This window comes from Sinomonas albida, from assembly GCF_004919045.1.
Taxonomy (GTDB): Bacteria; Actinomycetota; Actinomycetes; order Actinomycetales; family Micrococcaceae; genus Sinomonas; species Sinomonas albida.
This window is the reverse complement of the sequence record NZ_SWDW01000015.1, coordinates 1-56,168: the sequence shown is the minus strand read 5'-3', so window position 1 is coordinate 56,168 and position 56,168 is coordinate 1. Positions and strand designations below refer to the sequence as shown.

The following is a 56,168-nucleotide window of genomic DNA, read 5'->3' as shown; positions in this document are numbered from 1 at the left end:
ACGACCGAGACGGGTGGGTTGAGAAGCGGTGCCCACGGCGCGTCGTCGAACGTCACAACACCGACGTCGGTACCCACGCCCGGCGGGGCCTCCACGTTCACGTTCGTGGGTGAGCTGACGGTGCACTACGCCGGCAACTACTCCGTCGGCGGGGCGATCCTGACCGAGTACAACAATCTTGGCGGTGCGTCCGGCGTCCTCGGCGCGGCGATCACCGACGAGACGTCGACTCCGAACTCCCCTTGGGGCAGCGGCCGGTACAACCACTTCCAGAAGGATGGCTCGATCTACTGGACCGCAGGGACAGGCGCACATGAGGTGCATGGCGCGATCCACGACAAATGGGCGACCCTCGGGTGGGAGCAGGCAATGGGCTTCCCGACCACGGACGAGACGACAACCCCCGACGGGATCGGCCGTTACAACGCCTTCCAGACGGGCTCCATCTACTGGACGCCCTCGACCGGAGCCCACGACGTGCGCGGAGCGATCCGGGACAAGTGGGCCTCCCTCGGGTACGAACGGAGCGTCCTGGGCTATCCGATCTCGGACGAGATGAACGACCCGGCTGGCAAGCGGAGCAACTTCCAGAACGGGTACATGATCTTCAACTCAACAACGGGAGTCGCAACCGCCTACTACAACAACGGCACCCCCGTATAGCGGAACGAGGCACCCCAGCCCGCCGGGCCTAGCCGCGGCGGCCCGGGCAGACGCAGGGATCCTGGCGCGCTACACGCGGGCCAGGATCTCTGCCGTCCGCGCCGTGTCCGGGAGGCACCCGTAGCCGAGCGTCCGCTTTTCGCCGAGGCGAGCGGCGAGGAAGCCCTCTGCAACGGACGACGGCGCGTGCCCCACGAGGAGGGCACCCTGAAGGGCCAGTGCGAGCTCCTCGGCGAGACGACGGGCCCACGCCTGAGCCTCCTCGGGCTCGCGGGTGGCGTCGGCAAGGAGCGAGAGAGCGCGCCCGAGCTGCGCGTCGAGCACGGGGTCCACGCCGCGCTGCTGCTCGAGCTCGTCCGCGAGGGCCTCGGCCGAAGTGGGCTCGCGTGCGATCGCCCGCAGGACGTCAAGCGCCACGACGTTGCCGGATCCCTCCCAAATGGCCATGACCGGCTGCTCGCGGTACCGCATCGCGAGCGGGAAGTCCTCCGTGTATCCGTTTCCGCCCAGGCATTCGAGGGCCTCGGCCGCGTGCGCGGGGCCGCGCTTGCAGACCCAGTACTTGGCGACTGCGGTCGCGATCCGCGCGAACGCGCGTTCGCGGTCGCCGTCGCCCGCCTGGCCGCGGGCGGCGTCGTCGGCCGCTGCGAGCCGGAGGCCGAGCGCGGTCGCCGCCTCCGACTCGAGCGCAAGATCAGCCAGGACGGCCGCCATAGCCGGCTGGTCGATGAGGAACCGTCCGAAGGCCCGCCGGTGCCGCGCGTGCCACACCGCCTCGGCCACGGCCTGCCGCATGCCCGCGGCGGTGCCGAGCACGCAGTCGAGCCGGGTCTCGTGCACCATGCCGATGATCGCGCGCACGCCGCGCCCGGGCTCGCCGACCCGCCAGCCGACCGTGTCCTCGAACTCGACCTCGGCGGACGCGTTCGCCCGGTTGCCGAGCTTCGACTTGAGCCGCACGAGCCGGAACGGGTTGCGCGAGCCGTCGTCGAGGACGCGCGGAACGAGGAAGCAGGAGAGCCCCGCGGGCTCCTGCGCGAGGACGAGGAACGCATCGCTCATGGGCGCGGAGCAGAACCACTTGTGGCCGGTGATGAGGGCGGTCCCACCGCCGGCGTCGACCGCGGTGGTCGTGTTGGCGCGAACGTCGGAGCCGCCCTGGCGCTCGGTCATCGCCATCCCTACGAGCGCGCCGGGCTTCTGGGCGGCCGGAATGAGCCGCGGTTCGTAGCCCGTACCGTACAGGCGCGGCAGCCAGACGTCGGCGAGGCCGGGTTCCGACGCGAGGGCCGGCACCGCCGCATGGGTCATCGACACCGGGCACGCGTGGCCCGGCTCGACCTGGGCGAAAAGCATGAAGGCGGCGGCCCGGGCCACGTGAGCGCCGGCCCTCGGATCCGCCCACGCCGAGGTGTGCGCCCCGTGCGCCACGGCGTCGCCGAGCACGCGGTGGTAGGCGGGGTGGTACTCGACCTCGTCGAGCCGCTCCCCGTAGCGATCCAGGGCGTGCAGCACGGGCGGATGGAGATTCGCGAGGCGCGCGTTCTCCTGGAACTCGGCCGAGCCGACGAGCCGCCCTGCGGTCGCGAGCGCGCCCGCGGCCCACCCTGCCCCGTACCGGCGCACGCCGTCCACGAGCGCGGCGTTGGTCGAGAATTCATCGACGCCCACGCGGGGCGGCGGTTGGTTCGGTGCGGTGCCCGGCATGGGTCCATTGCACACCGCCGATCCGGTGCGAGCCAGATCCCGCGCCGTACCCGCCGCCGCGACCAGTACCCTTGTGGCGTGCCGATCCTGAACAAAGACATGACGCTGTGCATCTCGCTCTCCGCCCGGCCGAGCAACAACGGGACGCGATTCCACAACTTCCTCTACGAGGCTCTGGGCCTCAATTGGATCTACAAGGCGTTCGCGCCGACGAACCTCGAGCAGGCCATTGCCGGTGTCCGGGGGCTCGGCATCCGGGGCTGCGCCGTCTCGATGCCGTACAAGGAGGACGTCATCGCGCTCGTGGACACCATGGACGCGTCCGCGGCGGCGATCGACTCAGTCAACACGATCGTGAACGACGCCGGAGTCCTCACCGCCTACAACACGGATTACACGGCGATCGCCCAGCTCATCGAACGCAACAGCCTCGACCCGACGCTGTCCGTTCTGCTGCGCGGCTCGGGCGGCATGGCCAAGGCGACGGCTGCCGCCTTCCGAGACGCAGGCTTCCGCGACGTCACGATCGTCGCGCGCAACGAGGCGGCGGGCCGCGCGCTCGCGGATCTGTACGGCTTCGGCTGGCAGGGCGAGCTCGGCGACTCGACGGGGGACGTCATCGTCAACGTCACCCCGATCGGCATGGCGGGCGGCCCCGAGGCGGACGCGCTGTCCTTCCCCGAGGCGACCGTCGAGGCTGCGCGGGTCGTGTTCGACGTCGTCGCCCTCCCCGCAGAGACGCCGCTCGTCCGCGCGGGGAGCGCGGCGGGCAAGACGGTGATCAGCGGCGCCGAGGTGGCGACCATTCAGGCGCTTGAACAGTTCGTCCTGTACACGGGCCTGCGCCCGAGCGACGAGCAGGTGCGCGCCGCCGAGGAGTTCATGCGAGCCCAGTAAAAAACGCACGACGGCGGTCAGCCCGCCTTGGGTACGCACGACGACGCTCAGTCACTGGGCGTCGATCTCAGGGCGGGCGCCTCCCGTTATGGTCTGTTATGGATGGCCGGTTCCGTAACAAAGCATAACTAGGCGCGGCGTGTCAGCGGTGGGGGAGCGACCGTCGTCGTCGACGGCTTCGATGTTCCAGACGTCGTTGTTCTTCGTGAGTCCTGCGCGTCCTGAGCCCTCCGCGACTGGATCCTTACAGGCGCAATGACGCCTAAGCCGGCTCGACGATGGCCGCCACGCGGTCCTCGCCGATGCGCGTGAGCACGAGCGTGGCGCGTTTGTGCGGCGCCTTCTTGGGCGTCTTGCCCTGGCCTGCGAGGAGCAGCTTGCGGAGCTCGTCCGGCGTGACCGCCATGCCGCGCTTCTTGATGTCGAGCGTGCTGATGCCCTCGTCCCGAACCCATTGGCGCAGGGCGCGGACGTTGTAGTGCCGCACCTCGAGCACGCGAAAGGCCCGCGCGAACGGCGTCTGGACCAGATTCGGGGCGCAGATGTACGCGATATGCGGGTCCACGAGGTGGCCGCCGAGGCGATCGGCGAGCTCGGCGACGAGGCCCGCGCGGATCACGGCTCCGTCCGGCTCGTACAGGAAGCCCTCGAGGGGGCCCACATCGGCAACGGTCCCGCCGCCGAAGTCGGTCTCGGCCACGAGCTCGGACGCGGAATCGTCCGCGATGACGAGCGCGGCTCGGCGGACGCTCGGCCGCTTGAGCGCGTTGAAGTAGAGCGAGACCTCGGCGACGTCGCCGTCGACCGAGACCCACTGCGCCTCGCATGCCGTGGGGACGGAGTCGTGGGGGAGGCCTGGTCCGAGCTTGACGCCCACGGGCAGGCCGCGGTCCGCGAGGTCGGAGGCGAAGCTGAGCGGCGGCGAGAAGTCCTCGGGGTCCCACAGGCGTGTGGTGCCGGACGTCGTCGTCGTTCGGCGCGCGGGGTCCAGCCAGACGCCGTCGATTCCCTCGAGCGGGACTGTCTGCGCGTCGGCGTGGACCACGCGCACGCTCGGGAACGGCATGAGGTTCACCGTGGCGCACGCGGCGGTCGTCTCGTCGAGCTCCACGGCGGTGACGTCCAGATCGAGGGAGGCCATGGCCATCGCGTCGGATCCGAGTCCGCAGCCCAGATCGGCCACGCTCTGCACTCCGGCGTCCACGAAGCGCCGTGCGTGCCGCGCCGCGATGCTGAGCCGCGTGGCCTGCTCGAGGCCGGGGCGGGTGAAGAGCATGTGCCGGGAGAACTCGCCGAATTTCGTTTCGGCCTTGAGCCGCAGCCTGGCCTGGCTCAGGACGGCGGAGACGAGCTCCGGGGCATGGCCCGCTTTGCGCAGCCGGGCCGAGATGGCCAAGGCGTCTTCCTCGCGGTACGGGCCGAGCGAGTTGAGCAAGGCCCACCCCTCCGTGGTGAGCAGCGGGGCGAGCTGCTCGGGGGCTGGGTGGTCTGGGGCCATGGTTCAAGCCTAGTTCACACGCGGTCGCCGTCCCCGCCGGGGCCTCCCGGATCCGGCTAAGGTGGAGGCATGGAGACGACGCCTGCAGCCTCGCCGACCGCCCACAACGGGGGTTCCTCCCGCACCATCCGGACGGTGTTGATCGTGGGCATTGTGCTCGCGGTCGTCTCCGCGGTTCTCCTCGCCGTCGTGCTGGGCCTCGACGCGTTCACGGCCGCCGTCTACTCGGTGGGCGGCAAGAGCATCGACGATTCGACCCCGGAGGCCGCCGCCCTCCGCGACCAGTACCTCGGGGCCAAGATCGCTTCCATCGTGGGCCTCGTGGTGGGCGGCGTGTTCCTCGTGGGCCCGCTCGTCGTGATGTACCTCAACCGCGGCCGTTCGGGCGACGACGGCGACGACCTGAGCTTCGACGAGCTCGCCGGGGAGTAGCCCGCTGCGCACCCGAAGCGCGCGCTCACTGGCACTCGCCTTGACCGAGTGCCAGCCGCTCAATAGAGTCGGGGATAGCACTCGGCAGGTTGGAGTGCTAATTGTCCAGGCACGCTCCCGGCACCCGCGACGACGGTTGCATGCCCGGTTCCGTTTTCCGTGATCCGTTCATGAAAAGGAGAGATCCGTGTCGGTCTCCATCAAGCCCCTCGAGGACCGTATTGTCGTCAAGCCGCTCGAGGCGGAGCAGACCACTGCTTCGGGCCTCGTGATCCCGGACACCGCCAAGGAGAAGCCCCAGGAGGGCGAAGTCGTCGCTGTCGGCCCCGGCCGCGTTGACGACAACGGCAACCGCGTCCCCGTGGACGTTGCCGTGGGCGACGTTGTCCTCTACTCGAAGTACGGCGGCACCGAGGTCAAGACGGGCGGCACCGAGTACCTCGTGCTCTCCGCCCGCGACGTCCTCGCGATCGTCGTCAAGTAGTCAGCGCCGAGCAGGACTCGAGTGCGGCAGCACCCCGGCCCGCAGCGGCCGGGGTGCTGCCTTTGAGCCAAGGAGAAGCGAATGGCAAAGCAGCTTGCATTCAACGATGACGCCCGCAAGGCCCTCGAGGCCGGCGTCGACAAGCTCGCCGACACCGTCAAGGTCACGCTCGGCCCCCGCGGCCGCAACGTGGTCCTCGACAAGAAGTGGGGCGCGCCGACCATTACCAACGACGGCGTGACGATCGCCCGCGAGGTCGAGCTCGAGGACCCGTACGAGAACCTCGGCGCCCAGCTCGCCAAGGAAGTCGCGACCAAGACCAATGACGTGGCCGGCGACGGAACCACGACGGCGACCGTGCTCGCCCAGGCGCTCGTCAAGGAGGGCCTCCGCAACGTGGCCGCTGGCGCGGCCCCGGGCCAGATCAAGCTCGGCATCGAGGCCGCGGTCGAGGCCGTGGCCAGGCGGCTCGGCGAGAACGCACGCGAGGTCTCCGGCGGCCAGGTCGCCAGCGTCGCCGCGATCTCGGCCCAGTCCGACGAGATCGGCGACCTCCTCGCCGAGGCGTTCTCGAAGGTGGGCCAGGACGGCGTCATCACCATCGAGGAGTCCTCGACGACGCAGACGGAGCTCGTCCTCACCGAGGGCATGCAGTTCGACAAGGGCTACCTGTCCCCGTACTTCGTGACGGACGCCGAGCGCCAGGAGGCCGTCCTCGAGGACGCGTACATCCTCATCCACCAGGGCAAGATCTCCTCGCTGCAGGAGTTCCTCCCGCTCCTCGAGCAGACGCTGCAGGCCTCGAAGCCGCTGTTCGTCATCGCCGAGGATGTCGAGGGCGAGGCCCTCTCGACGCTCATCGTCAACAAGATCCGCGGCACGATCAATGTCGTCGCGGTCAAGGCACCGGGCTTCGGCGATCGCCGCAAGGCCATGCTGCAGGACATCGCGACCCTCACCGGTGCGCAGGTCGTCTCCCCGGAGGTCGGCCTGAGCCTCGATCAGGTGGGCCTCGAGCAGCTCGGCACCGCGCGCCGGATCACGGTGACGAAGGACACGACCACGATCGTCGACGGCGCGGGCTCTTCCGAGGACGTCGCCGGGCGCGTCGCCCAGCTCCGTGCCGAGCTCACCCGCACCGACTCCGACTGGGACCGCGAGAAGCTCCAGGAGCGCCTCGCGAAGCTCGCGGGCGGCATCGGCGTCATCAAGGTCGGCGCGGCCACCGAGGTCGAGCTCAAGGAGAAGAAGCACCGCATCGAGGACGCCGTCTCGGCGACCCGCGCTGCACTCGAGGAGGGCATCGTGGCCGGCGGCGGCTCCGCGCTCGTCCACGCGGTCCGCGCGCTCGACGAGGACCAGGCCATCGCCTCGCTCGAGGGCGATCTCGCCGTCGGTGCGAACATCGTGCGCCGCGCGCTCGTCCAGCCGCTGCGCTGGATCGCGCACAACGCGGGCTTCGACGGCTACGTCGTCGCGGCTCGGGTCGCCGAGGCCGAGGTCAACCACGGCTTCAACGCGAAGTCGGGCCAGTACGAGGACCTCATCGCGGCCGGTGTCATCGATCCGGTCAAGGTGACGCGCTCCGCTCTGCGGAACGCGGCGTCGATCGCGGCGCTCGTGCTCACCACGGAGACGCTTGTCGCCGACAAGCCTTCCGAGGATGAGCCGGCGGGCCACAGCCACTAGGCTGCAGGGCCGCTAGCAGCGCTCCACACGAGGGCCGTCCCAGCTTTGCTGGGGCGGCCCTCGTCGCGTCCCCGGGGGCGTCCTCGGGGGCCCACGCGCCGTCGTCCGCGCACCGCGCAGCGCTCACACGCAGAAGCTATGGCTCTCACAAGATCTCCACAGGATCGCACGGCGGAATGGTGGGGCAGAACGAAACCGGAGGGGTGTGCGCGTGACGACCGAGGCGACCGACTTGCCAGTGCTGACGCAGAGGACGACGGCGGCCGGGCGCCCCGCGCGCGACGCCGAGCCTCCCGGGGCGGCAGCGCGGAAGTTCCGTCCGGAGATCCAGGGCCTCCGCGCCGTGGCCGTGCTTCTCGTGGTCCTCTATCACGTGTGGCTCGGGCGCGTCTCGGGCGGCGTGGACGTCTTCCTCATGATCTCGGCGTTCCTCATGACGGGCCAGTTCGTGGCCCGTCACCGCCGCGGCGAGCGGACCCGCCTCGTCAAGCACTGGCTGCACGTGTTCCGGCGGCTCATGCCCGCCGCCGTGGTCACGATCGCGGGCACCATCGGCGCGACCGTCCTGTTCCTGCCCGCGACCCGCTGGAGCGCCGTCCTCCAGCAGGGCCTCGCCTCGCTCGTCTACGCCGAGAACTGGCTCCTGCAGAGCGACGCCGTGAACTACTACGCGCAGGACCATGCGCTCGCGAGCCCGTTCCAGCACTTCTGGTCGCTCTCGATCCAGGGCCAGATCTTCATCCTGTTCCCGCTCCTCTTCGTGGCGCTCGGCGCGATCGCGCGGCGATTCGCGCTCCGCTACGAGCGGTTGCTCGCCATCGTGATCGGGGCGGTGTTCGCGGCGTCGTTCGTCTACTCCGTCATCGACACCCTCGTGAACCAGGTGCAGGCATACTTCTCCCTTCCCGCCCGCGTGTGGGAGTTCGCACTGGGAAGCCTCGTGGCCCTCGTGATCGACCGGGTGCGGATCCGCCCGTGGATCGCGGTGCTTATCGGCTGGGCGGGCGTCGCCTCGATCGTCGTGTGCGGGATCGTGATGGACGTCGAGACCGCGTTCCCAGGCGCGATCGCACTGTGGCCCACGCTGTCCGGCGCCGCCGTCATCCTCGCGGCCCAGCACGGCGGGCGGCTCGGCGTCCACCGCCTCCTCGCCTCGCGGCCCCTCCGGAAGCTCGGCGACATCTCCTACGGCCTCTACCTCTGGCACTGGCCGGTGCTCGTCATCGCGCTCACGTGGCGGGACAAGGACAGCGCGGGGTGGCTCCTCGGGACGTGCGCCATCGTGCTCTCGCTCGTGCTCGCGTGGGCCACCATCACGTTCGTCGACCTGCCGTGGCGTGCGTGGGAGTGGCCGGAGCAGCGGCTTCCGAACGGCGTGATCGCCGTGGTCGCGTGCGCGCTCGTGGCAGTCGTGCCGATCGGGTCCGTCATGACGACGATCCAGACCAAGACGACCGTCGCCGAGGCGAAGGCCGTGGTGAACAATCCGGGGGCCGCCTCGCTTGTCCCGGGCTACACGAATCAGGCGTCGCCGTCCGCGCAGCTGCTCCCGCTCGCCCAGAACCTGCCGAACGACTGGTTCGGCCTCCCGTCGAAGTGCTCCGCGGACCTCAAGGTCCCCTCGAGCCTCCAGGGCAACTGCCTCATGAACAAGGCGGGATCGAGCGCGTCCAAGACGATCGTGGTGGTGGGGGACTCGCACGCCGAGCAGTGGACCGCGGCGCTCGAGCCGGTCGCCGAGCAGCACGGCTGGCGCGTTGTGACGCTGCTCTTGGGCGGATGCGTCTACTCGCCGAGCGTGACCACGCCGAACGCGGCCTGCAACCAGTTCAACGCGAACGTGGCCGCGTACCTCGCCGCCAACCCGCCCGGCGCGGTGTTCACGGTCGGCACTGTCGCGGCGCCGTCGTCGTCGGAGGAGACCCTCACGCCGGGCCTGGACCAGACGGTGGCCGCCCTCACGGCCAAGGGCACCGAGGTGATCGCGATCCGCGACAACCCGCGGTACACCTTCGACATGGCGGACTGCGTGGTCCGGAACGGCGCAACGAGCGCCGCATGCAATCCGTCCCTCTCGAGCGTGCAGGCGGCCCAGTCGCCGCTCGCGACGTTCGCGGCGCAGCACACGTCAGGCTTCGCGGCGATCGACATGACCGACCTCGTGTGTCCGAACGGAGCGTGTACCGGCGTCATCGGCAACATGTACGTCTACATGGACGACAACCACCTCACGCGCACGTACGCTGCCTCGATGTCGGCGCAGCTCGGCCAGCGGCTCCTCGCCGCTACCGGGTGGGCGTGACGGGTCGGCTGACCGACCCGACTGTGGCCTTGGTCACCCGGCGGGCCAGCGGAATACCAGCTCGCTACGGGGAAGTTTAGGATAGAGAGCACCGCAGCAGACCAGTCCCGTAAGCACTGGCTGGTCATCAGCACTTCTGTCAGTTCGCGCCGTATCCCCCCGTTGGCGCACGGCCAAGGAGCACTCATGACCAATGCCCCCGAGCATGACCCGTTCGGCTTTCTGGGACTCACCTACGACGACGTCCTCCTCCTGCCCGGTCCCACGGACGTCATCCCCTCCGAGGCTGACACGTCCACCCGCCTCTCGCGCCGCATCCGCCTCGGCATCCCGGTCCTCTCCGCCGCGATGGACACGGTGACCGAGGCGCGCATGGCCATCAGCCTCGCGCGCCAGGGCGGCATCGGCATCCTGCACCGCAACCTGTCGATCGAGGACCAGGCCGAGCAGGTGGACCAGGTCAAGCGCAGCGAGTCGGGCATGATCACGAAGCCCGTCACGGTCGGGCCCGAAGCGACGCTCCGCGAGCTCGACGACCTGTGTGCCCATTACCGCGTCTCGGGCCTCCCGGTCGTTGACGCGAACCGACGCCTGCTCGGCATCATCACGAACCGCGACACGCGCTTCATCGCGCACGAGGAGTTCGCGACCCGCAAGGTGCACGAGGTCATGACGCCGATGCCGCTCGTGACCGCGAAGGTCGGCGTGGGCCGCGACGAGGTGATCGGCCTCCTCGGCAAGCACCGGATCGAGAAGCTCCCGCTCGTGGATGACGACGGTCTCCTTCAGGGACTCATCACGGTCAAGGACTTCGAGAAGGCGGAGCTGTACCCCAACGCGACGAAGGACGAGGCAGGGCGGCTCCGCGTCGGAGCCGCAGTCGGCTTCTTCGGCGACGGCTACGAGCGCGCGATGGCCATGGTCGAATCCGGGGTGGACGTCCTCGTGGTCGACACGGCCAACGGCCACAGCCAGGGCGTGCTGGACATGATCTCGCGGCTCAAGAAGGATCCCGCGGCGGCGCACGTCGACGTGATCGGCGGTCAGGCCGCGACGCGCGAGGGCGCGCAGGCCCTCATCGACGCCGGAGCGGACGCGATCAAGGTCGGCGTCGGGCCGGGCTCGATCTGCACGACCCGCGTCGTCGCCGGCGTTGGCGTCCCGCAGATCACGGCGATCTACGAGTCCTCCAAGGCGGCCATTCCGGCGGGAGTCCCGCTCATTGCCGACGGCGGCCTCCAGTATTCGGGCGACATCGGCAAGGCGATTGTCGCCGGGGCGGACTCGGTCATGCTCGGCTCGCTCCTCGCCGGCACGGCGGAGGCCCCGGGCGACCTCGTCTTCATGAACGGCAAGCAGTTCAAGTCGTATCGCGGCATGGGCTCGCTCGGCGCGATGCAGACACGCGGCAAGAACACGTCGTACTCGAAGGACCGCTACTTCCAGGCCGACGTGCCGAGCGACGAGAAGCTCATCCCCGAGGGCATCGAGGGCCAGGTTCCGTACCGCGGCCCGCTCGGCGCGGTGGCCCACCAGCTCGTGGGCGGCCTGCGCCAGACGATGTTCTACGTCGGCGCGCACACGATCGACGAGCTCAAGGCCAAGGGGAAGTTCGTTCGCATCACGTCGGCGGGCCTCAAGGAGAGCCACCCGCACGACATCATGATGACGTCCGAGGCCCCGAACTACCGCAGGTAGGCCCAGCGTCACGAGGCCCTCGCACCCTCTGGGGTGCGGGGGCCTTCGACGTCCCGGCGGGTAAGGTAGGGGCCGTGACCTACGAGATCGAAATCGGCCGCGGCAAGCGCGGTCGGCGCGCATACTCCCTCGACGACATCGCGATTGTCCCCAACCGGCGCACCCGGGATCCCGAGGACGTCTCGGTCTCGTGGCAGATCGATGCGTACCGCTTCGACATGCCGGTCATCGCTGCGCCGATGGACTCGGTCATGTCTCCCGCGACGGCCGTCGAGCTGGGCCGTCTCGGCGGGCTCGGCGTCCTCGACCTCGAGGGCCTGTGGACGCGCTACGAGGATCCCGAGCCGGTGCTCGCCGAGATCGCTGCCCTTGAGGGGGAGCCGTCGAGCCCGTCGGTCACGCGGCGGCTGCAGGAGCTCTACACCGCTCCCGTCAACCCCGAACTCATCACGTCGCGCCTTGCGGAAATCCGGGACGCGGGCGTGACCGTCGCCGGCGCGCTCACGCCCTCCGGCACCGTGAGCCACTACAAGACTGTGCTGGCGGCCGGCGTCGACCTCTTCGTCATCCGGGGCACCACGGTCTCCGCCGAGCACGTCTCGAAGGGGCAGGAACCGCTCAATCTCAAGAAGTTCATCTACGAGCTGGACGTCCCGGTGATCGTCGGCGGCGCCGCGGGCTACACGCCGGCGCTGCACCTCATGCGCACGGGCGCGGCTGGCGTGCTCGTGGGCTTCGGCGGGGGTGCGACGACGACGACGCGCCGCGCGCTCGGCATCCACTCCCCGCTCGCCTCGGCGATCAGCGACGTCGCCGCGGCCCGGCGGGACTACATGGACGAGTCCGGCGGCCGCTACGTCCACGTGATTGCCGACGGCGGGATGGGCACCTCGGGCGACATCGTCAAGGCTATCGCGATGGGTGCGGACGCCGTCATGCTCGGCTCGGCACTCGCCCGCGCCGAGGAGGCCCCGGGCCACGGCTGGCACTGGGGCGCCGAGGCGCACCACCCGGACACGCCGCGCGGCGAGCGCGTCAACATCGGCACGGTCGGGCCGATGCGCGAGGTCCTGTTCGGCCCGGGGCACCACCCCGACGGCACGTCCAACCTCGTGGGCATGCTCCGCCGGTCGATGGCCACGAGCGGCTACCTCGAGCTCAAGGAGTTCCAGCGGGTGGACGTCGTCGTGTCGCCCTACGCGGGGCGCTAGGACGCAGCGAGGAACGGCGGGGCCGCTTGACGGTCTGCCTAGACTCCTAGCAGGTGATTTCTTGCGAGCTGAGGGGGCGCGGACGATGCCAGGACACTTGGGCCCGGAAGGCCGGACGACGGCGATCGAGCGGCTCAAAGCCACGGCGCAGCCGGGCAGGGAGCTTGACGTCCTCATTGTCGGCGGCGGAATCGTGGGCGCGGGCGCCGCGCTCGACGCGGCCACGCGCGGCCTCGAGGTGGGCATCGTCGAGCAGCGCGACTGGGCCTCCGGGACGTCGTCGCGCTCGTCGAAACTCATCCACGGCGGGCTCCGCTACCTCGAGATGCTCGACTTCCGGCTCGTCCAGGAGGCCCTCCAGGAGCGGGGCCTCCTCCTGCAGCGGCTCGCGCCGCACCTCGTGAAGCCGGTCCCGTTCCTGTACCCGCTCACGCGGCGGTGGTGGGAGCGCCCGTACGTGGGCATGGGCATGATCATGTACGACACGCTCGGGCTCACGAGCGGGCACGGCAACGGCGTCCCGCTGCACAAGCACATGTTCCGCCGCGGCACCCTGCGGGCCGCGCCGAGCCTCAAGGACGACGCCATGATCGGCGCCATCCGCTACTACGACGCCCAGGTCGACGACGCGCGCATGGTCACGACGATCGTCCGGACGGCGGCGTTCCACGGCGCGCATGCCGTGAACCGGCTGCGCGTCGAGACGTTCCTGCGTGAGGGGGAGCGTGTGGTCGGCGCGCACGTCCGTGATCTCGAGACGAGCGACGCGTTCGACATCCGGGCCCGCCAGGTCATCAACGCGACCGGGGTGTGGACCGACGAGACGCAAGGCATGATCACGGATCGCGGGCAGCTCAAGGTCCGCGCCTCGAAGGGCGTGCACCTGGTGGTGCCGCGCGACCGCTTCCAGTCGACCGTAGGCCTGATCCTCCGCACGGAGAAGTCGGTTCTCTTCGTGATTCCGTGGGGGCGGCACTGGATCATCGGCACGACCGACACCGAGTGGAGGCTCGACAAGGCGCATCCGGCCGCGTCGAGCAAGGACATCGACTACATCCTCGAGCACGTCAACCGGGTCCTGCGAGTCCCCCTCACCCGGGAAGACGTCGAGGGCGTGTACGCGGGTCTGCGTCCGCTGCTTGCAGGCGAGAACGAATCGACGGCAAAGCTCAGCCGCGAGCATGTCGTGGCGCATCCCGTCCCCGGCATGGTCATGGTCGCGGGCGGGAAGTTCACGACGTACCGGGTCATGGCGCGCGACGCGGTGGACGAGGCCGTCCGGAGCCTCGACGAGCGCGTCCCAGCGAGCGTCACGGACAAGATTCCGCTGCTCGGCGCAGACGGCTACAAGGCCGTGTGGAACCGGCGCCAGCGGCTCGCCGATTCGGCAGGCGTGCACGTGGCACGGGTCGAGCACCTCCTCAACCGCTACGGGTCACTCACGCCCGAGGTCCTCGACCTCATCGCCGAGGACCCCTCGCTCGCGCAGCCTCTTCCGGGCGCCGACGACTACCTCCGCGCCGAAGTCGTCTACGCCGTGACCCACGAGGCGGCGCGGCACGTCGAGGACGTGCTGACGCGGCGTACGCGGATCTCGATCGAGGCCTGGGACCGTGGGGTCTCGGCCGCGCCCGTCGTGGCGGAGCTCATGGCGCCGCTCCTCGGCTGGAGCGAGGTGCAGCGGGAGAACGAGACCGCCCACTATCTCAAGCGGGTCGAGGCGGAGCGGCTCAGCCAGGAGCAGCCCGACGACGCGACGGCCGACGGCGTGCGGCTCGGGGCCGCGGACATCATCCCCGTCAAGTGACGCCCGTGCGTCAAATCACTTCTTCGGTGGCCGGACGGTCAGGGGTGGTCCGTAAAATGGCGGCATGCCCCAACCTTTCGATCGCTACGATGCCCAGCTGACCACCCCCGGGCTCGTCATCCTCGAGATGGAGGCCGCCGACAGGCACGACGCCGCGCGGCAGCTCGCGACGAGGCTCGCCGCCGAGGGGCGGGTCGACGATCTCGACGGCTTTCTCGCCGACGTCGGGGCGCGAGAGCATCAGCTCGCGACGGGCCTGCCGGGTGGTATTGGCCTTCCGCATGCGCGCAGCGAGCACGTCACCGAGCCGTCGATCGCGGTCGGGATCGCGCGCTACGGGCACGCCGTGAATTTCGGGGCAGTGGACGGCCCCGCGTATGTCGTCCTGCTCATCGCGACCCCGGCGTCGAGCTTCTCCGAGCACCTCGAGGTGCTCGCCACGATGGCGCGATCGCTCTCGAAGGACGGCTTCCGCGAATCTCTGCGGCGTGCCAACGACGCGGACATCATCTCCGAGCTCGTCAACTCCGCTCTCGTCTACGGGGACTGAGCCCTTCGGGGCCCTAGGCCGTTTCGGTTTTCTACAGCTTGTCGGAGTACCGTTGAAGGGTGCTCCGAACCGCCCTCAAGCCCCGCTGGCTCTTGGCGCTCGTCGCCGCGCTCGCGGTCTCGGGCGTCTTCGTGCTCTTGAGCCAATGGCAGTTCTCGCGGTCGACTTCCGACGCCCCGCCCGTCGTGACGACGACCGAGAACCCCCAGCCCCTCGTCGCCACGCTGACACCCGGCCGGCCCTTCCCCGCGTCCGCCGCCGATCAGATGGTGACGGCGACCGGACACTTCGATGCATCCCGCCAGGTCGTGGTCCCGAACCGGCTTCTGGACGGTCAGCACGGCTGGTGGGTCGTCACGGCGTTCGTGGTCGACGGCGCCCCTGCCGTGGGCGGCGACCACACGATCGTGATTCCCGTGGCGCGTGGCTGGATCGCCGACCGCTCCCAGGCCAGCCCCCCGCCGTCGGGCGCCGTGAAGCTCACGGGCCGTCTCCTGCCCTCGGAGGCGCCGCAGCAGGACAAGACCTCGGCACCTGGGCAGGCCTCGATGGTCTCGGTCGCGGAACTTATCAACACGTGGGACGTCCAGAGTTACCCGGGCTTCGTGAGCTCGACGCACGAGGTCACGCCCGCCGGCGATCAGGCAGCCGCGGCCCTCAACGGGTCGCTCAAGCCGCTCGACATCGCCGCCCAGCCTGCCTCGGCGCCCGTGAACTGGCTCAACATCTTCTATGCCATCGAATGGGTCGTCTTCGCGGGCTTCGCCGTCTTCCTGTGGTGGCGGCTGGTCCGCGACGACTACGAGCGGCAGCTCGAGGCGGAGGCCGACGCCGCAGCTGAGGCCGTCGGCGCTGCCGAGATCGACGGCGCTGGGACCGGCCGCGCTGGGACCGACGCTGCCGAGGCCGGCGCCTCTGAGACCAGCGCCGCTGATCCCGATTCTTCTGACCTGCGATCCAACACCGGAGGAACACTGTGATCGACCCCAAGCCCGCCACCGGGCGCACGCCCCAGCGCCGCTTCGGCGGCACCGTCGCGCAGATCCGCTCGGCGCTCGGCTTCTACAAGATCATGGCCTACGCGACGGGCTCGATGCTTCTGCTCCTCTGTGTCGAGATGATCCTTCGCTACGGCTTCGGCAAGTTCATCTTCGCGGGCGGCTCCGATGCGTTCACGGGAAAGTCCTTCGGTTTCGGCTTGGCCGACGCCGATCCCGCTGGCGTCGTGGGCGGCTTCAACGTCTCGATCACGATCCTCATCGTGCACGGCTGGATGTACGTGCTGTACCTCATCTCCAACTTCCGGCTGTGGTCGCTCATGCGCTGGCCGTTCGTGCGGTTCATCCTCATGGCGCTGGGCGGCGTCGTGCCGTTCCTGTCCTTCTTCGTCGAGCGCCGCATGCACGCCGAGGTGGACCGCGAGCTCGTCGCGCACCCGGACGCCGGCCAACGGTACTGAGTCGCGGTTCCGGTAGGCTTGACGGGTGACAACAGCATCCCAGAGCACAGGCTCTCAGACAGCCCACAGGCCGGTGCTGGTGGTCGACTACGGTGCCCAGTACGCGCAGCTCATCGCGCGGCGGGTCCGTGAGGCGAACGTCTACTCCGAGATTGTTCCGCACAGCCTGACCACCGAGCAGATCCTTGCCAAGAATCCGGCCGCCATCATCCTTTCGGGCGGCCCGTCGAGCGTCTACGCGGAGGGTGCCCCGAGCGTCGGAGCCGACCTGTTCGAGGCGGGGGTGCCCGTCTTCGGGATCTGCTATGGCTTCCAGGCCATGGCCAACGCGCTCGGCGGGACCGTGGCGCGCACGGGGCTCCGCGAATACGGTGCGACTCAGGTTTCGGCCGTGGGGGAGCCGCACTCGATCCTCGCGGGCGTCCCCGTGCTGCAGAGCGCGTGGATGAGCCACGGCGACTCGGTGCAGGCTGCACCGGAGGGCTTCGAGGTGCTCGCGACGACTCCGGGCGCCCCCGTTGCCGCGTTCGTGAACCTCGACCGCGCGCTCGGCGGCGTGCAGTGGCACCCTGAGGTCAAGCACTCCGAGTTTGGCCAGGCCGTCCTCGAGAACTTCCTGTTCGGCGTCGCCGGGCTCGAGCGCAATTGGACCACGGGCAACATCCTCGACGAGCAGGTCGGCCGCATCCGCGAGCAGATCGGTGACGCGCGCGTCATCTGCGGGCTCTCGGGCGGGGTCGATTCGGCCGTCGCGGCCGCCCTCGTGCAGCGAGCGGTCGGGGACCAGCTCACGTGCGTCTTCGTCGATCACGGTCTCCTCCGCGAGGGTGAGGCCGAGCAGGTCGAGCGTGACTTCGTGGCCGCGACCGGCGTCAACCTCTACGTGGCGAACGAGCAGGAGCGATTCCTTTCGGCGCTGGCCGGGGTGACGGATCCCGAGCAGAAGCGCAAGATCATCGGCCGCGAGTTCATCCGCGCCTTCGAGGAGGCCGAGCGCGCCATCGTCGAGAAGGCCAAGGCCGAGGGTGAGCAGATCCGCTTCCTCGTGCAGGGGACGCTCTACCCGGACGTCGTCGAGTCCGGCGGCGGCGAGGGTGCCGCGAACATCAAGAGCCATCACAACGTGGGCGGTCTGCCCGAGGACATGCGTTTCGAGCTCGTCGAGCCGCTGCGCGCGCTGTTCAAGGACGAGGTCCGTGCTGTGGGGCGTCAGCTCGGCCTCCCGCCGGAGATCGTGGGCCGCCAGCCATTCCCGGGACCGGGACTCGGCATCCGCATCGTGGGCGAGGTGACAGGCGAGCGGCTTGCCCTTCTCCGCAAGGCCGACGCGATCGCCCGCCACGAGCTCACGACGGCCGGACTCGACGACGAGGTGTGGCAGATGCCCGTCGTGCTCCTCGGCGACGTCCGCAGCGTGGGTGTCCAGGGCGACGGCCGGACCTACGGCCATCCGATCGTGCTGCGCCCCGTCTCGAGCGAAGACGCGATGACGGCCGACTGGTCCCGCCTCCCGTTCGACCTCGTGGCCCGCATCTCGAATCGGATCACGAACGAGGTCGACGGAGTCAACCGGGTGGTGCTCGACGTGACGAGCAAGCCCCCGGGAACCATCGAATGGGAATGATCTCTCGCTGATTTGGCCCCCGGCTGCGTTGCGGCCGGGGGCCTCGGCATGTAAGCGGCTACTCTCGAAGCTATGCCGATCAGGTCCACAGGCAAACGACGCAGCGCCCCGGAAGGCGCGGAGGAGAGCACCGACGTGCCCCAAGAGCCGACGATGCATGACGACGGAGCCCGTCTCGAGGCGTGGCTTTCCTCGCTGCCCGCTGTCACGGGACCGGACACCATGCTGAGCTTCTCGCCGACGCCCGAGGGCGTCATCGACCTGACCGGCGCGAACTCTTCCGGCCTGGCCCAGCTGCTGGCCGGCCGCCGAACCCGTCTCTCCACCCTCCTCCGCGAGCGGCAGGACTACACCTCCGCGGCCCGCGCCGCACGCAATCTCCGGGCCAAGATCTATGAGCTCGCGAACGACCGGGGCCTCGACGCCGGATACCTCGCGGCAGGCGTCGCCTCCTGGACGTCGGCGGTCGGGGGCAAGCCCCGCCGCGTGACCGCACCGGTGCTGCTCGCGGGCATCGCGCTGACTGTCCGGGCCGAGCAGGACGACTTCGAGATCAAGCTCAACGAGCAGGCCCATCTCAACCCGGCACTCGTCCGGCATCTGCGATCGGTCCACCGCATCGACATCGATCCCGCTGTCGTCGAGCGCCTGGCCTACAGCACTGCGCGGCTCGACCCGCACCCCGTCCTCGAGCGTGTTCGATCCCTCCTGAGCCCGATTCCCGGCGCGACCGTCGATTCGCGGCTCCTCGTCTCGACTTTCGCCGACCTCGAGAACGCGCTCGACGATCCCGCGATCACGCCCGCAGTTCCTGTCCTCGCCTCGCTCGCCGCCGCCTCCAAGAGCGCCGTGCACGTGGCCCCCGACCCGCTCGATGCGTCCCGCTTCGCGGCGATCGATGAGCGCTTGCCCGCCGATGAACTCCTGGTCCTCGACGCCGATCGGGACCAGCAGCTGGCCGTCGACAGCGCCCGCGCGGGCGATTCGTTCGTGGTCGAGGCCCCGCCCGGGACGGGCCAGACCCAGACCGCCGTCAACGTCATCGCGAACCTCGTCGATGCGGGCCGCACGGTTCTCGTCGTCGCGGAGCGGCGGGCGAGCCTCGTCGAGCTCGCCCGGACCAGCGAGGAGCTCGGTCTGGGATCGATGCTTCTCCAGCTTGGTTCTGGGCTCTCCGCGGGCCAGCTCAAGCAGCAGCTGGTTCGAGCGATCGTCCGCAACGAGAAGGCCGAGCAGCCCCGGCTCGACGGGGTGCATCGAGTGCTGACCCAGCGGCGGCACCAGCTCATCGAACATGTTGAATCGCTCCATAACGTGCGCGAGCGCTGGGGCTGCTCGCCGTACGAGGCGATGCAGTCCCTCGCCCGGCTCACATCGATTCAGCCCTCCCCGGCCACCACCGTGCGGCTCAAGCGAAGCGTGCTTGACAGCATCCGCGAGCGACGCGAGCTCGCCGAGCGGCTGCAGCGCGCGGCGGAACTCGGAAGCTTCAGCCGGGAGGCGACGAAGAGCCCGTGGTACGGCTCGCGCATGCTCACGCGCCGGGAGACCGAGGACGCCCAGGAACTCGTGCACGAGCTCGTCTCGGACCTGCCTGCCCTGCGCGAGCGCATGGCGACGATTGCCTCGTACTCCGAGATCCGCCTCGGCGACTCGCTCGAGGAGTGGGGCCAGCAGATCGAGCTTCTCGTCGCCGTCCGCGAGAGCCTCGACAAGTTCACGCCGGACATCTTCGACCGCCCGGTGACGGACCTCATCGCCGCCACCGGCTCGTCGGCATGGCGGCGCGAGCGCGGAATTGAGATTCCGGCCATGCAGCGCTCGCGGCTGCGCCGGGTCGCGAAGGAGTACGTGAGGCCGGGCGTCCATCTGGCCGATCTGCACAACTCGCTCATCCTGGTCCAGGAGCAGAGGGCGCTGTGGTCCGACTACGCCGTGTCCCAGCGCCATCCGGCCGTGCCGTCCGGGCTCGCCGACCTCCTCGAGGACTACCGCGCGGTACACAAGGGGCTCAAGCGGCTCGGTACCATCCTCGCCCGCACGCGTGCGGGCGGTTCCCTCGTGAGTGAACCCGTTGTCGCCGTCCAGGGGCGGCTTCAGGACCTTGCCGACAGCGCCGACTCCCTGCGTTCGCTTCCAGAGCGCACGCTGCTCGAAGACGAACTGCGCGAGCGGGGCCTCGGCGAACTGCTCGCCGACCTTGCCGAGCGCGAAGCCGTCCCCGAGGTCGTGGCCTCGGAGCTCGAGCTCGCCTGGTGGCAGTCGGTCCTCGAGGCCATGATCAGCGGAGACGACTACCTTGCGATGTCTGACGGGGGCCAGCTCCGTCAGGCGGAGGTCGAATTCCGGCGCGCCGACCGCGCCCACATCCAGTCGGGTCCAGCGCGGCTGCGCTGGAGGCTCGCCCGCGAGTGGGAGCGCGCTATCGGGGAGCGGCCGCGGGAAGCGGAGTCGCTTCGCAACCTCCTGCGCGACGGCCGGATCAGCCTCGCGAACCTCGAGTCCCACGCGGGTAGTCTGGTGCGGCCGCTCGTGCCCGTGTGGACCGCAAGCCCGTACACGCTCGCCGCAGCGGCCCCTGCGCAGCGTCGGTTCGACGCGGTCGTCATCCTCGACGCGGATTCCCTGCCGGTCCGGGCAGCGCTTCCCGCCATCGCCCGCGCGCGCCAGGTCGTGGCGTTCGGCGACGGTCACGTGGGCAATCCGAAGCCTTTCACCGTCGGCGTCGGAATGGGGCAGCGGCACCCTGACGACTCGACCGAGAGCGCCCTCGACGCGCTCTCCAAGGTGCTCCCAACGATGCACCTCAAGACGGTGTACCGGGGCGTCGACGAGGACCTCGGGCTCCAGCTGAGCCAGCGTTTCTACCACGGCACACTCAACCGTCTCCCCGATGGCCAGTCGGTCACAGGGCTGGACCGTGCGCTCGTCGTCGAGTACCTCCCTGACGGGACGGGGCTCCCTGCAGGTCACGATGGCAACGTCGAGTCGACGGCGGCTGAGGTGAACCGCGTGGTTGACCTCGTGTTCGAGCACGCAGCCCAGCGGCCCAACGCGTCGCTTGCGGTCGTCACGGCGAGCGCACAGCACGCCGCCCGGGTTGGAGAGGCCATCCGCCTGCAGATGGCCAACCATACGGAGACGAAGGAGTTCTTCGGCCGCGTCGAGGAGCCATTCCGCGTGGTTCCCGTCGACCGTGCCGGCGGCCTGGTCCGGGACCACGTCATCTTCTCCCTCGGGTACGGCCGGACGCCGCACGGCCGCGCCATGCACCACTTCGGCCCTCTGACCGAACAAGGCGGGCGCCGTCGCTTTGCCCTCGCCATGAGCCGGGCTCGGTATTCGATGCATGTGCTGAGCTGCTTCCAGCCCGGAGAGCTGGACGTGACGCGCCTCGGGGAGGGCGCTGCCGACTTCTACGAGCTCCTCGAGCGCGAGCTCGCTGGGCGCACCGGCCTCGGAACGAGGGCGACGCGTGCCGCCGCCAGCACCGAGTCCCTCGGCGCGGATCCCCTCGTGACGGACCTCGGGGACCGCCTCGCGTCCCGTGGTGCCCGCGTCTGGCACCACTACGACGGGGCGATCGACATGGCGGCCGCCGTCGATCCGCTTCTGACAATGTCCCGCGACGAGCCCGAACTGAGCATTCCAGTCGCGGTCGAATCCGACGGCACGAAGCGCTACCGCGAGCTGAGCGTCCGCGAGCGGACTCGCCAGCGCCCCGAGCTCCTCGAGCGAATGGGCTGGCGCTACATCACGCTCTGGACGATCGAGGTCTTCACCGATCCGGGCACCTCCGCCGACATGATCGCCGACGTGCTCGGCCTCGACGGGCAGACCGAGGAGGGCGTGGGCGGTGCGGGCTTCCTGAGTGGCCCGCGCGAGAGCCCCCAGCCTGAGCAGGACCGCCGCGGCGGCGCAACCGAAGCGCCGAGAAGGGCTAGGCAGACCCTTCCGGACGCCCTGACCCCGCGGCCAGCAGACACGTCTCGCGGCGGGGCGCCGAGCCCGCAGCCGGCAGAGACGGCTGGCGGCGCGGACCGCGGCCGGGGCCGTGTCGACGACACCGATGGCGTTCAGACCCATCCCGAGCAGTTCCAGGAGGCGTCCCCCGTGGCCGCACGCGATCATCTCAGCTCCCACCGTCGGGTGACGAGCCCCGCGACGGGCAGCGACGGCGAGCAGTCGCCGCAGCCCGCCCCGCCGGTGCGCCCCATGCCCGACGCGGCGCGCGACGCCCGCCCGGGCGCCACAGTCGGAAGCGAAACCGAAAGTGGCGTCGAGGGCGGCACCGATCGCGGCAGGCGAGCCCTGCGCGCGACCGGTAGCGCGTCGGATCCGGACGTGGCTCCGCTCATCCCTCGGCGTGCGGCAGAGGACGACCCGCGTTCGTGGGGCGACGCGGATGCCGACCGTGATCGGGATGGGTGGCTTCGCGACCAGAGGCCTCCGCACTGGGGCTGACCCCGGCGCGGCATCAGGGCCGCCTCGCGTCGACGAGCACGAAGAACACTTTCCCGCGCGCCGATGCTCCGGCGAGTTGCTGGGCGTCGGCGGGGCGGGACGCGACAACGAGCAGTCCCTCCGAGTCCTTGGCCGTCCCGAGCCAGCCTCCGGCGGCCCCGGCGGCCTGACCGGTCCACAGCACGGTCACGGCGCTCGCGACCGTGGCGGACCGCGGGCCCTCCCGGCCCGTCTCCTCGTTGACGACGATGTCGATGTCCTGACCCGTCCGCACGAGCTGGAGCGAGCCGGGGTCCGCGACGCGCACGGGCACGGCGACCGTCCCTGCCGGGGTGCCTGCGAGAAGCCCCGGACCTGCGAGGGCCGCGTCAGTGAGAACCTCTCCCCGTCGCATCGGTCCCGTGAGCTTCTGGCCGGCTACGGCGTCGATTCGCGTGGCGGCACCCTCGGGAAGTGCCTCGGGGGACAGCTGGGCCACCCGTAGCTGCCCGGCGTCGAGGGTTGCCCCCGCCGGAAGGTCGACTGCGGCGACGACTGCGGCCGCCGTGGGGGAGGTGGGAGGGGTGACCTGGTAGACCGCGGCGGCGGTCGCGCCACACAGCAGTGCCGCGGCGATCGACCGTCGGCGGCGCTCGACAAAGCGCACAAGCCACGGGCGGCGCTGGCTTCCCCAGGGTCTGTGACCGCTAGCGGCCGCCTCGCGCGGGCGCGCCGACGCAGGCCGTTGGCGGGACTGGAAGGGCGACATGCCCCGACGCTAGGCGTCCCTGTCGGTCAAGACCGGTGGCACGGAGCCCTATGTGGACAGGGGCGCCGAAAAGAATCTGTGGGGGGAGAAGAGGCGCTACTTTGCGGCCGAGCCAGCGGCCGCGGGGGCGGGCGCTGCGGGGGCAGCTGCTGGAGCCGCGTTCGAGGACGAACCGTCGCCCGAGGAGCCCGAACCCGAGCCGTTCGACGACGAGCCCGCCGGAACGGTGCTCGAGCTGCGCGAATCGGTGCGGTAGAAGCCGCTGCCCTTGAAGACGACGCCTACGCTGTTGAACTTCTTCCGCAGGCTGCCACCGCACTCGGGGCACACGGTGAGGGAGTCGTCGTTGAAGGACTGGACGATGTCGAAGGCATGTCCGCAGTCTTTGCAGGCGTAGGCGTAGGTCGGCACGGGCGCTCCTTGCAGTACGAGGGGACTTAGCAGTCGTTGACCCCGAGTGCCAATTCTAACAGGTGGCGGTTTCCGGCTATTCCCCGCGGGGGCCGAGCCGGAGCAGGCCGCTCGGCGTGAGCGCTGCGCCGACGTGCCGGTCAAAGGCTTCCTCGGGCAGGCCGCCCGAGGCGAGGACTTCGCCGTCGTACACGATCGCCGCGGTCGCGAGGGGCGCGCCGCCGTCGTCCATGCGTGCGAGGAAGCGGTCGTAGTAGCCGCCGCCCTGACCGATCCTGCGGCCCTCGGCGTCGACGGCCGTCGCGGGCAGGAGCACGGCGGAGAGAGGGGGCCGGCCCGCGGCGCCCGTCCGCACGGCTCGGGCGTCGAGGCGCGGGCCGACAGGCTCCTGGATGGGCGCATACCGGCTCCGGGCGTACTCGGCGTCCGGGTGCCACTCGACCCACGAGAGCTGCCGCTCGGGCTCGCAGATCGGCAGAAGGACGTGGAAGCCGTCCTCGACGAGGAGCCCGATCAGGGCGAGCGTCGGAGGCTCTGCCCCCACCCCGAGGTAAGCCGTGAGCGTGCCTCGCGCGGGCACCGTCGAGGCGGCCCATTCGAGGCCGTGTGTCGCGATGAGGGCGGCGGCCACCGCGCGCTCCTCGGGGCTCATCGCACGACGGCGCCGCCAGACTTCGGCGCGCAGGCTCGCCTTGCGTTCCGCTGCACTCTCCACGGTCCGAGCCTAGTCGCGAAGCGGTCGGAGCCCACTCCGGCGCCGGTAACGTCGTATAGAGTGAGCAGCGTGTCGACCACGAAGCCAGTCAGGAAAGCCGTCATCCCTGTAGCCGGGCTCGGTACCCGGTTCTTGCCAGTGACGAAGGCCATGCCCAAGGAAATGCTCCCCGTCGTGGACAAGCCCGCCATTCAATACGTGGTCGAGGAAGCTGTCTCTGTGGGGCTCGATGACATCCTCATGATCACGGGGCGTAACAAGCGGGCTCTGGAGGATCATTTCGATCGGGTTCCGTCGCTTGAGGCTGCGTTGGAGCGCAAGGGCGATGAGAAGAAGCTTGCGGCGATCCAGGAGTCGAGCAATCTGGGCGATATCCACTATGTGCGCCAGGGCGATCCGAAGGGTCTGGGGCATGCGGTGCTGTGCGCGCAGCGGCATGTGGGGGACGAGCCGTTCGCGGTGCTGCTGGGCGATGACCTGATCGACGAGCGTGATGAGCTGCTGGCGGAGATGATCCGGGTCCAGCAGGCCACGGGCGGTTCGGTGGTGGCGCTGATGGAGGTGCCGCGGGAGGCGATCTCGGCGTATGGTTCGGCGGATGTGACGGCGGTGGAGGGCGAGTCGTTCGTCCAGGTTCATGGGCTGGTGGAGAAGCCGGCGCCGGAGGATGCGCCGTCGAATCTGGCGATCATCGGCCGGTATGTGCTGCATCCGGCGGTGTTCGATGTGCTGCACGAGACGGGTCCGGGGCGGGGTGGGGAGATCCAGCTCACGGATGCGCTGCAGACCCTCGCGGCCCGTGATGGCGAGGGCGGCGGGGTGTACGGTGTGGTGTTCCGCGGCCGCCGTTACGACACCGGGGACAAGCTCAGCTACCTCAAGGCCGTCGTGACTCTGGCCTGCGGGCGCGAGGAGTTCGGCGAAGACCTTCGCTCGTGGCTGCGCGACTTCGTGGTCGACGGCGCGGGCGAACCTGCCGCGACCGTCTGATGGTCACGAGCGTCTGACGACCATGTGGGGGCCGGGCAGCTGGCCGGTCTCGCTCGAGTCCGGTGGCATTGGTCTACGCCCGATCCGCCATTCGGATCGCCTCGAGTGGATGGAGCTGCGGGCCAAGAACGCCGAGTGGCTCGCGCCGTGGGAGGCGTCGAATCCCCAGCCTGGCGGTAGCCTCCCGACGTTCCGGCAGATGGTCCGCGCGCTCACCCAGCAGGCCCACGAAGGCTCGGCCCTCCCGTTCGTCATCACCCTCGCCGACCAAGGGGTGCGCAAGCCGCCGATCGTCGGGCAGCTCACCGTGTCCTCGATCGTGTGGGGGTCGGCGCTCATGGCCACCCTCGGCTACTGGGTCGACCACGAGCATGCGGGCCGGGGAATCGCGCCGACCGCCGTCGCGCTCGCGACCGACCATTGCTTCTTCACTCTCGGACTGCACCGGATGGAGATCAACATCAGGCCGGAGAACAGCCCGAGCCTCCGCGTCGTCGAGAAGCTCGGCTTCCGCTACGAGGGCCTTCGCCCGCGCTATCTGCACATCGCGGGGGCGTGGGCGGACCACGAGTCCTTCGCGCTCACTGCGGAGGAAGTGCCTGAGGGCCTCACGGCTCGCTGGCTCGCCTCCAGGGCCTAGTCTGGCGACACACCGGGCGCAATCCGGCCGGCCGAGCGGCTCTCCTCCTACGGTTTTGCTATGGACTTCACTCTCAGCAGCTCAGCGGTGCTCGGCGCGGCCGTGCTCCTCTGGCTGCTGTGGATGGCACAGTTCAAGCTGCACCGCCTGCGACCGGCCGCCGAGACGGGGATCCTCCTCGCCGAGGCCGACGGCGGCGCAGAGCCTCCCGCCTCCGCTCCGGCGCGGCGGGCGGACTCGAGCGAGGAGAGGCCCGCCCGTCCCCTCGCCCCGCCTCCTGCCAGCAAATCCCCCGAGGAGGGGAAGCCCGTGACGACCCGGACCGAAGCTCCAGCCGCCTTCCGAATCCGGTGGGGCCGTTGCGCTCTCGCGGGACTCGGCCTCGCCGGGCTGCTCGTCGCCCTCGTCTCCGGGGTGCTCGCTGGGATCGGTCTGGTCCTTGTCTGGCTCCCGCTCGGCGGGCTCGCGCTCACGGTGTCGAGCGTCGTCATCCTCCGCCAGCTCGCCCTCGGCGACCGCCGTCGCCGGGCGAGCGCTGCGGCACGACCGGCGGTGAACACCGCGCGCGAAGCCGGCCCCGCGGAGGCCGCACCCTTTCGCAACACAGCAACCGAGGTCTTCGACCACCGCCCCGAGCCCGAGCCGGTCCCCACGCCCCTGAGCCGCGAGCAGCTGCGCGCCGCCGCGCTCGAGGTGGCGCGCGCCGCGCAGGAGGCAGCCGCCGACGCCGACGGCCGGGACGGCGCCGAGCGCGGCCCGGAGTGGAAGCCTGTCGATCTCCCGAAGCCGTCCTACGTCGAGTCGGCGAAGGCGGAGCGCGACGCTCCCGAGCCGCTCGAGGCCCCCGAGCAGCTCAAGCCAGCCGGCAAGGTAACGCTCAAGCCCAAGCCGGACTCCGCTCCGGCGCCCGGCATTCCGACCGTCCCTGCCGCGCGCCCCGCGGCCCGTGGCGCGCTCGGGAATCTCGACGCCGTGCTCCAGCGCCGGCGCGCGTAGTCGCGGCGCGCGATCGGTTCCCGGTCGCCATCGAGCTCGGGCTAGGCTCGGGTCATGACGGTTCTCCTGGTCGCAGGCGGTACAGGTCAAGCGGGCTCGGCCGTGGTTCGCGAAGCGCTCGCGCGCGGCTTCGAAGTTCGCTCGCTCAGTCGTCGTGTGCCCCCATCCGGCCAGGCGCTCGACGGCGTCGTCTACGTGTCGGCGGACGCGGCGACGGGCGAGGGGCTTGCGGCCGCCCTCGACGGGGTCGACGTCGTGGTTGACGCCCTCGAGGGCCGTAGAGGAAAGGAACAGAAGCGCTTCGCCGAAGCAGGCGAGCGTCTGCTCGCGGCGTCGAAGGGCTCGGGCGTCAAGCGCGCCGTCATGCTCTCGATCGCGCAGTGCGACGAGCTGCCCCTCGGCTACTACCGTTCGAAGGCCCAGAAGGAGCGCGTGTACGCCGAAGCGAAGCTGCCCACCGCGATCGTCCGCGCCTCGCAGTTCCATTCGCTCGTGGACTCGATCTTCCGCTCGACGCAGCAGCTCCGGATTGTCCCCTCAGTGCGTTCGGCGCGGCTCCAGCCGATCGACGTGCGGGACGCCGCCCGCGCCCTCGTGGACGCGGCGTCCGAGGAGTTCTCGGGACACTCGCTTCGGACGGTGAGCGGCCCTGAGATCCGGCCCCTGCGGGAGTTCGCCGAGCAATGGCGCGAAGCGACCGGTTCCCACGCGCGAATCCTCGAATTCCCGGTGCCAGGAAACGTGGGCCGCTACTTCTCCGAGGGCCGCAATATTGCGCCCGGATCGGGCTTCGGAACCATCACCTTCGGGCAGTGGTTAGCCGAGCTCCAGGAGGGTCCATCCAATTTGTCTTGAGCCTCTCAGCCCAGTAAGGTTGAACCCGCACCAAGCAGCACGGGGTCTTAGCTCAGTTGGTAGAGCGCTTCGTTCGCATCGAAGAGGTCAGGGGTTCAAATCCCCTAGGCTCCACATTATTTGCCTTCATTTTCATGGCAACAGAACGCCCCCGGTCGGATGACCGGGGGCGTTCTGCTTTCCGGCGGCCACGGTGTCACGCCGGCCGCGAGTTCGGCCGCGGCTCAGGTTCCGAGATCGGCAGGCGGCAGGCCGCCGTCGTCGGCCGTCTCGACGGGGAGGGCCTCGGGGAGCGGGCCCGGGTCGGCGAGGGCAACGACGAAGAGCGGCACGTCAGCGGCGCGCAGTGTCTCGGCGAGGCTGCGGAACGCCTCGGCCGCTTGTCGGGGCGCGACCGCGAGCACCGGCACACCGCTGACGACCCACAGGGCGTGGCGAGGCGCGAGGCTGGCCCAGTCGGCGCCGTCGGCCGCTGCCCGGGCGACGTCAACGAACGTGAGCCACAGCAGTTCGCGGTCGGCGGCGAGGGCGCGCATCCCGGCGTTGCCTGCGGGAAGCACGACGGCGGCGCCCGCCGCGGGCGCGAAGAGCCCGAAGGCGCCGAGCTGCGCGGCGGTGCCGGGAACGAGGACTCGGCTGGCGGACCAGCCGGCGCGGCGGCCTTCGACATTGACGGCGTTGTCGATGATCACCGGGCCATTATTGCTCGGGATCTCGGGGAGCCGGTTGGCCGGCCGCCTCGATCGAGCGGCGCAGGATAGCCTCGGCGCGGTACGCAATGTGCGTGTGGAGCGCCAGCACGGTCTCCGAGCGGATCACGCCGCGGATGCGCAGGACGCTCCGGAGGGCGGCCTGGAGCTCGTGCGTGTCGGACGCCGCGAGGCGGCACCAGATGTCCCCGCGTCCTGAGATCTCGTGGACCTCGAGGATCGCGGCGATGCGGCGCAATCCCGCGACGACCGCGTCCAGATCCCGGTGGACCACCTCGAGCGTCATGAACGCCACGACGTCGTAGCCGAGCGCCTCGAGGTTCACCTCGCGGCCGCCGCCGCGCAGCACCTCGGCGCGCTGGAGGCGCTTGAGCCGCGACTGCACTGTGTTGCGCGCCACGCCAAGCCGCTCGGCGAGCTCCGCGATCTGGGCCCGCGGATCCTCGACGAGGGCGAGGACGAGCTTGGTGTCCAACACGTCGAGCGCGCTCAATGGTCACTCCTTGGCAGTTTGGCTAGAGCATTCTGATCATCTGGATCAGTTGATGAAACAAGAACTGAGCGCAAAGGTCAAGATGCCTCAAAATGGCGGCATGTCCCTCTTCGCTGAGCTCCGCATGCGCCCCGCCGCCGAGCCCGCCATGTCGGGCCGTTTCGTCGCCAAGGGCTGGGACGCCTCGCGCACCATGCGCCTCGCGCTCAGCGGTGGCACGCTCTTCGTGCTCCTTGTCGGCGCCAACCTCGCGACCCCGCTCTACCCCGGGCTGTCGCAGCGGCTGGGCCTTGGGAGCCTCGGGATCTCGATCGCGTTCGCGAGCTATGTGGTGAGTCTGATCGCCGTCCTCCTTGTCGCGGGCCACTGGTCCGATCACATCGGACGACGCGCGGCCCTCACTCTTGCGGTCGTCCTCGGCATCGCGGGGGTCACCGTGTTCGCGATGGCGGGCAGCCTCCTCGCGCTGTGCGTCGGGCGTGCGCTGCACGGAGCGGCCGTGGCACTCGCCACGGGCGCGAGTTCGGCGGCGCTCCGCGAGCTCCTGCCAAACCGCGTGGGCTGGGCCTCGCGCTTTACGCTGCTCTCGAGCTCCGGCGGGGTAGCGCTCGGTCCTCTCGTGGGCGGGGCCCTCGCAGTCGGTCCGGTGCCCACCGAGGTCCCCTTCCTGGCGTGCGGCGTGGTGCTCGCGCTCCTGCTCGCGCCGCTCGTGCTCATCAAGGCCCGCCCAGCCATCCGTCCCGCCGTCGACACGTCGCGCTCCCGCCTCCTCGCGCCCCGCGGCTTCGGGGTCGGGCAGCGCTCTGCGCGCGGCGCGTTCTGGCGCGCTGCCGCCGTGGGCTTCCTGAGCTTCGCCGTCTTCGGCTACTTCCTCTCGCTCGCGCCGGGCTACCTCGCCGCGACCCTCGGGATCACGTCGCTCCCGGCGATCGGCGCACTCGCGGGCCTCGTCCTCGCGGCCTCGGCAGCCGTCCAGCTCGCCGGCCGAGGATCTGCGCAGCGCTCGCCCCGGACCGCGGGGCGGATCGTGCGCATCGGGCTCGCGCTGCTCGGGGCGGGCACGCTCGGGGCGGGCTGGGCCGCGTCCTCCGGGCATGCCGTGCTGCTCGTCGTCGCGATCGTGGCGGCGGGTGTGGGCCAGGGCATGGCGTTCCGTGAGCTCTTCGACGGGCTTGCGACCGCTGTCGCGCCCGAACGGCACGCGCAGGCGGTGAGCGGGCTCTACGTCGTGACCTATCTCGGGAGCGCCGTCCCGGTGATCGGCGTGGGCGCGCTCGCGGGCGCTGTCGGGCTGCCGACGGCGTCGGCCGTCTTCACGGCCGGGTGCGCCGTGGCGGCTGGGATCCTCGCGGTCTTCGGGGCTCCGCGTCGGGCTACTCGGGCAGCGGGCCCCGTCCCGGAATCTGCTCGAACACGATTGTCGTCTCCGTGTGGCCGACGACGGGATCCGTCGTGAGGTTGTCGAGCAGCCAGTCGCGCAGCTCCTCGGTGCTGCCGACGGCGATGTGCAGGAGATAGTCGATCGCACCCGAGGTGTGGAACGTCGCGAGCACGCCCGGGAGCTGGGGGACCCGCGCCGTGAACGCGTCGATCTGGTCCCGGTCGTGGGCCCGGAGGCGAACTGAGATGAGGGCCTGGATGCTCCGGCCCACGGCGTTGAGGTTCACCTTCGCCTCGTAGCCCGTGATGATTCCGCGCTCGCCGAGGGAGCGCGTCCGCATGAGCGCCGTGGAGGGCGCAATCCCTACGAGTTCCGCGAGCTGCTTGTTGGTGATGCGGGCATCTTCGACGAGGGCCGCGAGGATGCGGCGGTCAACGTCGTCGAGCGGTTCGGCCATGGCCACGATGACTCCCTCCTGCGGGCCTGACGGGCGGCCAGCCCATCCTACCGGGCCGGGGACGCCGGCCCGTTCGCGACGCCTAGGCCCGTCGCGGGATGGGCGACGGCGGCGAAGGCCGCCGTTCCGAGGGCAAGCGCGGCGACCCCGCCAGCGAGCCACGCCCACCCGAACGACTGGAAGACGATTCCCCCGAGCCAGCCGAGAAGGCTCGAGCCGGCGTAGTACCCGAGGTTGTAGAGCGACGCGGCCTGAGCTCGGCCCGTCGTGGCGAGTGCCCCGGTCCACCCCGAGCCGAGCCCGTGGGCGGCGAAGAAACCTGCCGTGAGGGCCACGAGCCCCACGAGGATGGCGGGCAGCCAGTCGACAACCGTGAGCAGGGCGCCGGCCGCCATGAGTGCCGTGCTCGCGACCATGACCCGGCCCCGACCGTACCGCTCGCTGAGCCGGGCAGCGTAGCCGGAGGAGAACGTCCCGGACAGGTAGGCGAGGAAGGGCAGGCTCGTGACGGCCGCTGGGAGCACGAAGGGCGGCAGCTCGAGCCGGAAGCCCAAGAAGTTGTAGATCGCCACGAAGCCGCCCATGAGGGTGAATGCCTGGACGTACAGGGCCAGGAGGCGGCGGTTGCGGAGCTGGGCCCCCAGCTGCCGCCCCGCGTCGGCGACCCCGCGGCGCAGGCCGCGCGCAGCGCCGTCGCGATCCCGGTCCCGCAGCGCCACGAAGCCGCGCTGCCTTGGAGCGAGCACCACGAACGCAGCGGCCGCGACGGCGCCCAGCACTGAGACGGCGAAGATCGCTGCCCGCCAGCCCCACAGGTCGGAGAGCGGTCCTGCCACGAGGCGGCCGAGGAGGCCGCCGACTGTTGTTCCTGCGACATACGTACCCGCACCGAGGGCCGCATGCGCCTTGTCGACCTCCTCCGTGAGGTACGCGACCGCGAGCGCGGGCACGGCGCCAAGCGCGACGCCTTCGAGGGAGCGCAGCACCAGGAGAACGCCGATGCCCGGGGCGAGCGGGGCCACGAGGCCGAGGACGGTTGCGGCGGCCACCCCCACGGTCATGGCCGGGACGCGGCCGATGCGATCCGCCGCGAAGGACCACGGGATCACCGCGGCGGCGAGGCCGAGCGTCGCGAGCGAGACCGTGAGGGCCGCCTGCGCGGCGTCAATGTGGAGGTCGGCCGCGAGGCCGGGCAGGAGGGCCTGCGTCGAGTAGAGCTGCGCAAACGTCGCGACGCCTGCGAACGCGAGCGCCGCGAGGAGGCGGCGGTACGCGGGGCTTCCCTTCGCGTGGCCGGTCCAGGCCGTGGCGGAGGTGGTGGTGGAGGCGGGAGTTGCAGCGGTGGGCACGTCTCCACGCTAGGACTGCGTGATCTATGCGTCCAATGCATTATGAAGTTGGAAAGATATCATAAATGTATGAGTGAAACCCCGGTGCAGGAAACTCCGGTGCAGGGCCGCGTCCAAGCGCTCCACGGCGAACTCGGGCGGCTGCTCCCGCTCCTGCCCGTGCTCGACGCCGTCGGCCAGACCCGGCACGTCACGGCCGCGGCAGACCTGCTCGGTGTGCCCCAGCCCACGGTGAGCCGCGCGCTCGCCCGGGCGGCCGCCGTCGTCGGCACCGAGCTCGTGCGGAAAGAGGGGCGCGGCATTCGCCTGACCCCCGCCGCGGAGCAGCTCCTGCCCGCGGTGAGCGCCGCGCTCCAGAATCTTCAGGCGGCCCTCGACGAACTGCACGAGCGGCGGCAGGAGGCGCGCGGCGTCGTCCGCCTGAGCTTCCAGATGACCTTCGGCGAGGCGGCCGTCCCCGCGCTCATCCGCGGCTTCCGGCGCGCACATCCCGACGTTCGCTTCGAGCTCATCCAGGGGTCCCGGCAGCGGTGCCTCGACGTCCTGGCGGCGGGGGACGTGGACCTCAGCATCGTCTCGCCCGTGCCCGCACCGGGACGGCAGCTGGATGCGGCGACCCTCTCGGTACAGCCGCTCCGCCTCGCCGTGCCAGCGGGGCACTGGCTCGCCGGCCGCAGATCCGTGCGCTTCGAGGAGGCGGCCGGGGAGCCGTTCGTGGTGCTCGAGCGCGGCTACGGCATGCGCAGCATCATGGACCGGCTGTTCCGGGAGGCTGGCGTGCGGCCGCACATCGCGTTCCAGGGGCAGGACTCCCGCACGCTGCTCGGTCTCGTGAGTGCGGGACTCGGCGTCGCGCTCGTTCCGCCGTCGCGCGCGACGCACTCGGCCGTGCACGCGCGCGAGCTCGGGTGGGTCGAGGTCGTGCTCGAGGACGCGGGTGCGGTGCGCGAGATCGGGCTCGTGTGGCCCAAGATCGTGGGGGAGCCCCAGCAGGTGCGGCTCTTCCGCGAGTACGTCCTGGCCGAACCGCAGGACGCGCTCCTCGACGCCTTCGGGATCTGACCCGAGACCCCGCAACGGCCCGCCAGGGACCCCGCAACGGTGCGCCAGGGACCCCGCAACGGTGCGCCAGGGACCCCGCAACGGCCCGCCAGGGACCCCGCAACGTTGCGCCAGGGACCCCGCAACGTTGTGGGTTGCCGGCGGCGTGGCTGCTCACCCGGCGCAGCTCACCCCGCGCAGCTCACCCGCCGGCGAAGCGGGCGACGACGGCGGCCGCCGGCTCCTCGCGGGCGGCGCGCCAGCCCGTCCCGGCCCAGAGATTGGTGCCGTGCGGATCGCCGCGCTTGACCGCGGCGGCCCTGAGCGGCGCCGTGAGGTAGTGCACGGTCGGGTAGCCCTCCGGCGCGTCCGCGAACTCGCGCATGAACGCGTTCTCGAGTCCCCGCGCGGACTTGCCGGAGAACGCCCGCGTCTGGGCCGTGCGGTCGAACACGGTGTCCGCGAGGGCTGCGCGATGCGTCGCGTTCGTCCCGGCCTCGGGTGTGCGGAGGAACGCCGTGCCCAGCTGGACCGCCGCGGCGCCCGCCGCGCGGGCGGCGTCGGCATCTGCTGGGGTTCCGATGCCGCCTGCCGCGATGAGGGGGAGGCCGACGGCGTGGCGTATCACCGCGACCAGCTCGCCGAGGGTCCACGCGGCGTTCGCCGGCTCGGGGAGGAACGCGCCGAAGTGGCCGCCCGCATCGGGGTGCTGCACGACGATCCCGTCGACGCCAAGCTCGACGGCCGCGCGCGCCTCGCGCGGGCCGGTCACCGTCTGGAGGACCAACGCGCCCGCGGCCCGGAGCCGCACGACATCGGCCGCGGGCGGCAGCCCGAACGTGAACGAGACCACCGGTGGGGTGTGCGCGAGGAGGAAGTCGAGCTTGGCCGGGTATGCGTCGTCGTCCGCCCAGCGCGGCTCGGGGAGTTCGACGCCGAGCCGCTCGGCGACCGGCCGGAGGCGCTCGCGGTATGCGAGCACGGCCTCGCGATCCGCGGGCTCGTCGCCGGGCACGAACAGGTTCACGCCGAACGGGAGGCCGGCGCCGAGGACCGTGCGCACCTCGGCCGCGAACGCTTCCGGCGCCTTGTATCCGCCGGCCAGGAAGCCGAGGCCGCCGGCCCCGCTCGCCGCGAGAGCGAGCTCGGCGCGGCTCGGACCGCCCGCCATGGGGGCCGCGACGACGCCGTTTCCGAACAGGTCCACAGGAAGGGCAGTGTCCATGCCAGTACCCTACGGGACCGGCGACCGGCGAGAACCGGCGAGTTCGTCGCGGAGCGGACCGTTCCACGGCAAGTAGGCTGTCCGGGTGAGCACAGCGAGCGCCCTCACAGGGGTCATGATCGGCCTCGACATCGGGGGCACCAAGACGCGGGGCATCAAGGTCGTCGACGGCGAAGTCGTGGCCGATCACGAGGCGGGGAGCGCCAACGTCCAGAACGTCACGCGCGAGCAGGCCGCCGCCCACCTCGCAGACCTCTTCGGTCAGCTCGGCGGCGAGGACGCGACGCGCGTGTTCGTGGGCTCGGGCGGCATCGACACCCAGGCGGACGCCGACGCGCTGGCCGCGCTCATCCGCCCGCACACGCCGGGCGCGGACATCACCGTGGTGCACGACTCCCGGCTCCTGCTCGCGGCAGGCCACGCCCAGATTGGCGTCGCGGTCATCGCCGGGACGGGCTCGGCCGCGTGGGGCACGAACGACGACGGCGAGGAGGCCCGCGCGGGCGGCTGGGGCTACCTGCTCGGCGACGAGGGCAGCGGCTACTGGCTCGCGCGCGAGGCGGTCCGGTACAGCCTCCACCGCATGAACCTCGGCCTCGAGCCGGACTCCCTCACGGAGGCGCTCCTCGAGAGCACCGGCCTCGCGGCCCCCAACGAGCTCATCGCGCATTTCCACGCCGCCTCGACGGGCCGCCGGTACTGGGCGCAGCAGGCCCGCGTCGTGGTCGAGGCGGCCGACGCGGGGCACGCGGGGGCCGCCTTCATGGTCGAGTCCGCGGCGAACGACCTCGCGCGGATGGCCGCGCAGGTCGCGCGTCAGCTCGGAATCGACGGTCCAGTGATCCTCGGCAGCGGCCTCGGGATGAACGTGCGCCGACTCCAGGATGGGTTCCGCGCGGCGCTCGTCGAACTGGGCCTCGAGGACGTCCGCGTGCTCGACCGCGACCCCGTGTTCGGCACCATCGATCTGGCGGCGCGGGATTCATGACGTCGTCGCAGGTGGGGCCGGAAAAAGAGGTGTGTCTCCATCCCGCTCCGCTGTCGGGCATCGCTGGTAGGCTCGGCAGAGCCAGAGCAGTGCAGGCCTGCCCCGAGCGAGGTTCAGCGTGACCAGCGTGACCGAAGCGATGATCGAGTTTCGCGAAGTGAGTAAGGTCTACGGTGGGACAACCGCTGTCGACCGCCTGAGCCTGAGCGTGCCGAAGGGGCAGATTACGGTCTTCGTCGGTCCATCGGGATGCGGCAAGACGACCTCACTGCGCATGGTCAACCGCATGGTCGAGCCGACATCCGGGACCATCACCGTTGACGGCCAGGACGCCGCGGCCCTCCCGGCCGCGAAACTCCGCCGCTCGATGGGGTACGTCATGCAGGCCGCGGGGCTCATGCCGCACCGGACGGTCGTGGACAACATTGCTACGGTTCCCCGGCTCAACGGCGTGCCGCGAGGCCGGGCCAGGGCCCGCGCCCGGGAGCTGCTCGACGTCGTCGGCCTCCCGCAGGCGCTCGCCTCGAGGTATCCCGCCCAGCTCTCGGGCGGCCAGCAGCAGCGCGTCGGTGTCGCCCGCGCGCTCGCCGCGGATCCGCCAGTCCTCCTCATGGACGAGCCGTTCAGCGCCGTCGACCCAGTGGTGCGCCACGAGCTGCAGCAGGAGCTCGTCCGGCTCCAGCGCGAGCTCGGCAAGACGATCGTCTTCGTGACCCATGACATCGACGAGGCTGTGCTGCTCGGCGATCGCGTCGCCGTATTCGCGGTCGGCGGCCGCCTCGCGCAGGTTGCTGGGCCTGAGGAGCTCCTGCGGGCCCCCGCCGACGAGTTCGTCGCGGGCTTCGTGGGCCGGGACCGGGGCTTCCGCCATCTGGGCTTCTTCGACGACAAGGGCCTCGAGGTCGACGGCGCCGCGAGCGTCGCGCGCAGCGAGCTCGAGACTGCCCGGGTGCAGGAGTGGGCCGTCGTGGTCGACGGCGACAGGCGCCCCACGGGGTGGGCCTCGCCCGAGTCGCCCGGCACGCTCGTGAGCGGCGGCTCGCTCCACAAGGTCGGCGGCTCGCTGCGCACGGCGCTCGATGCGGCGCTGTCCTCGCCGTCGGGACGGGGCGTCGTCGTGGACGACGACGGCCGCTACCTCGGCACCGTCGGCGCCACCGCCGTCATCGCGCAGGCCGACCGTCGGCGCGCCCAGGCGCGGCGCGAGCGTGATGCGCGCGCCGCCGGGCCGGCGGAGGAAGAGGCGCGCTGATGGAGTGGGCGACAGAGAACCTCGGCAGGATCCTCTCGCTGGCGGGCCAGCACCTTGTCCTCGCCGTCGTTCCGCTCGTGCTTGGCCTCGTCATCAGCCTCCCGCTCGCTCAGCTTGTGCGGCGGCACCCCGCGTGGCGCACGGTGCTCCTGACCGTGAGCTCGGTCCTGTACACGGTGCCCTCGCTCGCGCTCTTCATCATCCTGCCCGTGATCCTCGGGACGAGGATCCTGGACCCGGCGAACGTCATCGTGGCCCTGACGGTCTATGCGGTCGCGCTGCTCGTGCGCTCGTCGCTCGACGCGCTCGACTCTGTGGACGGGGAGCTGAGCCTCGCCGCCCAGGCGCTCGGGCACACGCCCGTCACGCGCTACTTCCAAGTCGACCTGCCGCTCTCGCTCCCGGTCCTCATCGCGGGGCTGCGGGCGATCTCGGTGAGCAACATATCGCTCGTCAGCGTCGCGGCCCTCGTGGGCATGCCCAATCTCGGGATCCTGTTCACCGAGGGCCTCCAGCGTGATTTCGTTACCGAGATCGTGGTGGGGCTCGTGGCGATCCTCATCCTCGCGCTCGTCATGGACCTCGCGCTCGTGCTGATCGGAGGGTTCCTCTCGCCGTGGGCGCGCCTCGCCGCGGGCGCCGGACCGCGGAAGACGGCGACCGCATGAGCCTCCTCGAACTGACGTGGGGCTGGCTCACTGACCCCATGAACTGGTCCGGCTACGCCGGGATCCCCACGCGGCTCGGCGAGCACATCTTCTACACGTTCCTCACCGTCGTGATCGCCGCCGCCATCGCCCTGCCCATCGGCGCGTACGTGGGCCACACGGGCCGCGGGAGGGTCGTCGTCGTCGCCCTCGCCGGCGCGCTGCGGGCGGTGCCAACCCTCGGACTGCTCGTCTTGTTCGTGCTCCTCGCGGGGATCGGTCTCATGCCGCCTATCTGGGCCCTCGTGATCCTCACGGTCCCACCAATTCTCGCGGGAACATACTCGGGCATTGCGGCCGTGGATCCCGTCGTCGTGGACGCGGCCCGCGCGCAGGGGATGCGCGAGGACCAGGTGCTCTTCGCCGTCGAACTCCCCAACGCCGTGCCGGTCATCTTCGGCGGCATCCGGGCGGCCGTCCTGCAGGTCATCGCGACCGCGACGGTCGTCGCGTACACCAACCTCGGCGGTCTCGGTCGCTTCATCTTCGACGGACTCTCGCTCTCCGACTACCCCCAGATGCTCGGGGGCTCCGTGCTCGTCGCGGCGCTCGCGGTCGTCACGGACCTGGTTCTGGGCGCCGTCCTGCGCCTGTTCGGTCCCCGCTCGCCCTCCGCGCGGAAGCTCCCGGCTCCCGAGGCGGTTGCACAGGAAGGAATGTCATGACCCATCAGTTCCCCTCGATTCCGCGCCGCCGGGTGGTCACCGCGCTCGTCGCCGGTCTCGGGCTCAGCCTCGCCCTGAGCGCCTGCGGAGGATCCTCGAATCCCCTCAGCAGCGGCGGCGGCTCAGCGAGCCCAGGTTCCAACAAGGCCCTCGTGATCGGCTCGGCTGACTTCACCGAGAGCCAGATCGTTGCCGAGCTCTACGCCGGGGCGCTCAATGCGGCCGGCGTCCAGGCCACGACGAAGCCCAACATCGGCGCTCGGGAGGTCTACTACAAGGCCGTGCAGGACGGCTCGGTGGACGTCGTCCCGGACTACACGGGCAACCTCCTGCTTTTCCTTGACTCGAAGGCCACCCAGGTTTCGGCCTCGGACATCGCGAGCGCTCTCCCTGGCAAGCTGCCGAAGGGGCTCGGGATCCTTGACCCCGCCAAGGCCGAGGACAAGGACGCCATGGTCGTCACGAAGGCCACGGCCACGAAGTACTCGCTCTCGAGCATCGCCGACATGTCGAAGGTGTGCAGCGACCTCGTGATCGGCGCCCCGGCCACGTTCCAGCAGCGCGCCTACGGCCTGCCCGGGCTCAAGGACAAGTACAACTGCGTCCCGAAGCAGTTCCAGTCGTTCAGCGACGGCGGTGGGCCCGTGACGCTCAAGGCCCTCTTGCAGAACGACATCCAGGTGGCCGACATCTTCACGACGACCCCCTCGATCCCGGACAACGACCTCGTGGTGCTCGACGACCCGAAGAACAACTTCATCGCGCAGCAGGTGGTCCCGCTCGTCAACACGGCGAATCTCTCCGACGCCGCGAAGAAGGCCCTCAACGCCGTCTCCGCGAAGCTGACCACGACCGACCTCATCAACCTCAACCGCTCCGTGAGCGGCAACCAGAAGCAGAGCCCGGCGGACGCCGCGAAGGCCTGGCTCAAGGACAAGGGGCTCGCCTCCTAGCCCTCGATGACGAAGGACAATGCGCCACAGGGTGTGAGCGGAATCTCATGAGAGGCCGCCCATGCCCTGTGGCATATTTGTTCAATGGCCGAATTCAAGCAGTCTTCCAAGCTTCATAACGTCCTCTACGACATCCGGGGACCGATTCTGGAAGCTGCCCAGCAGATGGAGGCCGAGGGCCACAAGATCCTCAAGCTCAACATTGGCAACCCGGCCCCGTTCGGCTTCGAGGCGCCGGACGCGATCCTCGTCGATATGATCCGCCACCTCCCGCACGCACAGGGCTACAGCGATTCCCGCGGCATCTTCTCGGCGCGCACGGCGGTCTCGCAGTACTACCAGACCCGCGGGATCCAGAACATCGGGGTCGACGACATCTACCTCGGCAACGGGGTGAGCGAGCTCATCACGATGTCCCTCATGGCACTGCTCGAGCCGGGGGACGAGATCCTCATCCCGAGCCCCGACTACCCCCTCTGGACGGCCTCCGTCTCGCTCGCTGGCGGCCGCGCGGTGCACTACACGTGCCTTGAGGAGGCCGACTGGGAGCCGGACCTCGAGGATCTCGAGGCGAAGATCACGCCGCGCACCAAGGGCATTGTGATCATCAACCCCAACAACCCGACGGGCGCCGTGTATTCGGACTCGACGCTGCGCCGCATCGTTGCGCTCGCGGAGCAGCACGGGCTCATCATCTTCGCGGACGAGATCTACGAGAAGATCCTCTACGACGGGCTGACCCACACCAATATGGCGTCGCTCACGGACGAGGCCGTCCTGTGCCTCACGTTCAGTGGGCTCTCGAAGGCGTACCGCGTGTGCGGCTACCGGGCCGGCTGGATGGCGATCTCGGGCCCGAAGAAGTCCGCCTCGGACTACCTCGAGGGCATCAACCTGCTCGCCAACATGCGCCTTTGCGCGAACGTCCCCGCGCAGCACGCCATCCAGACAGCCCTGGGCGGCTACCAGAGCATCAACGACCTCATCCTGCCCGGCGGGCGCCTGCTCGAGCAGCGGAACAAGGCGTACGAGATGCTCAACGCGATGCCGGGCGTTTCGACGCGCCAAGCCAAGGGCGCCCTCTACCTCTTCCCCCGCCTCGATCCGGAGGTCTACCGCATCCGCGACGACGAGCGCTTCGTCCTGGACCTGCTGCGCGACCAGAAGATCCTCCTCTCCCACGGGCGCGCCTTCAACTGGGGCGCCCCGGACCACTTCCGCATGGTCACGCTTCCCGCCGTCGCAGACATCGAGGAGGCGCTCGGTCGCATGGCCGAGTTCCTCTCCCGGTACCCGGGGAACTGACGCCGGGAGGGCCCATGTCCAAGCGCACGGCGGGCCACGGCTTCGTGGAGGGGCCCGAGGACTTCCTCGCCGCTCGGGCCGGTTTCTCCCTCGCGTCCGTCGACCCCGCATCGACGCCCGGATTCTCGGGTGGCAAGGCGCGGGGCGAGGAGCTGCTTGCTGCGCGTGATCCTCACCTGGCCGATCTCCAGGAGCGGCTCTTCGCCGAGGGCCGTTCCGGCGGCCGACGCTCCCTGCTCCTCCTGCTCCAGGGGATGGACACGTCCGGCAAGGGCGGCATGGTGAGCCATGTCGTGGGCGGCGTCGACGTCCAGGGCGTGCAGCTCGCGGCTTTCCGCACGCCCAGCGACGAGGAACGGCGTCACGACTTCCTGTGGCGGGTAGAGAAGCAACTTCCTCGCCCCGGAATGCTCGGGTGCTTCGATCGTTCGCACTATGAGGACGTCCTCGTGCCCAGAGTGCACGGCGAGATCGACGGGGTAGAGCTTGAGCGGCGCTACAGGGCGATCCGGGACTTCGAAGCGCGGCTCCACGGGAACGGGACCCGCCTGATCAAGGTCATGCTGCACATCAGTAGGGACGAGCAGAAGCGCCGGCTGGCCTCGAGGCTCGACGACCCCACGAAGTACTGGAAGTACGCGCCGAGCGACCTCGCCGAGCGGCGCTACTGGGACGACTACATGGCGGCTTACCAGACGGCGATCGAGCGCACCGGCACGGCCGACGCGCCGTGGTACGTGGTGCCCGCAGACAACAAGTGGTACTCCCGCCTGGCGGTCCAGGAGCTTCTCGTCGCGGCGCTCGAAAGCATGGATCCGCAGTGGCCGCCTGCCTCGTTCGACGTCGACGAGGAGAAACGGCGGCTCGCCGCGTCCTGATGCTCGGGGCGCATCCACGGCCGAGGACTGCTTGTCGGCCTCGACGCCGATGGGGCCGAGGCCTGCTTGTCTGCCTCGCCGGCCTATGGGGCCGAGGACTACGCGTCCGCGGCTGCCGCGTTCCCGTCCGCGGGCTGACGGCGCGCCTCGTCGAGCCGGCGGCGGGCGCCGTCGAGCCATTCCTCGCAGCGCTGGGCCAGAGCCTCGCCGCGCTCCCAGAGCGCGAGCGATTCCTCGAGGCTCACCCCTCCGGCCTCAAGCTTCGCGACGACCGCGACGAGCTGCTCGCGGGCATCCTCGTAGCTCAGCTCGGCAAACTCGTCCTGCTGGGCGTCAGCCATGGGCCGTTCCTTTCTCTGCGGATTGCGTTTCGTCACGATTCGAGTGGTTGCCGGGCAGGGGCAGTGGCCCTTCCGAGCGGGCGGCGAGGGCACCCTGCGCGAGCCGCACCCGGAGTGGCGTGCCTTCCGGCGCGTCACCGGGGGAGCGGACGACGGCGGCGGCGGGCCCATCGAGGAGCTGCACGACCGCGTAGCCCCGGTCGAGCGTCTGCTGGGGGGAGAGGGCGCGGACTTGGGCGCGCAGGTGGCGCACGGCGTCGTGGCCGCGGACGATCGCGCCGCTGACCGCGTGATGGGCGCGCGCGAGGAGCCGCTCGAGATCCTCGTGCCGCACCTCCAGCATCCGTTCGGGGCTTGCGAGCACGGGCCGGCTGCGGAGGAGCGCGAGCTGTTGCGTCTCGCGAGACACGTGGAGCTCGATCTGCCGTTCGAGCCGCTCGCGGGCCTGCCGCACCCGGGCGAGCTCCTCGGAGACCTCGGGCACGATGCGCTTCGCGGCATCGGTCGGGGTCGACGCTCTGAGGTCGGCGACGTCGTCGAGGATCGGGCGGTCTGCTTCGTGGCCGATCGCGCTGACCACAGGCGTCTCCGCCTCGGCTACCGCCCGCACGAGACGCTCGTCGCTGAACGGCAGCAGGTCTTCGAGCGATCCGCCGCCGCGAGCGATCACGATGACGTCGACCTCCGGCATCGCGTCGAGCTCGCGCAGCGCGCGGACGACCTCGGACACCGCGCTCGCGCCCTGGACGGTGACCTCGCGGACCTCGAAGTGGACTGCGGGCCACCGGAGCGCGGCGTTCCGAAGGACGTCCTTCTTCGCGTCCGAGTCTCGGCCGGTCACGAGGCCAATGCGGTGGGGGAGCAGCGGGAGACGCTTCTTGCGGGATTCTGCGAACAGGCCTTCCGCGCCGAGGGCCTGCCGCAGGCGCTCGATGCGGGCCAGGAGGTCGCCGAGGCCTACGGGGCGGATGTCCCGGACCTGCATGTTCAGCCGTCCGGTCTTGAGCCACATCTCGGGCTTCACGAGCGCGACGACGCGCGAGCCGCGCTCGAGGGGTTCCTTGAGTCGCGCCATGACCTGGCTCCACGCGGACGCCGAGAGGGAGATCTCGGCCTCGACGTCGCGGAGAGTGAGGAAGGCGTTCGAGCCGCGTCGGTTGAGCTCGATGACCTGGCCCTCGATCCAGACCTGGGGGGAGCGGTCGATGTGCTCCTTGAGCTTGCGGGACAGCAGGGCGAGGGGCCACGGATTGTCGGGCGTCGTATCTGCGGCACGCTCTGGCAGCGACGGGCGGTCCGCGGATCCGCCCGAAGCCTCGGCGTCCGCCTCGCCGGGCAGCCCGCCGCTCAACGCACCAAGGTCGAGGCTTTCGGCCGATTCGGGCATGGCGTCCCCCTTTCCCGCATCCTGGCTCATGTCCCACATGTATCACGGCGGGCCGACACCCATGGCGGGCCAGCGCCCCATTCCGTCGCCACGCCTACCGGTCTGTCGGGCCCGGCGCACTACGATAAAAGCGTTGCCGCCGATCCCGGGAAGCCATGCGTACCTTCGTCTCCGCCCTCTCCGTGCTCCTCGCTGTTGTCCTGACCGCCGCCGCGGCGCCCGCGCTGTGGCTCCAGCAGAACGTCGCCGACGAGGGGGGCTTCGTCCGTCTTCTCGAGCCGATGGCCCGGGACGCCGATCTCCAGTCCGCGCTTGTAGGGGACCTTGACACGGCGGTCCTCGCGAACTCGGGGATCCCCGCCGTCGCACGTCCAATCGCCGAGAAGGCCCTCGATGGCCTCGCCAAGTCCCTCGTCTCGGACCCTGGCTTCCCCAATGCCTGGTCTGAGACGCTGCGGCAGAGCCACCAGCTCAACTTCACGCCGGCCACGGCCGCCGCGAATGGGTTCCAGCTGCAGCTCCAGCCCATGACGGCGCTCCTCGTGTCCAAGCTCGGATCGGCGATCGGGGTGCCGCTACCCTCGCCCGGCTCGCTCGAGGTGCAGGTGGGGACCGCACAGCAACGTTCGTGGGTCACGGGAGCCGAGGACTTCTCGCGGCTTGCCGAACCGCTCGCACTCGGCGCCATCCTCGCCTTCGCGCTCGGCCTCCTGATCGCCCGCCATCGCGGCGCGGCTCTTGCTGGCACCGGCCTCGGACTGCTCGTGGTTGCCGCGGCCTATCAATTGGCCACCGGTATGGTTCCTGCGGCTGTCTCCGCGCAGGGGACGAGTGGGTCGTTGTCGTCGACCTTCGGGGCGCGCGCCGCGGAGCTTGCGGTGGCGAGCTTCGAACCATGGATAGGGAACGTGGCGATCGCTGGGGCGGCGCTGTTCGTGGTCGGGACTGTGGCCGAGATCGCGCGTCGCCTGGGCAGCCGGCGGCGGGACGCCCGGGACGAAGTCGTTAGCATGGAATCATGACGTCCGCCTCTGTGTCCCTGTCTATGCCCTCGGTGCCGCGCCGCCGCCGGTCGCCCGAGGACGTGGCCGGCGCCGCGCCAGTGGCCGGTGAGAAGCGCGTGCTCCTGGCCGCCCCGCGCGGCTACTGCGCCGGCGTGGACCGAGCCGTCATCGCCGTCGAGAAGGCCCTCGAGCACTACGGGCCCCCGGTGTATGTCCGCAAGCAGATCGTGCACAACCGCCACGTCGTCGAGACGCTCGAGGCGCGCGGCGCGATCTTCGTGGACGAGACGGACGAGGTTCCGGAGGGTGCCCTCGTGGTGTTCTCCGCGCACGGGGTGAGCCCCGCCGTCGTCCGGTCGGCCGAGGAACGCGGCCTCCGCACCATCGACGCGACGTGCCCGCTCGTGACCAAGGTTCACCGCGAGGCCGTGCGGTTCGCCAAGGACGACCACGAGATCCTCCTCATCGGCCATGTGGGCCACGAGGAGGTCGAGGGGACGTACGGCGAGGCGCCGGAGCACACCCAGATCGTGAACTCGCCCGAAGAGGCCGACACGATTCAGGTCCGCGACCCAGACAAGCTCATCTGGCTCTCCCAGACCACGCTTTCCGTGGACGAGACGATGGAGACGGTGCGCCGCCTCCGCGAGCGATTCCCCAACCTCCAGGATCCGCCGAGCGACGACATCTGCTACGCGACCTCGAATCGACAGGCCGCGATCAAGAAGATCGCGCCGCTGGCTGATCTCGTAGTCGTCGTCGGCTCGGCGAACTCCTCCAACTCAGTGCGGCTCGTCGAGGTGGCGCTCGAATACGGCGCCAAGAAGGCGTACCGCGTGGACTTCGCGAACGAGGTCGACGAATCGTGGTTCGAGGGCGTCTCGACCATCGGCGTGACGTCCGGGGCCTCCGTCCCGGAGGTCCTGGTCCAGGATGTGCTGCGCCTGGCCGCTGACTACGGGTACGCGGACGTCGAGGAAGTTGTCACCGCTGAGGAGGACATCCTCTTCTCGCTGCCCAAGGAGCTCCGCGCCACGCTCAAGGAAGCAGGCGACGGCAGCCGCGGCCTCGGCGGCCGCGGCCAGCGCCCCAACGGCTAGCCGATCCGGCGGATCGCCGCGTCTGAATCGTCGGTACCGAGACCGCTGTCTCGAAGCTGCTGCTCATCGAGCAGCTCGCTTGCGCTCAGCACCCGCGGCGTGGTCGCGACCGGCGGAGTCTCGGGCAGCGTCTCGGGTGCGCCGGGGTCGAGCGCGCTGATCCGACGCGCGGTCGGCAGGACTCGCGATTCGAGCGCTCCCACGAAGGCGTTGTAGCGCTCGACCGAGGACTTGAGCGACGAGCCGAGCTTCGAGACGTGGCCGCCCATTGTCCCGAGGCGGCCGTAGAGCTGCTGCGAGAGTTCGAACAGCTCGCGGGCGTTGTCCGTGAGCAGTTCCTGCCGCCAGCCGAACGCGACGCCCTTGAGGAGCGCGATGAGCGTGGCCGGCGAGGCCAGCGCGACGTTGCGGGTGAACGCGTAGTCCAGGAGCCCAGCGTCCTCCGTGAGCGCCGCCGCGAGGAAGGACTCTGCCGGAAGGAAGCACACGACGAGCTCGGGGCTCGCGCCCATCGACTCCCAGTAGCGCTTCGAACCGAGCGTGTCGATGTGCGCCCGCAGGGCCTTCGCATGCTCGGCGAGGTGGCGTGCGCGGGCCTCTGCGGCGGCCGTGCTCAGATCATGGGCCAGCTCCTGCGCCTTGAGGTAGGCCCCAAGCGGGACCTTGGAGTCGACGACGAGCTGCTTGCCTCCCGGAAGGTGCACCACGAGGTCAGGCCGCACGCCGCCGGCCTCGCCCACCGCGGAGACCTGCTCGCTGAAGTCGACGCGGTTGAGCATGCCGGCCGCCTCGACGACGCGGCGGAGCTGGACCTCGCCCCATGTGCCGCGTGAGGAGTTGTTGGCGAGCGCCGCCGTGAGAGCGTGGGCGCTGCGGAGCAGCGCGGCGTCGGATTCCTGCGCGGTCTGAAGCTGCTGCGCGAGCTGGCCGTACTGCTCCACGCGATCGCGCTCGAGCATCGTGACCTGTCGCTGCACCGCGCTGAGCTTCTCCGCCACGGGCGCGAGCGCCTGGAGCACCGTGTTCTCCTGCTCGTCGAGGCTCGTGAGCGCGACGTTCTGGCGCGCGAGAAGGTCTCGCTCGGCCGTCGCGGCAGCGAGCTGTGCCTCCGACTGGGCAAGGCGGGCCTGCAGCACGGGGTGGGCGGCGCCGTCGTTCGCGGCGCGGCGACGGGCCAGCGCATAGCCGGCCAGCGCGCCGATCAGGAGGGCGAGGAGAGCGACGAGCAGGGTCGTCAGGGTCTGGGTTCCGTCCATGCGACCACCATGGCATGGGGGTCCGACAATTTCGGTGACGGGCCGCCGGTATGATGGATGACCGTGGCTCTCACTATTGGCATCGTCGGCCTTCCCAACGTCGGAAAGTCGACGCTCTTCAACGCGCTGACGCGCAATCAGGTCCTCGCAGCGAACTATCCGTTCGCCACGATCGAGCCGAACGTCGGCGTCGTGAGCCTCCCCGACCCGCGTCTCGGGCAGCTCGCCGAGATCTTCCACTCGGAGCGCATCCTGCCCGCCACGGTCTCCTTCGTGGACATCGCCGGGATCGTGAAGGGCGCGTCCGAAGGCGAAGGCCTGGGCAACCAGTTCCTCGCGAACATCCGCGAGGCGCAGGCCATCGCGCAGGTGGTCCGCGTCTTCGACGATCCCGACGTCGTGCACGTGGACGGGCGTGTCGACCCCCACTCGGACATCGAGACTATCCACACCGAGCTCATCCTCGCCGACCTCCAGACGATCGAGAAGGCGCTCCCGCGCGTCGAGAAGGAAGTCAAGAACAAGAAGCGTGACGCGGCCGAGCTGTCTGCGATGCAGGCCGCCCAGAACGTGCTCGAGCGCGGCAAGACCATCATCGCCGCCGCCGAGACCGAGAAGCTCGACATGGCCGCTCTCAAGGAGCTCAACCTCCTCACGTCCAAGCCCTTCATCTACGTCTTCAACGCGGACGAGGGTGTGCTCGGCGACCCGGCGAAGCAGGACGAGCTGCGCGCTCTCGTGGCACCTGCCGACTGCATCTTCCTCGACGCCAAGCTCGAGGCCGACCTCGTGGAGCTCTCCGAGGAGGAGGCCCGCGAGATGCTCGAGATGAACGGCCAGGACGAATCCGGCCTCGACCAGCTCGCGCGCGTCGGCTTCCACACGCTGGGGCTGCAGACGTACCTCACGGCGGGGCCCAAGGAGGCGCGCGCCTGGACGATCCACCGGGGCGACACCGCGCCGCAGGCTGCGGGCGTGATCCACACCGACTTCCAGCGTGGCTTCATCAAGGCCGAGGTGGTCCACTTCCAGGACCTCGTCGACGCGGGCTCGATGAGCGAGGCGAAGTCCCGCGGCAAGGTCCGGATTGAGGGCAAGGACTACGTGATGTCCGACGGCGACGTGGTCGAATTTAGATTTGCGGTCTAACTTCTGCGAACCAGGGCAAGAAGTAATTACTCCCGGGGGTTTGTCCGATCACAAGCTCCACTACGCCGGGCTCGTCGGGTCTGCCGGGTCCCAAGCGCCCGTCGTCAGTTCTTAGCGCCTGCGCCGCGAGCAGGCGGAGCGATGGCGGACGGGACAGCAGCGCTGGAGGACGCGGGCGTGCCGGCGCCAGAACCTTGGCAGGCGGTCAGCAGGAGCGTCATGTGAAGCGCTCCTGCTGCTCGCAGTCTCGGGGCCACCGCGACCACCGTCCGTGTTCGAAAGAGGACGAGAACAGTAGGGCGGAACGCCCCGGAAGGCGCGTATGGTCAGCGCCGACGACCCAGCATGGCTATATTAACCCTCGGATCGGGGTAGGCGAGAGGCTCGGTGCCTCGTCTCGACAGGCGCGACCCGCGTTTCCGAGACCGGCGGAGAAGGCGCCCGCCCGGCCGCGGGTCACGGGACCTCAATTTGTAAGTTTGCCGTGTACGCGCCCTTGTTCAGCTTCCCCGTGTTTGTGGTCCATTCCTCGGAATGCGTGTGGGACACGGGAGGGTTTAGGCGGGGGGACCAGCATGTCGATGCCCGGATACTCTTCGGGCGTGGCTTTCAGGCGGTCGGTGCGCCCTCGGTCGACGGGGCCAGGCCAGCTTCGGCTGCCGATGCCGCGGTGGCGGGCTGGATGTTCTGGTTGACGTGGAAGAGGTTGGCGGGGTCCCAGCGGGCCTTGATCTCGGCCAGGCGCCGGTACTTGTCCTCGCCGTAGGCCTGGATGATCCGGTTGTCGCCTTCGTCTCCGAGGAAGTTCACGTACACCCCGGTGGCGAGGCGGTGCAGTTCGGTCCAGAGGGCCCTGGTCCAGCCGACGTGGTCGGTGCTGCTGTCGGCGCTGTCCCAGCGGGTGTTGATGTTGAGCAGGATCGCGGCGTCGCGGTGGCCGTAGGCGGCCGCGTCCTCGGGGGTGCGGGCGAGGGCCCCGCCGAGGGCTGCGAGTTTGATGTCCGAGCCGGGGGAGGTGAACGCGGCGGCGGCTTCCACGAGGGTGGCGATGGCGGCCTCGTCCAGGCCGGAGAGGTAGTCGGCCTTCCAGTAGTTCTGCGCTCCGGGGGTCCAGTAGGGGTCCTGGGAGGCCTGGACGGCGGTGTACTGCTTGGGGCCGACGGCGTCGACAGCGGGCCGGCCCAGGGCGCGCAGCGGCCGGAGCGCTGCGTCGGCGCTGTCGGGGTTGCCGGTCCACATCATGCTGAGCGAGAGCACGGGCTGTCCGCGGAGCGGGACGGGGAAGGGCGGGTCCGGTGGGGCGGTGCGCAGGACCGCCACCGACATCGCCTCATCCGGCAGTGACGGGACGGCCTCGGCCCACCCGGCCAGCACGTCGCGGGCCTGCTCGAGCGGGTAGACGACGGGGCCGGCGATCACCTCGGGCCCGACCTCGTGCAGGTCGAATTCCAGGGCCGTCGCGACGCCGAAGTTGCCCCCGCCTCCGCGCAGTGCCCAGAAGAGGTCCGGGTGGCTCTCGGCGTCCACAGAGAGGGGATGGCCGGCGGCGGTGACGAGGTCGACCGAGCGCAGGCTGTCGCAGGCGGCGCCGAAGCGGCGGGTCAGCCAGCCGACCCCGCCGCCGAGGGTGAAGCCGGCGACACCGGTGGTGGACATGATCCCCCCGACCGTGGCGAGCCCGAGGGCCTGGGCCTCATGGTCGAACGTGCCCCAGGTGACCCCGGTCTGGACGCGGGCCCGTTTGGACCCTGGGTCGATCCAGACTCCCTGGAGGGCGCGCAGGTCGAGGACGAGGCCCCCCTCGCAGGTGCCCAGGCCGGCGACGTTGTGCCCGCCCGCCCGCACTGCGAGCGTCAGCCCGCGCTCGGCGGCGAAGCGCACCCCGGCGAGGACGTCCGCGGCGCCCACGCACTGCAGGATGGCCGCGGGGCGGCGCTGGATGGAGCCATTCCACACCTGGCGGACCTCTTCGTACCCGTCCTCTGCGGGAGTGAGGACGCGGCCTCGGCATCGTGGACGGAGGGAGTCGAAGGCATCGGCCATGATCGTTCACTGCCTCTCAGCAAGCACCGGCGAACGGCGTGCCACAAGCGTGGCACCAGCCCGTGCCGCGCACAACGGTCCGATGGCCCTCGTGAGGTGGGCAGGGCGCGCCTCAGGTGGTCGCGGCCGGTGGGGCCGGCAGCTTCTCCATGGTGAGGCCGCAGCAGCAGGTGGGGCGGCTGTCGCCGCCCCTGCCGCGGGCTGCGCCCTTGGTGACGGTCACCTCGCAGCCGCATTCGGGGTCGGGGCAGCGGTAGATGTCTCCCTCGTGGAACGGCATGGCACGGTCCTCCTCGTCTCCTCGGTTCTCGGATGTCCGTTCATCCTGCACCCCGGCCCTCGGGGCCAGGTCAAGGGCGGGGTCTAATGATCGGTCCAGGAGTTGAGCTGGCCCTTGGGTCAGGGTTCACACTGGATGGACGTGATCTAGGTCGTGGGAGGTGCGCGTGCTGGTCGAGGAGGTAGCCGCCTACACGGTGGGGGAGGCGGCGCGGAGGGCCGGGGTGACGCGGAAGGCGATCCGGGTGTACGAGTCCAGGGGGCTGCTTCCGGCGCCGGAGCGGACCTCGGGCGGGTACCGGCTGTTCACGGACGGGGACGTGGCGGTGCTGCAGTTCATCCGGCGTGCGAAGTCGCTGGGGCTGAGCCTATCCGAGATCGCCGAGGTCCTTGACCTCCAGCGCGGGGGCGCCCAGCCGTGCGGGCTGGTGATCGGGCTGCTGGAGGGGCATCTGGCCCAGATCGAGCGCACCCTGGCCGAGCTCGGGGCGCTGCGCGAGTCCCTCCTGGCCGCCCGGGACACGGCCGAGGAGTCGATGCGCGCCGGGCAGGAGGCGGTGTTCTGCCGCATCATCGAGGGCCCCTGGGACCGGATGGGGCCCGGCGGCCGGACTCCCGGCGCCGGTCAGAGGTAGCTGCAGACCAGCCCGGGATCGCAGCCTTCCGGGCCGGTCTCTGCGGCCTGGAGCTGGTCGGCGAGGGTGTTCCGGAGGGCTTGGAGCTCCGCGATGCGGGCGTCGACGGCCTGGAGCTGGCCGGCGAGCCGGTCGCGGACGTGGGAGCAGGGCCTGGTCCCGGCGTCGTGCACGGCCAGGAGGGCCCGGGCCTGCTCCAGGCTCAGGCCCGCAGTGCGGGAGCGGCGGATGAAGGCCGCCCGCTGGATGGCCTCGTCGGGGTAGTCGCGGTAGCCGGATGGGGTGCGGCCGATGCCGGGCAGGAGGCCGATGTCCTCGTAGAAGCGCAGGGTCTTGGCTGTGGTGCCCGCGGCGGCCGCGGCCTCGGAGATGCGCATCGTGTGCTCCCTTCCTTCCCGATATGGTCCTGGTGGTCTCAACCGCCGCGGGGTCTCCGGTATGCCCGGCCTTGACCTTCCAGCTGCTGGAAGGTGCAGAGTCGGTGACGGACCAGTACACGTATGAGGTGAAGGAGACGAAGGTGCCGAATGTCCAGGAGTACGACCTGGTCGTCGTCGGGTCGGGCAGTGCCGGGTTCGCGGCGGCGATCCGCGCCACCGGGCTGGGGCTGCGGGTGGCGATGGCCGAGGCCGGGACGGTGGGCGGGACCTGCGTGAACACCGGGTGCGTGCCGTCCAAGGCCCTCCTGGCCGCGGCGGCCGCCCGCCACAGCGCCAAGGATGCGGGCCGCTTCCCGGGGCTGGAGCCCGCGAAGGTGGGTCTGGACGTGCCCGAGCTCATGGCGGGCAAGGACGCCCTGGTGGGGTGGATGCGCCAGCAGAAGTACCTGGACCTGGCCGATGACTACGGCTGGGACATCCACCGGGGTCGGGCGTCATTCGTCGGGAGCCCGGAGGAGCCGGTCCTGGAGGTGGCCGGCGACGACGGTGGGGCGCCTGTGCTGCTGCGGGGGCGGCACTACCTGGTCGCGACCGGGTCGGCGCCGTGGGTGCCCGAACTGCCCGGACTCGCCGAGACGGGCTACCTGACCTCGCAGACCGCGATGGAGCTGGCGGGGGTCCCCGAGTCGCTGCTGGTCGTCGGCGGCGGGTACGTCGCGGTCGAGCAGGCCCAGCTGTTCGCCCGCCTCGGCTCCCGCGTCACGGTCCTGGCACGCTCGCGCCTGCTCTCGGCCGAGGAGCCCGAGGTCTCCATGGCCCTGGCCTCCGTCTTCCACGACGAGGGCATCCGGGTCGTCCGCCGCGCTGTCCCCACGGGAGTCCGCACCGACCCCTCCACCGGGGAGGCGGTCGTGACGGGCGACGTCGGCGGCACGAAGGAGGAGTACCGTGCGGAGCGGGTCCTGATGGCCACCGGCCGCCGCCCGAGGACTGCGGGGCTGGGGCTGGCCGGAGTCGGGGTCGCCACCGGGCCCGCCGGGGAGGTCCTGGTCGATGCAGGGCTGAGGAGCGCGAACCCGCGCATCTGGGCGGCAGGGGACGTGACCGGGCACCGGGAGTTCGTCAACGTCGCCGCCGCCCACGGTGCCCTGGCCGTGGAGAACGCCTTCGCCAGTGCCGGTCTGGAGGTGGACTACTCCCAGCTGCCTCGGGTGGCGTTCACCAGCCCCGCCGTCGGCGCGGTGGGACTGACGGACCGGCAGGCCAACGCCGGCCACCTCTGCGAGTGCCGGGTGCTGCCGCTCGAGTTCGTGCCGAGGGCACTGGTGAACCGGGACACCCGGGGGTTCATCAAGATCGTCGCCGAGGAGGGCACGGGCCGGATCCTGGGCATCACCGCGGTCGCCCAGGACGCCGGCGAGCTCGCCGCGGCGGGGGTGCACCTGATCGCCTCCGGCACCACCGTGGCGGAGCTCGCCGCCCGGTGGGCGCCGTACCTGACGATGGCCGAGGGGCTGAAGATCGCCGCCCAGTCCTACACCGCCGACGTCTCCCGCCTCTCCTGCTGCGCCGTGTGAACCCCACCCGGCGCGGGTACCGGACTGCCGGGTGTTCTGTGCGCAGGCGCACAGAACACGCCCCCGGCCGGCCCGTAGCGTGGAAGACCGCCCGAGAGGGCAACTGGGAAGACAAGAACCGCGGCAGGCCGCCCGCTGAACCGGACGGCCCCGCGCGAGGAAACGAAGAAGGAGCCATACCTATGCCCCGCATCCCCGCCCACACCCTCGACACCGTGCCCGGGGCCTCCCGCGAGCACGCCGAGCGCCTCGCCAGGCGGATGGGCCGGTTCATGAACATCCACGCCGGCATGGCCCACTCCCCAGTGGTCATCGCCGCCTACCAGGGCATCCAGAAGGCCATCGCCGAGCAGGGGACCTTCGACGCCCGCACCCGGGAGGCGATCGCCCTGGCCGTGGGCAACCAGAACGGCTGCGACTACTGCCAGGGAGCCCACACCGTTTCCGCCCGGAAGGCCGGACTCGACGATGAGCAGATCCTCGCCCTGCGTGCCGGGGAAGTCGGCTTCGATCCCAGGCTCGCGGCCCTGACCGAGGTCGCCCGGGCCGCCTCCGCGGACAACGGCTACGTCCCCGAGCCCGTCTGGCAGGCCGCCCTCGACGCGGGCTGGACCGACACGGAGCTGGCCGAGGCCTTCGCCCATATCGCGGTGAACCTGTTCACCAACTACTTCAACCACTACGCCCACACCGAGCTCGACGTCCCCGCCGCCGAGCCCCTCACCGCCTGAGACAGCACCACCACCGACAAGCCCGCATACGAGGAAGGACCAGCCATGCCCGAAGCACCGGAAGTGATCGTCTTCGACGTCAACGAGACCCTCTCCGACATGTCCCCCATGGGGAGCCGGTTCGCCGACGCCGGTGCACCCGAGCACCTGGCGAAACTCTGGTTCGCCACGCTCCTGCGGGAGGGGTTCGCCCTCGCCGCCGCCGGGGACGCGGCCCCCTTCGGCGAGATCGGCGCCGAGGCCCTCACCGGCCTCCTCCGGACGTCGGGAGTCGCCGACCCGGAGGGCACGGCGAAGCGCCTGGCATCCTCCGTTGCGGACCTTCCCCTGCACCCTGACGTCCCGGACGGGGTCCGGGCCCTGCGCGCAGCAGGGCACCGGCTCGTGACCCTCACCAACGGCTCCGCACAGGTCGCCGAGAAGCTCTTCGGCGCCGCCGGGATCCGGGACGAGTTCGAGGCGCTCCTCTCGGTCGAGGACGCCCCTGCCTGGAAGCCCCACCCTGACTCATACCAGTACGCCGCCCAGCGGCTGGGCGTGAAGGCAGAGGACATGCTCCTGGTCGCGGTGCACCCCTGGGACACACACGGCGCAGCCCGCGCCGGCCTGCGCACCGCCTGGGTCAACCGCACCGGCGCTGTCTACCCGTCCTACTACGCCCGCCCCGACCTCGCCGCCGGCTCCCTCACCGAGCTCGCCGGCGAGCTCGCCGCCGGCTGACCGGGTGCCCGGTTTGACCCGGCCCCAAGGGCCAGGTTGTACCGTGCTGGAGTCCGGGGGAGGGCCCCGGACGGAGGGAGCAGAAATGCGCACAGAGCAGGCCTGCGGCATCCGGCGGCAGGGCTACGAGATCCCGGGCTGCGGCAGCGGACCGCTGCAGCGGTGGGGCTTCGCGCTCCGCGAGCTGCGGCAGGCCCTGCGCGACCGGAAGCACCGGAAGGGGACAGCTGCTGGGAAGGGCACCCCGGCCGATGGAAGGGAGCAGCGCTGATGGCAGTCCTGGACACCGTCTGGCAGAGCGTGCTCGAGGGATTCTTCATGTTCTGGGGCACGCTGTGGGCCCTCGTGCTGGGGTTCACGCTCTCGGGTGCGGTGCAGGCCTTCGTCTCCCGACGGGAGATGCAGAAGGCGATGGGCGACCACCGCCCCGCCACCGTCGTGCGGACGGGCCTGCTGGGGGCGGCGTCCTCGAGCTGCTCCTACGCCGCCGCGGCCCTGGCCAAGTCGCTCTTCCAGCGCGGGGCCGACTTCACGACCGCGATGGTGTTCATGCTGGCCTCGACCAACCTCGTCATCGAGCTCGGGATCGTGCTGTGGCTGCTGGCCGGGTGGCAGTTCGCCCTGGCCGAGTTCGTCGGCGGGGCGATCATGATCGCCCTGTTCGTCCTGGCAGCCCCGAGGGTCTTCCCCGCCGCCGAGCTCGAGCAGGCCCGGGCCCGGCTCGCCGAACGCGCCGCCGCGCAGGGCCACCCGGAGGAGGCCGACGGGGCCGAGCAGCACGGCACGGGCCTCTGGTCCAGGATCCGGTCCGCGGCAGGGTGGGCCGACGCGGCCGGATACGCGGTCTCGGACGCGACCATGCTCCGGCGCGAGCTGATCATCGGCTACCTCGTCGCCGGCCTCCTGGCCGTCGCCGTGCCGTCGACGGTGTACTCCGCGGTGTTCTTCCCCGGCCACGGGCTCCTCACCGACGCCTGGGACGCCCTCGTCGGGCCGCTGGTGGCCTTCGCCAGCTTCGTCTGCTCGATCGGGAACGTCCCCCTGGCCGCGGCCCTGTACAGGGGCGGGCTCGGCTTCGGCGGCACGGTCGCGTTCGTCTTCGCCGACCTGATCGCCTTCCCCCTCGTGGCCGTCTATGCCAAGCTCTACGGCCGGCGCATCGCCGTGCGGCTCTTCCTGGCGTTCTGGGCGGTGATGAGCGTCGCGGGGCTGGCCACCGACCTGCTCTTCCGCGGCCTCGGGATCCCGGCCCCGGCCCGCCCCGCCGAGATCGTCCCAGCACGGTTCGAATGGAACTACACCACCTGGCTGAACCTGGCCGCCATCGCCGTCGCGGCCGTCCTGTACCGGCTGTACCGGAGCCGGGCACGGTTCGGTACCGCGGGCAGGTACGCGAAGGACCCCGTGTGCGGGATGCAGGTCGAGAAGGCCCACGCCCCCGCCACCGCCGCCCACGCCGGGCACACGTACTGGTTCTGCTCCGACCGCTGCCACGAGAAGTTCACCGCCGGCCCCGACCGATACACCCGCGACCCCGGCAGCGAGCCCATGGCCGCCCACACCCATCCGGACCCGACGGTTGTCGACCCGGTGTGCGGGATGGACGTCGACCCGGAGAATCCCGGAGGCGGGACCTTCGCCCACGACGGCACCCAGTACGCCTTCTGCTCCACCGGCTGCCGGGACGCCTTCACCGCCCGGCCCCAGCAGTACGCCGGAGGCAGCGGCAACTGAATGCGGCCGGGACCCCTAAGCACCGAGGGCGCGCAGGACGGCGTCAGCCGTGATCCCATAGCCGAGGTGGGGCACGATGTCGCTGGCCCAGTCGGCGGCGGACCACGTTCTGGGTCGGTGACCTTCAGCAGCATCCCGGTGCGTTCGCGGCCAGCAGGCCCATTGCGATGATGGCCGCAGTGCCGAACGCCCGTCCGGGCCTCCACCCGAGGGCGCGGAGGGGCGGCCAGGATCCCCGTGCCGATGCCCGCCCCCAGGCCCAGGAGGGGGCCGAGCCCGGCGGCCCTGTTCTGCAGCTGCTCCTCGTCACCGGGGATGTCCATGCCCAGGGCGTGGGCGAGGCGCCGGGCGGACTCCTCGGGAGTGCTGCTGGCAGGCCTGGCCCTGACGGCCATGTCGAGGTAGGCGATCGCGTTCAGCACCGTGGTGCCCGCGGCGCCGGCCGCGGCACCCGCGGCGATGGTCCGTGCGAGGGTGTTAGTCGTCTTCTCCTCTTCTCCCAAGGCCGCCCGGAAGCGGGGCTGCCGCCGCCGGCCGGCCCCGTCCTCCAAGGGTGACGGGCGGGCCGGCCCGCAGTCATCACCTCAG

At 70.6% G+C, this 56,168-nt stretch carries 53 protein-coding genes and 1 tRNA gene (1 of these 54 running past the window's edge); 37 read left to right on the top strand and 17 right to left on the bottom strand.

The genetic code is table 11. The features are described 5' to 3' along the window. Positions 1–77, bottom strand: the 5' portion of a protein-coding gene (locus tag E6A26_RS14730) for a substrate-binding domain-containing protein (protein ID WP_211129170.1). It extends 169 nt beyond the left edge of the window; only the first 77 of its 246 coding nucleotides appear in the window; the start codon lies at positions 75–77; its stop codon lies off the left edge, out of view. Between the two features lie 28 nt (positions 78–105). Between E6A26_RS14730 and E6A26_RS14725 the strand changes: the two genes are divergently transcribed. Further along, entirely contained in the window at positions 106–663 is a 558-nt protein-coding gene (locus tag E6A26_RS14725) for an LGFP repeat-containing protein (protein WP_211129168.1), read from the top strand. Positions 664–732: 69 nt separating this feature from the next. On the opposite strand, the gene E6A26_RS14720 is transcribed toward E6A26_RS14725, so the two are convergent. Next, positions 733–2,370: an acyl-CoA dehydrogenase family protein gene (locus tag E6A26_RS14720; RefSeq protein WP_136611951.1), complete on the bottom strand. Its 1,638-nt coding sequence runs from the start codon at positions 2,368–2,370 to the stop codon at positions 733–735. 78 nt (positions 2,371–2,448) lie between these two features. Here E6A26_RS14720 and E6A26_RS14715 point away from each other — a divergent pair, with 78 nt between their 5' ends. Further along, positions 2,449–3,267 (top strand): shikimate 5-dehydrogenase, encoded by an 819-nt coding sequence (locus E6A26_RS14715; RefSeq protein WP_268815422.1) that lies wholly within the window; start codon positions 2,449–2,451, stop codon positions 3,265–3,267. Positions 3,268–3,529: 262 nt separating this feature from the next. Here E6A26_RS14715 and E6A26_RS14710 read toward each other — a convergent pair whose 3' ends face one another. Continuing rightward, entirely contained in the window at positions 3,530–4,765 is a 1,236-nt protein-coding gene (locus E6A26_RS14710; protein WP_136611950.1) for a class I SAM-dependent methyltransferase, read from the bottom strand. 69 nt (positions 4,766–4,834) lie between these two features. On the opposite strand from E6A26_RS14710, the gene E6A26_RS14705 reads away from it, so the two are divergent. From E6A26_RS14705 to E6A26_RS14650, 12 genes are all read left to right on the top strand, one after another. Then, positions 4,835–5,197 (top strand): hypothetical protein, encoded by a 363-nt coding sequence (locus tag E6A26_RS14705; RefSeq protein WP_234865537.1) that lies wholly within the window; start codon positions 4,835–4,837, stop codon positions 5,195–5,197. A gap of 187 nt (positions 5,198–5,384) precedes the next feature. Further along, positions 5,385–5,681 (top strand): co-chaperone GroES, encoded by a 297-nt coding sequence (gene groES, locus E6A26_RS14700; protein ID WP_136611949.1) that lies wholly within the window; start codon positions 5,385–5,387, stop codon positions 5,679–5,681. A gap of 81 nt (positions 5,682–5,762) precedes the next feature. Continuing rightward, positions 5,763–7,370 carry a chaperonin GroEL gene (gene groL, locus E6A26_RS14695; RefSeq protein ID WP_136611948.1) on the top strand — a complete coding sequence of 536 codons (1,608 nt, stop codon included), beginning with the start codon at positions 5,763–5,765 and terminating at the stop codon, positions 7,368–7,370. A 211-nt stretch (positions 7,371–7,581) separates the two neighbouring features. Beyond that, the gene (locus E6A26_RS14690; RefSeq protein WP_136611947.1) at positions 7,582–9,672 is read left to right on the top strand and encodes an acyltransferase family protein; all 2,091 of its coding nucleotides are present in this window, start codon (positions 7,582–7,584) and stop codon (positions 9,670–9,672) included. 186 nt (positions 9,673–9,858) lie between these two features. Further along, entirely contained in the window at positions 9,859–11,370 is a 1,512-nt protein-coding gene (guaB, locus tag E6A26_RS14685; protein ID WP_136611946.1) for an IMP dehydrogenase, read from the top strand. Positions 11,371–11,444: 74 nt separating this feature from the next. Further along, positions 11,445–12,581: a GuaB3 family IMP dehydrogenase-related protein gene (locus E6A26_RS14680; RefSeq protein WP_136611945.1), complete on the top strand. Its 1,137-nt coding sequence runs from the start codon at positions 11,445–11,447 to the stop codon at positions 12,579–12,581. Positions 12,582–12,666: 85 nt separating this feature from the next. Further along, positions 12,667–14,388: a glycerol-3-phosphate dehydrogenase/oxidase gene (locus E6A26_RS14675; RefSeq protein WP_136611944.1), complete on the top strand. Its 1,722-nt coding sequence runs from the start codon at positions 12,667–12,669 to the stop codon at positions 14,386–14,388. A gap of 64 nt (positions 14,389–14,452) precedes the next feature. Beyond that, positions 14,453–14,938, top strand: coding sequence for a PTS sugar transporter subunit IIA (locus tag E6A26_RS14670; RefSeq protein ID WP_136611943.1), 486 nt, complete (start codon positions 14,453–14,455; stop codon positions 14,936–14,938). A 59-nt stretch (positions 14,939–14,997) separates the two neighbouring features. Then, the gene (locus E6A26_RS14665; RefSeq protein WP_211129166.1) at positions 14,998–15,918 is read left to right on the top strand and encodes an SURF1 family protein; all 921 of its coding nucleotides are present in this window, start codon (positions 14,998–15,000) and stop codon (positions 15,916–15,918) included. After that, the gene (locus E6A26_RS14660; protein ID WP_136611942.1) at positions 15,915–16,397 is read left to right on the top strand and encodes a DUF3817 domain-containing protein; all 483 of its coding nucleotides are present in this window, start codon (positions 15,915–15,917) and stop codon (positions 16,395–16,397) included. The genes E6A26_RS14665 and E6A26_RS14660 overlap by 4 nt, the downstream gene beginning before the upstream one ends. 73 nt (positions 16,398–16,470) lie before the next feature. After that, on the top strand, positions 16,471–18,021 hold the full coding sequence (guaA, locus tag E6A26_RS14655) for a glutamine-hydrolyzing GMP synthase (protein WP_136611987.1): 1,551 nt from the start codon (positions 16,471–16,473) through the stop codon (positions 18,019–18,021). 72 nt (positions 18,022–18,093) lie between these two features. Continuing rightward, positions 18,094–22,485, top strand: a complete 4,392-nt coding sequence (locus tag E6A26_RS14650; RefSeq protein ID WP_407695391.1) for a DUF4011 domain-containing protein — start codon at positions 18,094–18,096, stop codon at positions 22,483–22,485. 13 nt (positions 22,486–22,498) lie between these two features. Here E6A26_RS14650 and E6A26_RS14645 read toward each other — a convergent pair whose 3' ends face one another. From E6A26_RS14645 to E6A26_RS14635, 3 genes are all read right to left on the bottom strand, one after another. Further along, positions 22,499–23,233 (bottom strand): RcpC/CpaB family pilus assembly protein, encoded by a 735-nt coding sequence (locus tag E6A26_RS14645; protein WP_136611941.1) that lies wholly within the window; start codon positions 23,231–23,233, stop codon positions 22,499–22,501. A gap of 96 nt (positions 23,234–23,329) precedes the next feature. After that, positions 23,330–23,644, bottom strand: a complete 315-nt coding sequence (locus tag E6A26_RS14640; protein WP_136611940.1) for an FmdB family zinc ribbon protein — start codon at positions 23,642–23,644, stop codon at positions 23,330–23,332. A gap of 76 nt (positions 23,645–23,720) precedes the next feature. Next, on the bottom strand, positions 23,721–24,359 hold the full coding sequence (locus tag E6A26_RS14635; protein WP_234865536.1) for a 5-formyltetrahydrofolate cyclo-ligase: 639 nt from the start codon (positions 24,357–24,359) through the stop codon (positions 23,721–23,723). Positions 24,360–24,428: 69 nt separating this feature from the next. Between E6A26_RS14635 and galU the strand changes: the two genes are divergently transcribed. The 5 genes from galU (at position 24,429) to E6A26_RS14610 (ending at position 27,954) form a co-directional block, all read left to right on the top strand. After that, on the top strand, positions 24,429–25,349 hold the full coding sequence (gene galU / locus E6A26_RS14630; protein WP_136611939.1) for a UTP--glucose-1-phosphate uridylyltransferase GalU: 921 nt from the start codon (positions 24,429–24,431) through the stop codon (positions 25,347–25,349). Between the two features lie 22 nt (positions 25,350–25,371). After that, entirely contained in the window at positions 25,372–25,989 is a 618-nt protein-coding gene (locus E6A26_RS14625; protein WP_136611938.1) for a GNAT family N-acetyltransferase, read from the top strand. 60 nt (positions 25,990–26,049) lie between these two features. After that, a complete protein-coding gene (locus tag E6A26_RS14620; protein ID WP_136611937.1) occupies positions 26,050–26,985 on the top strand; it encodes a hypothetical protein in 936 nt (311 codons plus the stop codon). A 54-nt stretch (positions 26,986–27,039) separates the two neighbouring features. Next, positions 27,040–27,840 (top strand): SDR family oxidoreductase, encoded by an 801-nt coding sequence (locus E6A26_RS14615; protein WP_136611936.1) that lies wholly within the window; start codon positions 27,040–27,042, stop codon positions 27,838–27,840. Positions 27,841–27,881: 41 nt separating this feature from the next. Beyond that, positions 27,882–27,954 (top strand) — tRNA-Ala (locus E6A26_RS14610). A gap of 110 nt (positions 27,955–28,064) precedes the next feature. Here E6A26_RS14610 and E6A26_RS14605 read toward each other — a convergent pair. Then, positions 28,065–28,532, bottom strand: a complete 468-nt coding sequence (locus E6A26_RS14605; RefSeq protein ID WP_136611935.1) for a P-loop NTPase family protein — start codon at positions 28,530–28,532, stop codon at positions 28,065–28,067. Between the two features lie 7 nt (positions 28,533–28,539). Then, on the bottom strand, positions 28,540–29,043 hold the full coding sequence (locus tag E6A26_RS14600; RefSeq protein ID WP_136611934.1) for an Lrp/AsnC family transcriptional regulator: 504 nt from the start codon (positions 29,041–29,043) through the stop codon (positions 28,540–28,542). A 100-nt stretch (positions 29,044–29,143) separates the two neighbouring features. On the opposite strand from E6A26_RS14600, the gene E6A26_RS14595 reads away from it, so the two are divergent. After that, complete coding sequence (locus E6A26_RS14595; protein WP_136611933.1) at positions 29,144–30,499, top strand: MFS transporter; 1,356 nt, start codon at positions 29,144–29,146, stop codon at positions 30,497–30,499. On the opposite strand, the gene E6A26_RS14590 is transcribed toward E6A26_RS14595, so the two are convergent. Together E6A26_RS14590 and E6A26_RS14585 are read right to left on the bottom strand one after the other, a co-directional pair. After that, positions 30,417–30,881 (bottom strand): Lrp/AsnC family transcriptional regulator, encoded by a 465-nt coding sequence (locus E6A26_RS14590; RefSeq protein ID WP_136611984.1) that lies wholly within the window; start codon positions 30,879–30,881, stop codon positions 30,417–30,419. The two genes, E6A26_RS14595 and E6A26_RS14590, sit on opposite strands and share 83 nt — an antisense overlap. A gap of 47 nt (positions 30,882–30,928) precedes the next feature. Further along, positions 30,929–32,230 (bottom strand): MFS transporter, encoded by a 1,302-nt coding sequence (locus tag E6A26_RS14585; RefSeq protein ID WP_136611932.1) that lies wholly within the window; start codon positions 32,228–32,230, stop codon positions 30,929–30,931. Between the two features lie 69 nt (positions 32,231–32,299). On the opposite strand from E6A26_RS14585, the gene E6A26_RS14580 reads away from it, so the two are divergent. Next, positions 32,300–33,292, top strand: a complete 993-nt coding sequence (locus E6A26_RS14580) for a LysR substrate-binding domain-containing protein (RefSeq protein ID WP_136611931.1) — start codon at positions 32,300–32,302, stop codon at positions 33,290–33,292. 181 nt (positions 33,293–33,473) lie between these two features. Here E6A26_RS14580 and E6A26_RS14575 read toward each other — a convergent pair whose 3' ends face one another. Then, positions 33,474–34,496 carry a nitronate monooxygenase gene (locus E6A26_RS14575; RefSeq protein WP_136611930.1) on the bottom strand — a complete coding sequence of 341 codons (1,023 nt, stop codon included), beginning with the start codon at positions 34,494–34,496 and terminating at the stop codon, positions 33,474–33,476. A gap of 115 nt (positions 34,497–34,611) precedes the next feature. On the opposite strand from E6A26_RS14575, the gene E6A26_RS14570 reads away from it, so the two are divergent. The 7 genes from E6A26_RS14570 (at position 34,612) to E6A26_RS14540 (ending at position 41,244) form a co-directional block, all read left to right on the top strand. Further along, on the top strand, positions 34,612–35,484 hold the full coding sequence (locus E6A26_RS14570) for an N-acetylglucosamine kinase (RefSeq protein ID WP_136611983.1): 873 nt from the start codon (positions 34,612–34,614) through the stop codon (positions 35,482–35,484). 127 nt (positions 35,485–35,611) lie between these two features. After that, positions 35,612–36,736 (top strand): ABC transporter ATP-binding protein, encoded by a 1,125-nt coding sequence (locus E6A26_RS14565; protein ID WP_327407758.1) that lies wholly within the window; start codon positions 35,612–35,614, stop codon positions 36,734–36,736. After that, positions 36,736–37,404 (top strand): ABC transporter permease, encoded by a 669-nt coding sequence (locus tag E6A26_RS14560; RefSeq protein WP_136611929.1) that lies wholly within the window; start codon positions 36,736–36,738, stop codon positions 37,402–37,404. Before E6A26_RS14565 ends, E6A26_RS14560 begins: the two co-directional genes overlap by 1 nt. Continuing rightward, positions 37,401–38,108, top strand: coding sequence for an ABC transporter permease (locus E6A26_RS14555; RefSeq protein WP_136611928.1), 708 nt, complete (start codon positions 37,401–37,403; stop codon positions 38,106–38,108). The genes E6A26_RS14560 and E6A26_RS14555 overlap by 4 nt, the downstream gene beginning before the upstream one ends. Beyond that, complete coding sequence (locus E6A26_RS14550) at positions 38,105–39,061, top strand: ABC transporter substrate-binding protein (RefSeq protein WP_136611927.1); 957 nt, start codon at positions 38,105–38,107, stop codon at positions 39,059–39,061. Before E6A26_RS14555 ends, E6A26_RS14550 begins: the two co-directional genes overlap by 4 nt. An 84-nt stretch (positions 39,062–39,145) precedes the next feature. Beyond that, the gene (locus tag E6A26_RS14545) at positions 39,146–40,366 is read left to right on the top strand and encodes a pyridoxal phosphate-dependent aminotransferase (RefSeq protein ID WP_136611926.1); all 1,221 of its coding nucleotides are present in this window, start codon (positions 39,146–39,148) and stop codon (positions 40,364–40,366) included. A 14-nt stretch (positions 40,367–40,380) separates the two neighbouring features. After that, entirely contained in the window at positions 40,381–41,244 is an 864-nt protein-coding gene (locus E6A26_RS14540) for a PPK2 family polyphosphate kinase (RefSeq protein ID WP_136611925.1), read from the top strand. A 98-nt stretch (positions 41,245–41,342) separates the two neighbouring features. Here E6A26_RS14540 and E6A26_RS14535 read toward each other — a convergent pair whose 3' ends face one another. Together E6A26_RS14535 and xseA are read right to left on the bottom strand one after the other, a co-directional pair. Beyond that, the gene (locus E6A26_RS14535; RefSeq protein WP_136611924.1) at positions 41,343–41,585 is read right to left on the bottom strand and encodes an exodeoxyribonuclease VII small subunit; all 243 of its coding nucleotides are present in this window, start codon (positions 41,583–41,585) and stop codon (positions 41,343–41,345) included. Continuing rightward, entirely contained in the window at positions 41,578–42,972 is a 1,395-nt protein-coding gene (gene xseA / locus E6A26_RS14530; RefSeq protein WP_136611923.1) for an exodeoxyribonuclease VII large subunit, read from the bottom strand. Before xseA ends, E6A26_RS14535 begins: the two co-directional genes overlap by 8 nt. 155 nt (positions 42,973–43,127) lie before the next feature. On the opposite strand from xseA, the gene E6A26_RS14525 reads away from it, so the two are divergent. Then, on the top strand, positions 43,128–43,994 hold the full coding sequence (locus tag E6A26_RS14525) for a hypothetical protein (RefSeq protein ID WP_136611922.1): 867 nt from the start codon (positions 43,128–43,130) through the stop codon (positions 43,992–43,994). Beyond that, on the top strand, positions 43,991–45,076 hold the full coding sequence (locus tag E6A26_RS14520) for a 4-hydroxy-3-methylbut-2-enyl diphosphate reductase (protein WP_136611921.1): 1,086 nt from the start codon (positions 43,991–43,993) through the stop codon (positions 45,074–45,076). Before E6A26_RS14525 ends, E6A26_RS14520 begins: the two co-directional genes overlap by 4 nt. On the opposite strand, the gene E6A26_RS14515 is transcribed toward E6A26_RS14520, so the two are convergent. After that, a complete protein-coding gene (locus E6A26_RS14515) occupies positions 45,073–46,332 on the bottom strand; it encodes a DNA recombination protein RmuC (protein ID WP_136611920.1) in 1,260 nt (419 codons plus the stop codon). The genes E6A26_RS14520 and E6A26_RS14515 overlap by 4 nt on opposite strands. Positions 46,333–46,395: 63 nt before the next feature. Between E6A26_RS14515 and ychF the strand changes: the two genes are divergently transcribed. After that, positions 46,396–47,481 carry a redox-regulated ATPase YchF gene (gene ychF, locus E6A26_RS14510; RefSeq protein WP_136611919.1) on the top strand — a complete coding sequence of 362 codons (1,086 nt, stop codon included), beginning with the start codon at positions 46,396–46,398 and terminating at the stop codon, positions 47,479–47,481. A gap of 609 nt (positions 47,482–48,090) precedes the next feature. Here the strand turns inward: ychF and E6A26_RS18070 are convergent. Further along, a complete protein-coding gene (locus E6A26_RS18070; protein ID WP_136611918.1) occupies positions 48,091–49,524 on the bottom strand; it encodes an FAD-binding oxidoreductase in 1,434 nt (477 codons plus the stop codon). A gap of 112 nt (positions 49,525–49,636) precedes the next feature. Further along, the gene (locus E6A26_RS17670) at positions 49,637–49,804 is read right to left on the bottom strand and encodes a hypothetical protein (RefSeq protein ID WP_168928753.1); all 168 of its coding nucleotides are present in this window, start codon (positions 49,802–49,804) and stop codon (positions 49,637–49,639) included. Between the two features lie 166 nt (positions 49,805–49,970). Between E6A26_RS17670 and E6A26_RS14500 the strand changes: the two genes are divergently transcribed. Further along, positions 49,971–50,438: a heavy metal-responsive transcriptional regulator gene (locus E6A26_RS14500; RefSeq protein WP_234865534.1), complete on the top strand. Its 468-nt coding sequence runs from the start codon at positions 49,971–49,973 to the stop codon at positions 50,436–50,438. Here the strand turns inward: E6A26_RS14500 and E6A26_RS14495 are convergent. Further along, on the bottom strand, positions 50,429–50,815 hold the full coding sequence (locus E6A26_RS14495; RefSeq protein ID WP_136611917.1) for a MerR family transcriptional regulator: 387 nt from the start codon (positions 50,813–50,815) through the stop codon (positions 50,429–50,431). The genes E6A26_RS14500 and E6A26_RS14495 overlap by 10 nt on opposite strands. Positions 50,816–50,919: 104 nt before the next feature. Here E6A26_RS14495 and merA point away from each other — a divergent pair, with 104 nt between their 5' ends. From merA to E6A26_RS14470, 5 genes are all read left to right on the top strand, one after another. Next, a complete protein-coding gene (gene merA, locus E6A26_RS14490; protein ID WP_234865532.1) occupies positions 50,920–52,395 on the top strand; it encodes a mercury(II) reductase in 1,476 nt (491 codons plus the stop codon). A 182-nt stretch (positions 52,396–52,577) separates the two neighbouring features. Further along, entirely contained in the window at positions 52,578–53,126 is a 549-nt protein-coding gene (locus tag E6A26_RS14485; RefSeq protein WP_136611915.1) for a carboxymuconolactone decarboxylase family protein, read from the top strand. Positions 53,127–53,171: 45 nt separating this feature from the next. Continuing rightward, a complete protein-coding gene (locus E6A26_RS14480; RefSeq protein WP_136611914.1) occupies positions 53,172–53,846 on the top strand; it encodes a haloacid dehalogenase type II in 675 nt (224 codons plus the stop codon). Positions 53,847–53,931: 85 nt separating this feature from the next. Continuing rightward, on the top strand, positions 53,932–54,117 hold the full coding sequence (locus E6A26_RS14475; RefSeq protein WP_136611913.1) for a hypothetical protein: 186 nt from the start codon (positions 53,932–53,934) through the stop codon (positions 54,115–54,117). Then, on the top strand, positions 54,117–55,580 hold the full coding sequence (locus tag E6A26_RS14470) for a permease (protein WP_136611912.1): 1,464 nt from the start codon (positions 54,117–54,119) through the stop codon (positions 55,578–55,580). The genes E6A26_RS14475 and E6A26_RS14470 overlap by 1 nt, the downstream gene beginning before the upstream one ends. The last annotated feature ends 588 nt before the right edge of the window (positions 55,581–56,168 follow it).

Bases quoted from the DNA above. Each gene is read 5' to 3' on its own strand.
- E6A26_RS14470 (WP_136611912.1), top strand. From the start codon at position 54,117: ATGGCAGTCCTGGACACCGTCTGGCAGAGCGTGCTCGAGGGATTCTTC.
- E6A26_RS14675 (WP_136611944.1), top strand. From the start codon at position 12,667: ATGCCAGGACACTTGGGCCCGGAAGGCCGGACGACGGCGATCGAGCGG.
- E6A26_RS14475 (WP_136611913.1), top strand. From the start codon at position 53,932: ATGCGCACAGAGCAGGCCTGCGGCATCCGGCGGCAGGGCTACGAGATC.
- E6A26_RS14620 (WP_136611937.1), top strand. From the start codon at position 26,050: ATGGACTTCACTCTCAGCAGCTCAGCGGTGCTCGGCGCGGCCGTGCTC.
- E6A26_RS14580 (WP_136611931.1), top strand. From the start codon at position 32,300: ATGAGTGAAACCCCGGTGCAGGAAACTCCGGTGCAGGGCCGCGTCCAA.
- E6A26_RS14705 (WP_234865537.1), top strand. From the start codon at position 4,835: ATGGAGACGACGCCTGCAGCCTCGCCGACCGCCCACAACGGGGGTTCC.
- E6A26_RS14560 (WP_136611929.1), top strand. From the start codon at position 36,736: ATGGAGTGGGCGACAGAGAACCTCGGCAGGATCCTCTCGCTGGCGGGC.
- E6A26_RS14515 (WP_136611920.1), bottom strand. From the start codon at position 46,332: ATGGACGGAACCCAGACCCTGACGACCCTGCTCGTCGCTCTCCTCGCC.
- E6A26_RS14670 (WP_136611943.1), top strand. From the start codon at position 14,453: ATGCCCCAACCTTTCGATCGCTACGATGCCCAGCTGACCACCCCCGGG.
- E6A26_RS14545 (WP_136611926.1), top strand. From the start codon at position 39,146: ATGGCCGAATTCAAGCAGTCTTCCAAGCTTCATAACGTCCTCTACGAC.
- E6A26_RS14570 (WP_136611983.1), top strand. From the start codon at position 34,612: ATGATCGGCCTCGACATCGGGGGCACCAAGACGCGGGGCATCAAGGTC.
- E6A26_RS14720 (WP_136611951.1), bottom strand. From the start codon at position 2,370: ATGCCGGGCACCGCACCGAACCAACCGCCGCCCCGCGTGGGCGTCGAT.
- E6A26_RS14710 (WP_136611950.1), bottom strand. From the start codon at position 4,765: ATGGCCCCAGACCACCCAGCCCCCGAGCAGCTCGCCCCGCTGCTCACC.
- E6A26_RS14590 (WP_136611984.1), bottom strand. From the start codon at position 30,881: ATGGCCGAACCGCTCGACGACGTTGACCGCCGCATCCTCGCGGCCCTC.
- E6A26_RS14520 (WP_136611921.1), top strand. From the start codon at position 43,991: ATGACGTCCGCCTCTGTGTCCCTGTCTATGCCCTCGGTGCCGCGCCGC.
- E6A26_RS14645 (WP_136611941.1), bottom strand. From the start codon at position 23,233: ATGTCGCCCTTCCAGTCCCGCCAACGGCCTGCGTCGGCGCGCCCGCGC.
- E6A26_RS18070 (WP_136611918.1), bottom strand. From the start codon at position 49,524: ATGGCCGATGCCTTCGACTCCCTCCGTCCACGATGCCGAGGCCGCGTC.
- E6A26_RS14615 (WP_136611936.1), top strand. From the start codon at position 27,040: ATGACGGTTCTCCTGGTCGCAGGCGGTACAGGTCAAGCGGGCTCGGCC.
- E6A26_RS14540 (WP_136611925.1), top strand. From the start codon at position 40,381: ATGTCCAAGCGCACGGCGGGCCACGGCTTCGTGGAGGGGCCCGAGGAC.
- E6A26_RS14485 (WP_136611915.1), top strand. From the start codon at position 52,578: ATGCCCCGCATCCCCGCCCACACCCTCGACACCGTGCCCGGGGCCTCC.
- xseA (WP_136611923.1), bottom strand. From the start codon at position 42,972: ATGCCCGAATCGGCCGAAAGCCTCGACCTTGGTGCGTTGAGCGGCGGG.
- E6A26_RS14650 (WP_407695391.1), top strand. From the start codon at position 18,094: ATGCCGATCAGGTCCACAGGCAAACGACGCAGCGCCCCGGAAGGCGCG.
- E6A26_RS14555 (WP_136611928.1), top strand. From the start codon at position 37,401: ATGAGCCTCCTCGAACTGACGTGGGGCTGGCTCACTGACCCCATGAAC.
- guaB (WP_136611946.1), top strand. From the start codon at position 9,859: ATGACCAATGCCCCCGAGCATGACCCGTTCGGCTTTCTGGGACTCACC.
- E6A26_RS14535 (WP_136611924.1), bottom strand. From the start codon at position 41,585: ATGGCTGACGCCCAGCAGGACGAGTTTGCCGAGCTGAGCTACGAGGAT.
- E6A26_RS14525 (WP_136611922.1), top strand. From the start codon at position 43,128: ATGCGTACCTTCGTCTCCGCCCTCTCCGTGCTCCTCGCTGTTGTCCTG.
- E6A26_RS14480 (WP_136611914.1), top strand. From the start codon at position 53,172: ATGCCCGAAGCACCGGAAGTGATCGTCTTCGACGTCAACGAGACCCTC.
- E6A26_RS14550 (WP_136611927.1), top strand. From the start codon at position 38,105: ATGACCCATCAGTTCCCCTCGATTCCGCGCCGCCGGGTGGTCACCGCG.
- E6A26_RS14595 (WP_136611933.1), top strand. From the start codon at position 29,144: ATGTCCCTCTTCGCTGAGCTCCGCATGCGCCCCGCCGCCGAGCCCGCC.
- E6A26_RS14575 (WP_136611930.1), bottom strand. From the start codon at position 34,496: ATGGACACTGCCCTTCCTGTGGACCTGTTCGGAAACGGCGTCGTCGCG.
- E6A26_RS17670 (WP_168928753.1), bottom strand. From the start codon at position 49,804: ATGCCGTTCCACGAGGGAGACATCTACCGCTGCCCCGACCCCGAATGC.
- groL (WP_136611948.1), top strand. From the start codon at position 5,763: ATGGCAAAGCAGCTTGCATTCAACGATGACGCCCGCAAGGCCCTCGAG.
- E6A26_RS14495 (WP_136611917.1), bottom strand. From the start codon at position 50,815: ATGCGCATCTCCGAGGCCGCGGCCGCCGCGGGCACCACAGCCAAGACC.
- E6A26_RS14625 (WP_136611938.1), top strand. From the start codon at position 25,372: ATGTGGGGGCCGGGCAGCTGGCCGGTCTCGCTCGAGTCCGGTGGCATT.